Annotated in this window: 40 protein-coding genes and 5 pseudogenes; 16 read left to right on the top strand and 29 right to left on the bottom strand. The window is 60.0% G+C overall.

Annotated features, from left to right (window positions below; genetic code table 11):
- Nucleotides 1–82: 82 nt before the first annotated feature.
- Nucleotides 83–2632: pseudogene (locus ABJ99_RS22420) on the bottom strand (non-ribosomal peptide synthetase); the annotation flags it as partial.
- A 294-nt stretch (nt 2633–2926) separates the two neighbouring features.
- On the opposite strand from ABJ99_RS22420, the gene ABJ99_RS22415 reads away from it, so the two are divergent.
- The gene (locus tag ABJ99_RS22415) at nt 2927–3700 is read left to right on the top strand and encodes a helix-turn-helix transcriptional regulator (RefSeq protein ID WP_054087672.1); all 774 of its coding nucleotides are present in this window, start codon (nt 2927–2929) and stop codon (nt 3698–3700) included.
- 68 nt (nt 3701–3768) lie between these two features.
- Here the strand turns inward: ABJ99_RS22415 and ABJ99_RS22410 are convergent, their stop codons facing one another.
- A complete protein-coding gene (locus ABJ99_RS22410) occupies nt 3769–6135 on the bottom strand; it encodes a membrane-bound PQQ-dependent dehydrogenase, glucose/quinate/shikimate family (RefSeq protein WP_054087671.1) in 2367 nt (788 codons plus the stop codon).
- Between the two features lie 402 nt (nt 6136–6537).
- On the opposite strand from ABJ99_RS22410, the pseudogene ABJ99_RS29355 reads away from it, so the two are divergent.
- Nucleotides 6538–6645, top strand: a pseudogene (locus ABJ99_RS29355) (SDR family oxidoreductase); the annotation flags it as partial.
- Nucleotides 6646–6828: 183 nt separating this feature from the next.
- Here ABJ99_RS29355 and ABJ99_RS22405 read toward each other — a convergent pair.
- Nucleotides 6829–7920: a diguanylate cyclase gene (locus ABJ99_RS22405; protein WP_054087685.1), complete on the bottom strand. Its 1092-nt coding sequence runs from the start codon at nt 7918–7920 to the stop codon at nt 6829–6831.
- A gap of 189 nt (nt 7921–8109) precedes the next feature.
- Here ABJ99_RS22405 and yghX point away from each other — a divergent pair, with 189 nt between their 5' ends.
- Entirely contained in the window at nt 8110–8997 is an 888-nt protein-coding gene (gene yghX / locus ABJ99_RS22400; protein WP_054087670.1) for a YghX family hydrolase, read from the top strand.
- A gap of 125 nt (nt 8998–9122) precedes the next feature.
- On the opposite strand, the gene ydiJ is transcribed toward yghX, so the two are convergent.
- The gene (ydiJ, locus tag ABJ99_RS22395; protein ID WP_054087669.1) at nt 9123–12170 is read right to left on the bottom strand and encodes a D-2-hydroxyglutarate dehydrogenase YdiJ; all 3048 of its coding nucleotides are present in this window, start codon (nt 12168–12170) and stop codon (nt 9123–9125) included.
- A 154-nt stretch (nt 12171–12324) separates the two neighbouring features.
- Between ydiJ and ABJ99_RS22390 the strand changes: the two genes are divergently transcribed.
- The 4 genes from ABJ99_RS22390 to ABJ99_RS22375 all read left to right on the top strand — a co-directional run bounded on the left by ABJ99_RS22390 (nt 12325) and on the right by ABJ99_RS22375 (nt 16919).
- Nucleotides 12325–13230, top strand: coding sequence for a LysR substrate-binding domain-containing protein (locus tag ABJ99_RS22390; protein WP_080378267.1), 906 nt, complete (start codon nt 12325–12327; stop codon nt 13228–13230).
- A 24-nt stretch (nt 13231–13254) separates the two neighbouring features.
- On the top strand, nt 13255–14151 hold the full coding sequence (locus ABJ99_RS22385; protein WP_054087667.1) for a LysR substrate-binding domain-containing protein: 897 nt from the start codon (nt 13255–13257) through the stop codon (nt 14149–14151).
- 189 nt (nt 14152–14340) lie between these two features.
- Complete coding sequence (locus ABJ99_RS22380; protein WP_054087666.1) at nt 14341–15663, top strand: MFS transporter; 1323 nt, start codon at nt 14341–14343, stop codon at nt 15661–15663.
- The gene (locus ABJ99_RS22375) at nt 15660–16919 is read left to right on the top strand and encodes a metal-dependent hydrolase family protein (RefSeq protein WP_054087665.1); all 1260 of its coding nucleotides are present in this window, start codon (nt 15660–15662) and stop codon (nt 16917–16919) included. The genes ABJ99_RS22380 and ABJ99_RS22375 overlap by 4 nt, the downstream gene beginning before the upstream one ends.
- A 7-nt stretch (nt 16920–16926) precedes the next feature.
- Here ABJ99_RS22375 and ABJ99_RS22370 read toward each other — a convergent pair whose 3' ends face one another.
- Nucleotides 16927–17826, bottom strand: a complete 900-nt coding sequence (locus ABJ99_RS22370) for a polysaccharide deacetylase family protein (RefSeq protein WP_054087664.1) — start codon at nt 17824–17826, stop codon at nt 16927–16929.
- A 137-nt stretch (nt 17827–17963) separates the two neighbouring features.
- Nucleotides 17964–18123 (bottom strand): annotated as a pseudogene (locus ABJ99_RS29955) (peptidase C39 family protein); the annotation flags it as partial.
- A 10-nt stretch (nt 18124–18133) separates the two neighbouring features.
- Between ABJ99_RS29955 and ABJ99_RS27650 the strand changes: the two are divergent.
- Nucleotides 18134–18445 (top strand): annotated as a pseudogene (locus tag ABJ99_RS27650) (CorA family divalent cation transporter); the annotation flags it as partial.
- Nucleotides 18446–18463: 18 nt separating this feature from the next.
- Here the strand turns inward: ABJ99_RS27650 and ABJ99_RS22365 are convergent.
- From ABJ99_RS22365 to lexA, 5 genes are read right to left on the bottom strand one after another with little or no spacing between them, the layout of a single operon-like run.
- A complete protein-coding gene (locus ABJ99_RS22365) occupies nt 18464–19315 on the bottom strand; it encodes an urea carboxylase-associated family protein (protein ID WP_054087663.1) in 852 nt (283 codons plus the stop codon).
- Nucleotides 19316–19370: 55 nt separating this feature from the next.
- Nucleotides 19371–22466: an error-prone DNA polymerase gene (locus tag ABJ99_RS22360; protein WP_054087662.1), complete on the bottom strand. Its 3096-nt coding sequence runs from the start codon at nt 22464–22466 to the stop codon at nt 19371–19373.
- Nucleotides 22463–23878, bottom strand: a complete 1416-nt coding sequence (locus ABJ99_RS22355; protein WP_054087661.1) for a Y-family DNA polymerase — start codon at nt 23876–23878, stop codon at nt 22463–22465. Before ABJ99_RS22355 ends, ABJ99_RS22360 begins: the two co-directional genes overlap by 4 nt.
- Before the next feature lie 7 nt (nt 23879–23885).
- Nucleotides 23886–24506 (bottom strand): translesion DNA synthesis-associated protein ImuA, encoded by a 621-nt coding sequence (imuA, locus tag ABJ99_RS22350; RefSeq protein WP_054087660.1) that lies wholly within the window; start codon nt 24504–24506, stop codon nt 23886–23888.
- A complete protein-coding gene (lexA, locus tag ABJ99_RS22345; RefSeq protein WP_054087659.1) occupies nt 24506–25123 on the bottom strand; it encodes a transcriptional repressor LexA in 618 nt (205 codons plus the stop codon). The genes imuA and lexA overlap by 1 nt, the downstream gene beginning before the upstream one ends.
- 465 nt (nt 25124–25588) lie before the next feature.
- Between lexA and ABJ99_RS22335 the strand changes: the two genes are divergently transcribed.
- Entirely contained in the window at nt 25589–26584 is a 996-nt protein-coding gene (locus ABJ99_RS22335; RefSeq protein ID WP_054087657.1) for an aldo/keto reductase, read from the top strand.
- Between the two features lie 20 nt (nt 26585–26604).
- Here ABJ99_RS22335 and ABJ99_RS22330 read toward each other — a convergent pair whose 3' ends face one another.
- Together ABJ99_RS22330 and ABJ99_RS28855 are read right to left on the bottom strand one after the other, a co-directional pair.
- Nucleotides 26605–27291: a hypothetical protein gene (locus tag ABJ99_RS22330; RefSeq protein WP_054087656.1), complete on the bottom strand. Its 687-nt coding sequence runs from the start codon at nt 27289–27291 to the stop codon at nt 26605–26607.
- A gap of 242 nt (nt 27292–27533) precedes the next feature.
- Nucleotides 27534–27863, bottom strand: a complete 330-nt coding sequence (locus tag ABJ99_RS28855) for a hypothetical protein (RefSeq protein WP_162491564.1) — start codon at nt 27861–27863, stop codon at nt 27534–27536.
- On the opposite strand from ABJ99_RS28855, the gene ABJ99_RS22325 reads away from it, so the two are divergent.
- From ABJ99_RS22325 to ABJ99_RS22315, 3 genes are read left to right on the top strand one after another with little or no spacing between them, the layout of a single operon-like run.
- Complete coding sequence (locus tag ABJ99_RS22325; RefSeq protein WP_054087655.1) at nt 27781–28794, top strand: aliphatic sulfonate ABC transporter substrate-binding protein; 1014 nt, start codon at nt 27781–27783, stop codon at nt 28792–28794. The genes ABJ99_RS28855 and ABJ99_RS22325 overlap by 83 nt on opposite strands.
- On the top strand, nt 28791–29639 hold the full coding sequence (locus ABJ99_RS22320; protein ID WP_054087654.1) for an ABC transporter permease: 849 nt from the start codon (nt 28791–28793) through the stop codon (nt 29637–29639). Before ABJ99_RS22325 ends, ABJ99_RS22320 begins: the two co-directional genes overlap by 4 nt.
- 3 nt (nt 29640–29642) lie before the next feature.
- Nucleotides 29643–30356 (top strand): ABC transporter ATP-binding protein, encoded by a 714-nt coding sequence (locus ABJ99_RS22315; protein ID WP_054087653.1) that lies wholly within the window; start codon nt 29643–29645, stop codon nt 30354–30356.
- A 22-nt stretch (nt 30357–30378) separates the two neighbouring features.
- On the opposite strand, the gene ABJ99_RS22310 is transcribed toward ABJ99_RS22315, so the two are convergent.
- On the bottom strand, nt 30379–31458 hold the full coding sequence (locus tag ABJ99_RS22310; protein WP_054087652.1) for a polyamine ABC transporter substrate-binding protein: 1080 nt from the start codon (nt 31456–31458) through the stop codon (nt 30379–30381).
- A gap of 374 nt (nt 31459–31832) precedes the next feature.
- Here ABJ99_RS22310 and ABJ99_RS22305 point away from each other — a divergent pair, with 374 nt between their 5' ends.
- On the top strand, nt 31833–32099 hold the full coding sequence (locus ABJ99_RS22305) for a DUF1652 domain-containing protein (protein ID WP_054079480.1): 267 nt from the start codon (nt 31833–31835) through the stop codon (nt 32097–32099).
- Between the two features lie 31 nt (nt 32100–32130).
- Here the strand turns inward: ABJ99_RS22305 and ABJ99_RS22300 are convergent, their stop codons facing one another.
- From ABJ99_RS22300 to ABJ99_RS22235, 14 genes are all read right to left on the bottom strand, one after another.
- Nucleotides 32131–34650 (bottom strand): UvrD-helicase domain-containing protein, encoded by a 2520-nt coding sequence (locus ABJ99_RS22300; RefSeq protein WP_054087651.1) that lies wholly within the window; start codon nt 34648–34650, stop codon nt 32131–32133.
- Between the two features lie 128 nt (nt 34651–34778).
- The gene (gene kdgK / locus ABJ99_RS22295) at nt 34779–35702 is read right to left on the bottom strand and encodes a 2-dehydro-3-deoxygluconokinase (RefSeq protein WP_054087650.1); all 924 of its coding nucleotides are present in this window, start codon (nt 35700–35702) and stop codon (nt 34779–34781) included.
- 27 nt (nt 35703–35729) lie between these two features.
- Complete coding sequence (locus ABJ99_RS22290) at nt 35730–36935, bottom strand: amino acid deaminase (RefSeq protein ID WP_054087649.1); 1206 nt, start codon at nt 36933–36935, stop codon at nt 35730–35732.
- A gap of 14 nt (nt 36936–36949) precedes the next feature.
- A complete protein-coding gene (locus ABJ99_RS22285; protein WP_054087648.1) occupies nt 36950–37714 on the bottom strand; it encodes an IclR family transcriptional regulator in 765 nt (254 codons plus the stop codon).
- An 86-nt stretch (nt 37715–37800) separates the two neighbouring features.
- Complete coding sequence (locus ABJ99_RS22280) at nt 37801–38187, bottom strand: RidA family protein (RefSeq protein WP_005892869.1); 387 nt, start codon at nt 38185–38187, stop codon at nt 37801–37803.
- 40 nt (nt 38188–38227) lie between these two features.
- Nucleotides 38228–39019: an amino acid ABC transporter ATP-binding protein gene (locus ABJ99_RS22275; RefSeq protein WP_054087647.1), complete on the bottom strand. Its 792-nt coding sequence runs from the start codon at nt 39017–39019 to the stop codon at nt 38228–38230.
- Nucleotides 39016–39678 carry an amino acid ABC transporter permease gene (locus tag ABJ99_RS22270; protein WP_054087646.1) on the bottom strand — a complete coding sequence of 221 codons (663 nt, stop codon included), beginning with the start codon at nt 39676–39678 and terminating at the stop codon, nt 39016–39018. Before ABJ99_RS22270 ends, ABJ99_RS22275 begins: the two co-directional genes overlap by 4 nt.
- A 9-nt stretch (nt 39679–39687) precedes the next feature.
- Nucleotides 39688–40350: an amino acid ABC transporter permease gene (locus tag ABJ99_RS22265; RefSeq protein WP_054087645.1), complete on the bottom strand. Its 663-nt coding sequence runs from the start codon at nt 40348–40350 to the stop codon at nt 39688–39690.
- 63 nt (nt 40351–40413) lie between these two features.
- Nucleotides 40414–41265: a transporter substrate-binding domain-containing protein gene (locus ABJ99_RS22260; RefSeq protein ID WP_054087644.1), complete on the bottom strand. Its 852-nt coding sequence runs from the start codon at nt 41263–41265 to the stop codon at nt 40414–40416.
- Between the two features lie 720 nt (nt 41266–41985).
- Nucleotides 41986–42345, bottom strand: a complete 360-nt coding sequence (locus ABJ99_RS29660; protein ID WP_054087684.1) for a hypothetical protein — start codon at nt 42343–42345, stop codon at nt 41986–41988.
- 48 nt (nt 42346–42393) lie between these two features.
- The gene (locus ABJ99_RS22250) at nt 42394–42837 is read right to left on the bottom strand and encodes a hemerythrin domain-containing protein (protein ID WP_054087643.1); all 444 of its coding nucleotides are present in this window, start codon (nt 42835–42837) and stop codon (nt 42394–42396) included.
- Between the two features lie 134 nt (nt 42838–42971).
- Nucleotides 42972–43397 carry a DUF3830 family protein gene (locus ABJ99_RS22245; RefSeq protein WP_054087642.1) on the bottom strand — a complete coding sequence of 142 codons (426 nt, stop codon included), beginning with the start codon at nt 43395–43397 and terminating at the stop codon, nt 42972–42974.
- 108 nt (nt 43398–43505) lie between these two features.
- Nucleotides 43506–44054: a GNAT family N-acetyltransferase gene (locus ABJ99_RS22240; protein WP_054087641.1), complete on the bottom strand. Its 549-nt coding sequence runs from the start codon at nt 44052–44054 to the stop codon at nt 43506–43508.
- An 80-nt stretch (nt 44055–44134) separates the two neighbouring features.
- Nucleotides 44135–44836 carry a DUF3053 domain-containing protein gene (locus ABJ99_RS22235; protein WP_054087683.1) on the bottom strand — a complete coding sequence of 234 codons (702 nt, stop codon included), beginning with the start codon at nt 44834–44836 and terminating at the stop codon, nt 44135–44137.
- Nucleotides 44837–45667: 831 nt separating this feature from the next.
- Between ABJ99_RS22235 and ABJ99_RS22225 the strand changes: the two genes are divergently transcribed.
- Nucleotides 45668–47257, top strand: a complete 1590-nt coding sequence (locus ABJ99_RS22225; protein ID WP_007251865.1) for an ABC-F family ATPase — start codon at nt 45668–45670, stop codon at nt 47255–47257.
- A 62-nt stretch (nt 47258–47319) separates the two neighbouring features.
- On the opposite strand, the gene ABJ99_RS22220 is transcribed toward ABJ99_RS22225, so the two are convergent.
- Nucleotides 47320–48453, bottom strand: a complete 1134-nt coding sequence (locus tag ABJ99_RS22220; protein ID WP_054087639.1) for a lactonase family protein — start codon at nt 48451–48453, stop codon at nt 47320–47322.
- 159 nt (nt 48454–48612) lie between these two features.
- Here ABJ99_RS22220 and ABJ99_RS22215 point away from each other — a divergent pair, with 159 nt between their 5' ends.
- Both ABJ99_RS22215 and ABJ99_RS28845 read left to right on the top strand, forming a co-directional pair.
- Complete coding sequence (locus tag ABJ99_RS22215; protein ID WP_054087638.1) at nt 48613–49797, top strand: MFS transporter; 1185 nt, start codon at nt 48613–48615, stop codon at nt 49795–49797.
- Nucleotides 49798–50055: 258 nt separating this feature from the next.
- A pseudogene (locus ABJ99_RS28845) lies at nt 50056–51513 on the top strand (autotransporter outer membrane beta-barrel domain-containing protein); the annotation flags it as partial.

Raw genomic sequence — 51513 nt, 5'->3', positions numbered from 1 at the left:
TGTTGCCTTGGAATTGCTCGCCAGAGATGCCTCGCTAAATCAGATACTCATTTTTTGCTAGGTGGGGTTCGTGGCGCGCATACAGATAATCCAGCATGCCGTCGGCATTCCAGCGCACCAGATCGCCGCTGCGGTACATGCGCGCCTGAGGCTGGTCGCTGAACGGGTCGGCGATGAAACGTTCTTCGATCAGTTGCGGCTGGTTCAGATAGCCACGGGCGACGCCCGAACCGCCGATATACAGTTCGCCGCTGATGCCCACCGGCATGGGTCGCAAATGCTCATCCAGCACGTAAACCCGGGTATTGGCGACCGGGCCGCCGATGTGCAGCGAGCCGTTGACCAGCACCTGGCCGGAGGTCGCGACCACGGTGGTTTCGGTCGGCCCGTAATTGTTGACCACCGCGTAACGGCGGTTATGGGCGAACTGGCGAAGGCGGTCGCCGCCGATCAGCAGAGTGCGCAAGGTCGGATGATCGTCGGCCTGACTGAATGCGTATTCGGCCACCGGGGTCGGAAGGAAACTGACGTCCAGCGGCTGGGCGCGCCACCATTGCAAAAGGGCTTCGATGTCTTCGCCACCCTCTTGGACCGGCGCCAGATGCAGGGTCGCGCCCGCACACAGGGTTGGCCAGACTTCCCAGGCCATGGCGTCAAAACCGAAGCCGGCCAGGCAAGAGGTGTGTCCGCCTGCCTTGAGCGCGAAGGCATCGCAGTGCCAGTCGACCAGATTGGCCAGCATGCGGTGTTCGACCATCACGCCCTTCGGTTGACCGGTGGAGCCGGAGGTGTAAATGACATACACCAGACTGGCGCTGCTCAGGCCCGCCACCTGCGGGCTGATGTCGCTGCCCGGCGCGTCGAGGCAGTCATCCAGCTCGATCAATGGCACCGTCAATGACGGCAGGCGCTCGACCAGCGTTGCCAGCGTCAGCACGGCAACCGGTGCGCTGTCGGTCAGCAGATAAGTCAGGCGCTCGCGCGGATGGGACGGGTCGATCGGTACATACGCGGCACCCGCCTTGAGCGTGGCCAGCAGCCCCACCAACGTCTGCAGGCTGCGCCGTGACACCACGGCGACGCGGTCGTCCGGGCGCACGCCGGATTCGACAAGACGCTGAGCCAGCGCATTGGCCTGCCGATCAAGCTGCGCATAGGTCAGCGCTTGCCCTAGATGCACGGCGGCGATCGTATCGGGCTGCAACCGTGCCTGTTGTTCGATGCGCCGGTGAATCAGTTGCTCATCGCCAGCGTCCATGCCGGTGGCGTTCCACTGCTGGATGTTCAGGTGCTCGGTACGGGTCAGCAGGTCGAATTCGTTGACCTGCAAAGCAGGGTTTTCCAGGCCTTGCTCAAGGATCGACAGCAGACGCCCGGCAATCGCCTCGGCTTCGGCGTCATTGATCCAGGCACGATGGTGAACCAGGTGCAGCGATGCTTCGTCGCTGTTCAGATTGCTGCGCATGTGGATGGCCAGCGGCGTGGCTTCGTAACCGTTGGATACTTTTACTGTCCGGGCCTGCGCATCTCCATAGCGGTAATCATGACCTTCCTGCTCATAGGAAACCGACACCTCGAACAGTTGCGCCCGTTCCTCCCGCGTGACGCCAAGGGTGCGATTCAGTTCGCTCAGCGGGAAGCGCTGATGGCGAAAATCGCGCTTGAGCGCATCACGCACTTCGCTGACCAGCGTCGCGAAATCCATGCCTTGCGCGAAGGCCATGCGCACCGCGCTGACCTGCGCAAAGTGCCCCAGCGTCGCTTTGAAACGCGCCCCGGTGCGATTCAGCAACGGCAGGCCGACGACCCATTCTTCGCGCTGCTCAGTACGGGTGAAGTACACATGCAACACCGCGAGCAGTACATGGAATGTCGAAGCGCCTTGCTGCTCGGCGAACTGTTTCATGCGCGCGTGCAGGGCTTCAGGCAACGCCTGCACCCAGGCGTGCGAAGGCGCCGGATCAGTCAGTCGACGATTGTGATAACGGGAGACCAGCAGTGGCTCAGGCAGATTGCGGTATTTTTCCAGCCAGTAGTCCTTGTCCCGACTGTAGCGCCCGGACGCCTGGTAACGGGCGTCCTCTTCGATAAAGTCGCTGTAGCGTGGGGCGTCGAACACCGGACTGTCGCCGTGTATCAGCGCCGAGTAGATGTCCCCCAGCGACTGCAGCATTTGCCCGAAACCCCAGCCATCGAGAATCAGGTGATGAGCCTGGCTGGCCAGCCAGTACTGATTCGTGGCCAGACGAATGAGGCTGAAGCCGAGCAACGGACTGCCATCGAAGACATACGGACGGCGCATCTGCTCGGTAACCAGAGCCTGAGCCGCCTGCACCGGTTGCTGATGAGCGCTGAAATCATGCACGGTCAGCGGCATGGGCAGGTTCGTCGCATAGGTTTGCAGCGGCAGACCGTCTGCTCCGGCCCCCGGCAGCAATACAGTGCGCAAGCCTTCATGGCTGGCGACCAACAGGTCGAGCGCACGCTGCAAGGTCGCCGCGTCCAGCGGACCGTCAACATCCAAGTAGCCGCCGATGTTGTACAGCGGAGAATCACCACAGCTGATCTGGTCAAGCCAGACGTCGCGCTGGGCGGCGGTCAGAGGGAAGTGTGCGGCGGCGGAGGCGTACATGGCTCAAGGTCCTTCCTGGCAGTTAAGACGCGGATTAAGCCCTTGTGCTCCTGTCACTGTATGGCCCCTTAAACCCGGACACTGGCGTGTCGCTACCCACGACTGGCGTTTTGGTTCCCTATGACGTTTGAGCGTGTCCCTGTTTTTCGTTACAGACGCAGGCGCAATCCTTAGGCTGAATAGCCAAAGAATAGTGACCTATTGATTTTTATGAGTAATGGTTATCAGCAGTCGCCGCGAAAAGGAGTTGACCACTGTCCTCCTTGCGCATGGTTGGAATCGGGAAAGGTCAAGATGAACACGGCGCAAAACTTTGAATACAGCGACGATCCGCGCTTTTATCTGCAACTGGCGAGCCTGGTTTCGAGCATCGGTTGCAGCACATTTGCCGGGCGCATGCTGCAATTGGTCCACTCGTTGGTGCCGATTCACGGGCTCGATCTCAGTGAATTGATGCTGAACCTTCGCGAGGGCAGCGTCAGCCGTATCGACCTGCTCGGCGGCGCCGGCTTGCAGTACGCCAATATGGCTGCGGATTCACCCGGCCATCCGCTGCTGTCGAGCATTCTGCACATGCAGGATCCGCTGCTGATCCAGCTCAAGCCGCCTTCGGGCATGCAACATCCGCAACGCATTACGCATCAGTGCAGTCTGGTTTCCAGTCACGGCGAATTGCGTCGAATCATCTGCGTTTATCGGTTGACCACCCTGCGGGCGTTTTCTCTGACCGAGTTGTCATTGCTCAAGAGTCTGTCCGATACATTGTTGCCACTGGTTGAACAACACGCCCAAAGCCTTGCTCAAGCCTGCCTTCGCGGAGCGCGAGTCGAACCGGAGCCGGGTTCTCTGGATCAGGCCTTCAGTGGCAGGCTTGCACAGGACGCCATTACCCTGTCCGCACGCGAGCAGGAAGTTTGCCTGGGCTTGCTGACGGGCGGCACGGTGGCCGAACTGGCGCAGCGGCTGAACGTCAAGAACAGTTCCGTGGAAACCTACCTGAAGCGGGCAACGGCGAAGCTCGGTGTCAGCGGCAGACATGGTCTGGCGCGCTGGATGGCGGGGGATTGACGCGTTTGGCCGTCGCCTGAGCGAGCGTCAAAGAGGCCGTCCATGGCCCCTTTTATGACGTGCCCGGATCAGTCCAGCTGGAACGCAATCACGCTGTCGCCCAATGTCGTTCCCAACGATCCGTGACCACCTGCGGCAATGATCACGTACTGCTTGCCGTCATTGCCGGTGTAGGTTGAAGGCGTTGCCTGGCCGCCGGCCGGTAATTCATGCTCCCAGAGCACTTCCCCGGTATTGACGTCGTAGGCTCGGAAGAAATTGTCCGCGGTTGCCCCGTGAAAGATCACACCGCCAGCGGTCAGCAACGGACCACCGTGGGCGACCATGCCCATCGGGAAGCCGATTGGAAAACGCTCCTGCATGAAACTGGTCTTCAGGTTTTTGGTGTTGCCGACCCGCCGGGTCCATTCGGTCTTGCCGGTGTTCAGGTCGACGCCGACCATGCTGCCCCACGGTGGCGCAGTACACGGAATGCCGAGGCTGGACGCAAGCCTTGAAATGCGGATGGCGTAGTCGCCCTTGAAGTTTTCGTTCCAGTACGGCTTGCCTTCTTCGGTGAACAGCCGTTTCTCTGCGGCCTGCGCAGGACGCTTGATCAGGTTGTAGATATACGCCAGACGCACAGGTGCGGCGACGAGTATCTGCCGATCCGGATCGACCGCCACAGAGCCCCAGTTGAACACGCCGATATTGCCGGGATAGACCAGCGAGCCCTTCTCGGTGGCAGGTGTCCACGGATTGCCGTCGTAACGCAGCTTGTTGTAAGTGATCCGGCAGGCCATCTGGTCGAAAGGCGTGACGCCCCACATGGAAGTCTCGGTCAGCGCTGGCGGGATGAAGTTGAGCCGGGAAACGGGCTGGCTCGGCGCAAAACGCTCGCCGGCGACACCGCCGTCGGTAGACACTTTGACCTGTTCGACCGGGACAATCGGCTCGCCGGTCAGGCGGTTGAGCACGAAGATATTGCCGACTTTGGTGGGCACCAGGATTGCCGGTTGTTGGCTGCCCGCCTTGCCCAGTTCGAGCAATGACGGCTGCGAAGGATTGTCGCGATCCCACAGGTCGTTGTGCGAGGTCTGGAATTTCCAGCGCAATGCCCCGGTTTTCAGGTCCAGTGCAGCCAGCGCGTCGCGAAATTTCTCGGTGTTGCTCTCAGGGTCTCGCAGTGTGCCAGTCTCGTCAGGCGAAGCGTTGCCAAACGGTACGTAGACCAGACCGTTCTTGACGTCGGCGCTCAATGTGGCCCACGCGATCGGCGTGTCATGCGGGTAGGTTTGCCCCGCCGCGATGGGCCGGGTGTCCTGCGGGTTGTGTGAATCGAAGTTCCACATCAGTTGCCCGGTCACCACATTGAAGGCGCGAATTACGCCGGACGGATTGCCGTCGTTGTAGCCGTTGTCCATGGCCGAACTGCCAATCACGATCAAATCACCGGCAATCAGCGGCGCAGAGGTCTGCATCAATGCGTGCGGACGAACTTCGCCCATATTGACGCTGAGGTCGATCACACCCGCGCTGCCAAAATCGCTGCACAGTTTGCCAGTGTCGGCATCCAGCGCGACCAGTCGCGCATCGGTGGTGGCCGTGATGATGCGTTTTGCGCATTGCGCTGGCGTGCCCGCGGCGCCATTCGACGCGGCGTAGTAGCTGACGCCACGGCAAGTCTGGTGCTGTTGCAGATACGAGCGTTTTTTCTCCGGCGTGTACTTCCAGGCCAGTTCGCCGCTTTGCGGGTTCAGGGCATGCACTTCGTTGTGCGGTGTACAGACATAGACCCGGTCATTGACCTTCAGCGGAGTGGCTTCGAACGTGTATTCGCCCGCATCCTTGCCTGCGTCACGCAGGTCGCCGGTGTGGTATTCCCAGGCGACCGACAGCTTGCCGACGGTTTTCGGCGTGATCTGATCGAGGCTGGAAAAGCGTTGGCCAGTGTTGGTTCCGCCATACGCGACCCAGTCGTTACCGGCTGTTTCAGCACTGCGAGACGTACCGGCGGTGCTGATCTGTCCGTGTTGCGGGTAAGGATCGTAAACCATCATTGCGACCACGATCACCAGTATCACGCCAAGCGTGCCACCCAGAAACGGGTGAAAGCGGCGTTGCTGATCGCCAGCCTGCGCACGGTAAAGCGGGCGTACTACCCACGGCAGCGCCAGCCAAAGCCCGACCAGCGCAAAGACATCACCTCGGGGAATCCACTGCCATTTATCGAATCCGACTTCGTAGACGATCCAGATCAGAATGCCCCAGAGAAGCAGCGCATAAAGCGTCAGTGCCGACTTCTTTCTCAGGAACAGCAAAACCGCCGTCGCCAACATCCCGAGGGCTATGATCGAATACGCGGGAGAACCTCCGACCGCCACCAGCTGCGCGCCCATGTAGAGCAGGGTAATACTCAGTATCGCCATGGCGATACTCGTCACTTTCAGAATCATCGTCCTTGTCCTGTCATTGTTATTCGATGCGCTCGAAGAGGCGCTATTCCATTCCGGGCTTTCAATTCAGTGCTGCAGACTACTGCGAACACCGCTCGGGCCAAGTGCCGCAGCAGCCCATGCGCGGCACATCATCGGTGTTTTTAGCAAGGATGGCGACTACGTCGGAAATGCGGAAGACCTGCCGGGGCTCGCGATGTTGCGCTGCCTGGCATCCGCCAGGCTGAGATCCGCCACAGCCGAGTCTAGTTCAGGCAAATGTATAAGGCTGATCGCCTGCTTCGATGTTCGATAGGTGCATACTTATGAATACGGGTCATGGGTCTATGTCGATAAGGCTCTATTATTGATGAAATGATGGCCCTATGCGATCCGGGCTTTACACAGCGGATTCAACTGCTAATGAACGACCTCACTCAAGTCACCGTCGTCATCGGCGCCGGATCCATAGGCCAGGCCATTGCCCGCAGGGTCAGCGCCGGCAAACACGCACTGCTCGCCGACCTGCGGTAGCCCTGATGAAGTCGGGGCGTTGGCAGCATTGTTGATGGGCCCGGAAGGCACGTTCATCATGGCGTCTTTCGAGCCTTTAATGGCGCGTCGACACGCACTTTATTACCGGTTTATGACATGGGCGGCGACTGATCTTCCACAAGGCCGCAACGGTGCGCTGAGCCGATGCACGGTCGATGCTCATACGCCGACCATCAGCCGGTTGCGCCCTTGTTTCTTGCCCAGATAAAGCAGCGCATCGGCACGGCTTAGGGCAACCTCGAAACTCTCTTCGCGATGGATGGCAACCATCGACAGCGTTGCCGTGACCTTCATGACCTGCGCCCTGCTCCAGCCTGATTCGTTGCCAATGCGTGTCCAGATCCGGTCGGCCACCCGTTGCGCATCTTCCTGCGTGGTATCGGGCATCAGCACCAGAAACTCTTCGCCACCCCAGCGGGCCGCCATATCGCTGCTGCGCACGCTGCTGACAATGATGTCTGCCACACGCTGCAGCACCACATCGCCGGTATCGTGGCCGTGCTGGTCATTGATCAGTTTGAAATGGTCGATATCCAGCAGGATGAGCGACGCCGACAGCCCCTGGCGTCGCGCCTGCAACTGCCGCACCCGATCCAGAACCCTGCGCCGGGTGAACAGGTTGGTCAGGCTGTCACGATTGGCCAGATGAAACAGGCTCAGCTGGATGGACGACGTAAAGCGCACAGACAGCGCAGTGGCGTAGATCGCCAGCATGGTCGCGGTGAACACGTTGATGACCCCGAACACATCCAGCATCGTACTGCTCAGGCCGGAGTTGTGCCCCATGTGCCGGCGGAATGCGAAGCAGGCCACCACCGCCAGCAGGATCGCGACGCTGAACACGACACGTTTGATCGTTACCAGCTGAAACGTGAACGCAATGATCGGAATGACGCAGAACATATAGAAACTGAAATTGCTTTCCCAGCCCAGCACGCAGGTGGCCAGTACCGCATGGGCGATGATTTCCAGGCTCATCAGTTGTCCGGCCTGCCGGTAACGCTCTCCTCTGATCAGGTAGATGCAGTTGATGTAAATCAGGGTGCTGACGATGTTGGCCAGCCACAGAATTTCGACATGCAGGGCGAGAAACGCCAGCAGAAATACACAATGAATGCCGAGGGCGACGTAAACGATAGGCGTAATGTGCTTCCAGAACTGGGCGGCCGTATCCTTGTACAGCTGGGATCGGTCTTCTGCCAGGAGGGTCATCATCACGTTTTCTCGAGAGTGCGGGCTGGGTATGACCATGAACACAGGACTGAATTCATCGACTGTATCGGCAAAAAACCATAATGCCTGACACATTGTCTAACAATTTAACAAACCGTTATGTATCTGTCGTTTATGTGGCAACCCGACACGAGGCTGCTTTAATGCGCAGTGATCACCGGCCCGTGCATTTACGTGCGGCCTGTACGACTCAGAGGATGCATGCCGATGGAACGTCTCACCGCGAAAGACTTTGCGCCTGAACTGCTTGAGCTCTACGACTACTACGCCCATGGCAAGATCAACCGGCGTGAATTCCTCGACCGTGCCGCGCTGTTCACCCTGGGCGGGCTGACCGCCAGCGCGTTGCTTGCTTCGTTGAGCCCCAACTATGCACTGGCCACCCAGATTGAGTTTACCGACCCGGATATCATCGCCGAGTATGTGAATTACCCGTCCCCCAAGGGCCATGGTCAGGTGCGCGGTTATCTGGTGCGCCCGGCGAAAGCCACCGGCAAGGTGGCTGCTGTGGTTGTCGCGCACGAGAATCGCGGCTTGAACCCATACATCGAAGACGTGGCCCGGCGCGTGGCAAAAGCCGGGTTTATTGCGCTGGCACCCGACGGTCTTTCGTCGGTCGGTGGCTATCCGGGCAATGACGACAAGGGCCGCGAGCTCCAGCAGAAGGTCGACCCGGAAAAACTCATGAACGACTTCTTCGCGGCCGTCGAGTGGCTGATGAAGCATGACGCAACCACCGGCAAAGTCGGGATCACCGGCTTCTGCTACGGCGGCGGCGTGGCCAACGCTGCGGCCGTTGCGTACCCGGAGCTGGGCGCGGCGGTCTCGTTCTACGGGCGTCAGCCTGACGCCAAAGACGTGGCGAAGATCAAGGCTCCGGTGATGATTCACTACGGCGAACTGGATACCCGCATCAATGAAGGCTGGCCTGCGTACGAGAAGGCATTGAAAGCAGCTGGTACGACCTACGAAACCTATATCTATCCGGGCGCCAACCACGGCTTCCACAACGACTCGACCCCTCGCTACGACGAAGCCGCCGCCAAACTGGCTTGGGAGCGGACGCTGGAGTGGTTCAACAAGTATCTTGTGTGAGGGCTGATCCTGAACAGACGGCGCAGCGTGGATGTGTGATGCAGAGCGTCACGCACCGCGTTCCCATGCAGGAGCGTGCGTAACGATAACCCAAGGCCATTATCGTGCGACGCTCTGCGTCCTGGTTACAGCGGCCGTACCCGTTCCAGCAGCACCTGCAATGGATGCTGCACGACCTTGCCATCCTGACGTTTGACCTGGCTGCGGCATGAATAGCCGTCGGCGAGCAGTCGGCTTTCGCCGCCATGACGCGCCACCAGTGGCTGCCAGGACTGGCTATAGATAATGTCGCTGGTTTTCGCATTCCGGGTCTCGTGCCCATAGGTGCCGGACATGCCGCAGCAGCCGCTGGCCAGCACTTCCAGTTTGAGGCCGGCGCGGGCGAAGGCTTTCTGCCAGAGGCCGACGCTGCCTGGCTCGTTGGTCTTTTCGGTGCAGTGCGGCAGGAAGTAATACGTTTCCTCCGCCACTGCGTCGCCTTGCGCTTCAAGCCCGGTCGCCAGCCATTCCTGCGGCAGCATGACGGTGGGCACGTTCTCGCTGCCCAGCGTCTTGCTGTATTCCTGGCGATAGACCAGGGTCATGGCCGGATCGAGCCCGATCAGCGGGATGCCAAACCCGGCCAGCTTGCCAAGCGACTGACTGTTGAAGCGGGCAGCCTTCTCGAACGCAGCGAGGAAACCCTGCACCTGCAACGGCTTGCCATTGGGTGCAAACGGCGCGAGGTAGACCTGATAGCCCAAGCGCGAAATCAGTTCCAGCCAGTCTGCGGCCAGCGGCGTTTCGAAATAGCGGGTGAACGCGTCCTGCACCAGCACCACCGTGCGCTTGCGCTCCTGCTCGGTCAGCGCGGCCAGCCGCTGTGGCGTGGCGATGCCGACATTCCAGCGCGCGCAGGCGGCACGAAAGTCCGTCAGGCTCAGCAACGGGCTGTCGACCATTCCGGCCACGTGCTCAAGCAGGTAACGCACCGGTTTGGCGCCCATGATCGCGTTGTACAACCCGGGAAAGCGCGCCAGATGCGGAATGCTGAATTCCAGCGAGCCGATCAGGTAATCCTTGATCGGACGCAGGTAGCGGCTGTGGTACAGCTCCAGAAAACGCGACCGGAACTCGGGCACATTGACCTTGACCGGGCACTGCCCTGCGCAGGACTTGCAGGCCAGGCAACCGGCCATGGCGTCATAGACTTCGTGGGAAAAATCCTTCTGCCCCGCCACTCTGGCCACACTGTTGACGGTGCGCTCGGCCAGGCTTTTCAGCACGTTGGCAGTGCGCGCCCTGGCGCTGGCGGTCAGCACATCGACATTCTGCTCGCCTTGCAGGCGCAGCCACTCCCGTACCAGCGACGCGCGCCCCTTGGGAGAGTGAACACGGTCGCGGGTGGCTTTCCACGACGGGCACATGGCGTCGTCGGTGTCGTAGTTGTGACAGGCCCCATTGCCGTTGCAATGCAGCGCACTGTCGTAACTCTTCCAGACCCGCTCGTCGATGGTGCGGTCCAGATCGCCACGCAGCGTCACTTCATCCACCAGAGTCAGACGCGCCTCGGGCACGCTCGCCGGCGTGGCGATCTTGCCGGGGTTTAGCTGGTTGAACGGGTCGCAGGCAGCCTTGAGCGCCTGCAAGGCCGGATACAGCTCGCCGAAATACTCGGGCACGTATTGCGAACGCAGGCCTTTGCCGTGCTCGCCCCACAGCAGGCCGCCATAACGCTTGGTCAGCGCCGCGACGGCATCGGAAATCGGCCGAATCAGCGCTGCCTGCGCCGGGTCTTTCATGTTCAGAATCGGCCGCACGTGCAGCACGCCCGCGTCCACGTGGCCGAACATGCCATATTGCAGGCCGTAGCTGTCCAGCAGCGCACGGAATTCCTGAATGTAGTCGGCGAGATTTTCCGGGGGGACCGCGGTGTCTTCCACAAACGGCTGCGGCCGGGCTTCACCTTGCACGTTGCCGAGCAACCCTACCGAGCGCTTGCGCATGGCGTAGACCCGATTCACCGCCGCGTTGCCGATTGCCAGCGTATGACCCAGGCGCACCACCGACGTGTCTGTCTGCAAGTGGCCGACGAAGGCATGCACGCGCTGCTCCACGTCGCTCAACTCATCGCCGCTGAACTCGATCAGGTTGATGCCCAGCGTCGGTGTCACCGGGTCCTGCGGAAAGTACTCGGCCACGCCATGCCAGACGATGTCCTGCATCGCCAGCATCAGCACTTTGGAATCCACGGTTTCAATCGACAGCGGTTTGTGCGCCATCAAGGCCTTGGCGTCGCGCAAGGCATCCATGAATCCGGCGTAACGGACGTTGACCAGAATCGAGTGTCTGGGAATCGGCAACACGTTGAGCCGGGCTTCGACAATAAAACCCAGCGAGCCTTCGGAGCCGCACAGCACGCTGTTCAGGTTGAAGCGCCCGTCCTCCTCGCGCAGGTGCGCCAGATCGTAACCGGTCAGGCAGCGATTCAGTGGCGGAAACACGTCCTTGATCAGCTGCGCCTGAGTATCGGCAATCTGCTGTGCGCAGCGGTACACATCGCCAGCCCGATCAGCCCGCGCTTGCTCACTGGCCAGTTGCACCGGGCCCATCGCCTGGCTGTGGACGTAAGAGCCGCCGAGCAACACAGTCGACAGTTCCAGCACATGGTCGCGGGTCTTGCCGTAGGTGCAACTGCCCTGCCCGCTGGCGTCGGTATTGATCATGCCGCCGACCGTGGCACGATTGGAAGTCGACAATTCCGGCGCGAAAAACAGCCCGTGCGGCTTGAGTGCAGCGTTCAGCTGGTCCTTGACCACGCCAGTCTGCACCCGCACCCAACGCTCCTCGACGTTGATTTCAAGGATATTGTTCATGTGCCGCGACAGATCGACCACCACGCCATCGGTCAGCGACTGCCCGTTAGTGCCGGTGCCACCACCACGTGGGGTCAGTACCACCTGCCGGTACTCGGGCCGCGCGGCCAGGCGGGCGACGATCGCTACATCGTGGCTGTCCATCGGAAACACCGCCGCCTGCGGCAAGCGCTGATAGATGGAGTTGTCGGTGGCCAATACCGTGCGCGAGCCATGATCCCTGGCGATTTCGCCGCGAAAGCCACCCTCAACCAGCGCATTGAGAAAACGATCGTAATGGCCGATCTGTTCGGAGGTCGGTTTCAGCAGTGCAATCATGGTGGTTTTCCTGGCTGACTAGGCGTTTTCTATGCAAAGCACGTATGCTTCGAAACGCTCGCATGCATGGTGTTATCAACGGTTACCGCGATTCTCCCGCCTGTCGTGCTCCAGCGCAAACGTAAAACCTGCCGTTTTTCCATGAGTTTTATGAATGAACACCAGAAGATTGACGCCTTCGATGTCGCTGCTGCTCGCCTTTGAAGCGGCTGCCCGGCATGGCAGCTTCACCAAGGCCGCCGACGAACTGGCCCTGACTCAGAGTGCGGTCAGCCGTCAGGTGCAGGCGCTGGAGGCGCAATTGCAGGTCGAGCTGTTCAAACGCGACGGCAGGCGCATCGAGCTGACCACCGCAGGCGCGTTGTATCAGCATGAACTGGCGGCCGCATTGGGCCGCATCCGCAGCGCGACGTTGCAGACCATCGCCCACAAATCCGAGGGCGGTACCCTGCACCTGGCGGTGCTGCCAACCTTCGGTTCCAAGTGGCTGCTGCCGCGCATGAATGATTTCTACACCCGACATCCGGGCTATGTGGTGCACATTCACTCGCGCATCGTGCACGCCGACCTGACGCCCGCAGCCAGCGAAATGAACGCCATTATCTGTGCGGGCCACGGCAACTGGCCGGGCTACATCTCGCACCCGTTGGTCAGCGAAAAACTGTTGGTCATCGCCAGCCCTGCCGCGCTTGCGGGTTACCAGTCGATGACCCCGGCGCAGGTTGCCCAGCAGTCGTTGCTGAGCGTAGTGTCGCGGCCCAATGCCTGGTCGGACTGGTTCGACAGCAATCATCTGTCCCATCACGTCATGCGTCCCGGCCCGAGCTTTGAGCTGACCTCGCACCTGATTCAGGCCGTCGCAGCCGGGATCGGCATTGCCCTGGTGCCACGCATTCTGGTGCAGGACGAGATCAACAGCGGTGAACTGGTCACCCTGTTCGAGCCGCTGGACAGCGGGCGAAATTACTACCTGGCCTACGCCACGCGCTTTCAGAATCTGCCGTCGTTGTGCGTATTCAGAGACTGGCTGTTGTCGACGCCCTTTCCTGACCCGTTGTAAAACCTGCCCGCAACAGGAGCCACCGTGCGTATCGAACCCCTGCCGCCGCTGCAAAACCTGATCGCTTTTGAAGCTGCTGTGCGCCACGGCAGTTTTACCCGCGCCGCCATTGAGCTGAACCTGACGCAAAGTGCGATCAGTCGGCAGGTGGCGCAACTGGAGGAGTTTCTGGGCCGGGCATTGTTTCGTCGCGAGCACAAACGCATTCACCTGACCGTCGCCGGGCAGATCTACGCCGAGCAGATTCAACGCATGCTGATCCTGTGCGCCGAGGCCACTGCGCAGGTTATTACTCACAGCGGCGAGCAGCAATTGACCCTGGCCTGCTCCAGTGGCGTAGCGGCCTTGTGGCTTGGCCCGCTGCTGGGGCGCTATCGCGACGCGTATCCGGCGGTGGACATCCGCCTGCGGGTGGTCGACGGGCTGGACTCGCTGATCCGCGCCGAATTTGACCTGGCGCTGTATTTTCTGCGCGAAACGTCGCCGGCGGGCCTGGACAGTCGTCTACTGTTCGCCGAATCGGTTAACGCTTACTGCTCGCCCGATTACCTGCAAGGTCAGGTGCTGGAACCTGCGCAGTTGCTGGATCACTGCCTGCTGATGCTGGAAGACGGGCAGCGCCAGTGGTTGTCCTGGTCCGACTGGTTCGGCCGTCAGGGCGTCGACGCCTCGCTGATCCGCCAGCGCATGACCGTCAATCTGTACCCGGTGCTGGTGGACCTGGCCATCGCCGGGCACGGCGTCGTGCTCGGCTGGCAGCCGATGATCGATCGCCACATACAGTCCGGTGCGCTGGTGCCGGCGTGCAGCACCAGCGTCGGCGCCGTCGGCGGCTATTACCTGCTGACCCCCAGCGGCAAGATGCCCCGCCGGGCGGCACGTGCGTTCGAAAAATGGCTGAGTGAGGAAATAGCCGGTTAACCTCAAAATCTGCATGCGCCCAGCGCATGCAAACCTGCGTAATAAGCGTTTTCTCAAAAGTTGCCCAGCGCCTACTCTCGAATCAAGCGGGCTCAAGACCCGACTCTAATGCACCTCGCCAACTCTGCCCTCAATCAATGCAGCCAATGCAGGGGCTTCCCTGCGTGTATCGCATGCAGGAGCCAAACAGTGAGCACTACACAACAATCCGCCTCACGCAGCTACGGGCAGACCCACGATCAAAAAGCCCGTCGGGCGGTCACCGCGACTGTCATCGGCAACGGCCTGGAGTGGTTCGACTTCACGGTCTACAGCTTTTTCTCGGTGATCATCGCCAAAGTATTCTTCCCCACCGGCAGCGAGCTGACCTCTTACCTGCTGGCACTGGCGACCTTCGGTGTCGGTTTTTTCATGCGTCCGGTGGGTGGCATTGTGCTCGGTATCTACAGCGACAAGCGCGGGCGCAAGGCCGCGCTGTCGCTGACTATTCTGCTCATGGCCATGGGCACCTTGATCATCGGCCTGACGCCAGGCTTTGCGCAGATCGGCTATCTGGCGCCGGTGCTGATCGTGCTGGCGCGCCTGCTGCAGGGTTTCTCCGCCGGGGGTGAAATGGGCAGCGCGACGGCGTTTTTGACCGAGCACGCGCCAGAAGGCAAGAAAGCGTTCTATTCCAGCTGGATTCAGGCCAGCATCGGCGTTGCGGTGCTGCTCGGCTCGGCACTGGGCGCGATCCTGTCGACTTATCTGACTCAGGCACAGCTTGAAAGCTGGGGCTGGCGCGTGCCCTTTCTGATCGGCACGCTGATTGGCCCGGTCGGTTTCTACATCCGCAGCCGGGTCGATGAAACGCCTGCCTACACAGCGGCCAAACAGGTCGAATCGCCGTTGCGTGAAGTCATCAAGACCTATCCGCGTCAGACCCTGATCAGCTTTTCGCTGGTGGTGCTGTGGACGGTCTGCACCTACGCGATCCTGTTCTATATCCCGTCCTACGCGCAGCGCGTGCTCGGCCTGCCGTCATGGATGGGATTCAGCGCCGGCATGATGGGCGGCGCGGTGCTGATCGTTGCCACCCCGATTGTCGGCGCCCTGGCTGACCGCAGCGGGCATCGACCCTGGCTGCTGGGCTCGGCGATTGCCATCTTTTTCAGCGCTTACCCGATGTTTCTGTTCATCAACCAGATGCCGGGGCTGTATTCACTGCTGATTTTCGAACTGGTGCTCGGCCTGCTGATTTCCGGTTATATCGGCTCGATCCTCGCCGCCTTCGGTGAGCTGTTGCCGACCCATGTGCTGTCCACCGGCCTTTCCGTGGCCTACAACTTTGCCGTGACCATTTTTGGCGGTTTCGCCACGTTCACCATCACCTGGCTGATTGCAACAACCGGCAGCAACCTGGCACCCGCCTTTTACATCATGTTCGCCGCTGTTGTCAGCGGCATCGGCGCGCTGCTTTATCGTGATCGTTTGCCGACCGGTCATCGCCCTTTGTCTGGAGCTTACCAATGAGTATCGCTGAATCCCCGTGCATGATCCTGCGCAACGGCCGCCTGCTGGACCTGAACCTGGGCGCGCTGATCACCGGCCAGGAAGTTGTGGTCGAAGGCGAGCGCATCGTCGAGGTGCGCGCCGAAGGTCAGCCTGCCCCAGCCAACGCTCAGGTGATCGATCTGGGCGGCAGAACCCTGATGCCGGGCCTGATCGACTGCCATGTGCATGTGCTGGCCTCCAATGCCAACCTGGGCATGAACGCGCTGCAACCCAATGCGATCATCATGTACCGCGCGCTGCCGATTCTGGCTGCGATGCTCGATCGTGGTTTCACCACCGTGCGCGATGCTGGCGGTGCCGACTGGGCGCTGGCGCGTTCGATCCAGATGGGCCTGATTCCGGGCCCGAGGATCTTCGCGTCCGGCAAAGCGCTGTCGCAGACCGGCGGGCATGGCGACATGCGTGCACGCGGCGAGCTGCTGCTCAACGAGCCCTGCTCGTGCTGCTTCCGGGCCGGGGCCATCGCCCGCGTGGTGGATGGCGTCGACAACGTGCGCCTGGCGGTGCGCGAAGAACTGCAACAAGGTGCCAACCAGATCAAGATCATGGCATCCGGCGGCGTGTCTTCGCCGACCGATCCGATTGCCAACACCCAGTACAGCGAGGCTGAAATCCGCGCCATCGTCGACGAAGCCGCGGCGGCCAATACCTACGTCATGGCCCACGCCTACACGGCACGAGCGATTCGCCGGGCCATCGAGTGCGGCGTACGGACCATCGAGCACGGCAATCTGGTGGACGCCGACACGGCTCGGCTGATGGCCGAAAAAGGCGCTTTTGCGGTGCCGACCCAGGTCACCTACGAAATGCTCGCCGAGTACGGCGAACGCTTCGGCCTGCCTGCCGACTCGGTGGCGAAGATCGAGGACGTGCGTCAGGCCGGGCGCAACGCCCTGTTACTGTTCGCCGAAGCGGGCGTGCCGATGGGCTATGGCTCGGACCTGCTGGGCGAAATGCACGAATACCAGACCCATGAACTGAAGATCCGCGCAGAACTGCTCGGCAATCTGGCGGCACTGCGCAGTGCCACCAGCGTTGCCGCACAGATTCTGCAACGCGAAGGTGAATTGGGGTGCATCGCTGCGGGCGCGATTGCCGACCTGTTGGTGGTGGACGGCGATCCGCTGAGTGATATCAACTGCCTGGTCGGCCAGGGCGAGCAATTGGCGATGATTATTCAGGGCGGTCAAGTGCGCAAAAACACCCTGATTTGATCGGCCGTCAGTGAGCGTTGTGGTCCCAGATCCAGTTCCACACGCCGGGTAAGCGCACAGGCTGGTCGGCATTTTTGACCGTGCGAGCCAAGGCAGCGCGTTGCAATTGTGCGCTGTCATCGTAAAACGGCTTAGCGGCCAGTCGCACGCCCGTCTGCGCGGCGCTGTCGACCAGTATCTGCACGTATTCCTGCGCATGCCGTGCGGTATAGCGGTTCAGATCATGGAAAGTCACCACCACCGGGATTACACCGTCCACCACGGGCAGCGCTCCGGCAGCGATACGCTCGCGCACTTGGGACAGCTGACTGACCATGTTCGAGCGACGGCGCAGGCTGAAGTTGTAACCCCAGATTTTTCCGTCATTGGCGCTCAGGTCGGTCAACAAGACATTCAGGCTGTGCCGCTGATAGGCGCTGAAGGTGCGTTTGTCGTAGTTCCAGAATGGCGGCCGCAGCAAGAGGGTCGGTGAGCCGGTAATCGAAGCCAGGATGTCGCAGCCTTGGGTCAGGGATTGCTCCAGCTCGTCATCGGTCAGCGAACGATGATTGGTGTGGTGCGGCGTAGCCGTGTGAAAACCCAGCAGATGGCCTTCTTCATGCTCGCGCTGCATGATCGCCCGCCCTTGCTCGCTGTTGCCCGCGCCCGTCGCGCCGGTCTGCACGAAAAATACCGCTTTGATGTTCGGCTGAACCGGGTTGTGCGCGAGGCTGTCGAGCACCGTGATGGTCGGGTTGTAAAAAGTCGACGCACTGGGCCCATCGTCAAAAGTCAGCAAGAAGCGGACCGGCGGCTGCTGGCGCAACTGCTCGGCGGTCTTCGCCGTCAGCGGCACCGGCGCACTGATGCAGGCCGACAGGCTGAGGGCGATGCCGAGCATCCACAAAGCTTTAAAGGCGGGTTTCATCGGGCTGCCGGATCCTTTGAGTGAACGGCTTAAGTGGCTTGTCAGACCGGCGCATCATCATCCACCGGCCCCGCAAACACAATCACTGCGGCGCGCAATTTATCGGCCCCAAAACAGCTCATGCGGTTGAAGTCGGCATGGCCGTAGGTCATGAACACCGTGGTCGCTTCGCGCCAGATCTGCAACTCTTCGGCCCGGCTCATGGAGTGCTCGGGGTTGCAGGGCTTTCATGGCCATCAACAGGCAGGCCGGGCCGCAGGTGCAATCCAGCGCCTGCTGATAGTAGGGCAACGGGCGGTTGTTCTGCCTGGCGCTGATCGACGACATGATCATCGAGAACGACCAGTGCTACAAACAGGCGGAAATCTACTCCACGGTGTTCGCCGGGCTGATGGGCGCGCGGGGCAATCTGGTCAGCAACAGCACCAACACCCTGTTGCGCAAACTGACCTTGATCAACGTGGTGTTTCTGCCCCTGAACCTGATCGCCGGGATCAGCGGCATGTCCGAATTCAGCATGGTGACCGCTCCGCTGCACTGGTGGGTGGCTTACCCGGCCTTGCTTCTGACAATGCTCGGGCTTGGGGCGGTGATTGTCTTGGTGCTGCGCAAAAATGCGCCCGTTCAGCCTGAGCCGTTATTGTTCCCAGTCAGCCTTGGCAATCTGCAAACCATGCAGGCCGTTATACGCGGCACGCTCGGGCGACTGCCAACCGTCAAGCAGCGAGGCGTCGAGGTCATAGATCTCGACACCCAACGGGCGGCAGACACTTAGCGGGTCCTGCGCGTCGGGCCCCCACATCGGCAATGACAGGTCGCCACCCGGACAGGTCGACAGCGCACACAACAGATCGATCTCCGCAAAGAACTCCAGGTAGTCGCCCTTCTGCGCCGGGCAGGCTTTCATGAAATACATGTCGTCATGATTCAGGCCGGTGCACTGAAAGATATTCAGTACGTCATGTACGTCGAACTCGGTCAAACCGTGCGGCAGCACTGCGCGGGTCAGATTCGAATGGCAATGATGGTGAAAGTCTTCGCCGGTCAGCATCTTGTTGACGTAAGGATCGCAACGCGTGCCCAGCAAGTCGTGCAGACGCCCGCCGTGTTCGTCGATGCCATAACTGGCCAGACTGTCATCCGTAATAGTTACCAGCGGCCGCAAAAAAGGCAGGTTCGACCATAACCGGTCATGGGTGCTGACATGCGCGCCCTGCAACTGCCGCGTACGCGCGGCCCACAAGCGCTCACGAGGGTCATTGGCATTCCACACGTTGAAATCACCCACTTGCGGGCCAGCCGGTGTGGTGACGCGAAACACTTGCCCGGCCTTGACCTTCCAGGCGCGCCCGGTACGAATTGGTACTTCAAACTGCTCGACCAGCGTGCGCTGCGGCGCATTCGCCCGTATGCGTTCGTAAAAAGCCGTGTCCACTTGCAGCGCTGCGCCTTTGCTGACCTGGTAGGCGGCTGGGTAGTCTTTGTACATTCGCGGGTTCTCGTTGGCAGGGTGTGCAGATTAATGCTGCAAATTGCAGGCCTGATCACTGAAAATCCCGGCTGCGCACATCCAGCCCGGTCAATAACGGCGTCAGGTCATACAGCCGCTGGGCAATCAGATGGCGAACGCCGCTTTTCGATTCCAGTCGGCCGAACACTTGCAGCAGTTGCGAGCCAACCAGCACCTTGCGCTGGCGCTCGGCCAGGTCGCGCCAGACCACGACGTTGACCATGCCGAATTCGTCTTCCAGCGTCACGAAGGTCACGCCGCTGGCGGTTCCCGGTCGTTGACGGCCGATGACCAGCCCCGCAAGGCTGAGGGTTCGGTCGTTTTCCAGGGTCAACAGGTCCTGCGAACTGCGAAAGCGTTTGGCAGCCAGTTGCCTGCGCAACAGGGCCAGAGGGTGCGGGCCAAGGGTGGTGCCCAGTGTCGCGTAATCGGCCATCAGGTCTTCGCCCACGGTCGGCAGCGGCAGCGTGACCGGGGTTTCTTCACTGGGCAGGTCATCGAACAGCGGACGCTGGGCTTCGACCCCGGCCACCTCCCAGCGCGCCCGGTGCCGATGGCCAATCAGGCCGCGCAAGGCACCGGAATCTGCCAGCGCTTCGGCGGCGCGTGAATCCAGCTCGGCGCGTACTGTCAGGTCGGTAGCATCGGCAAACGGCCTTTTCGAGCGAGCCGCTTCGATGCGCAGGGCATCGTCTTCACGAAAGCTGCGCAGCATGCGCAACCCAAGGCGGATGGCCAGATTGCGCGTGCTGTCGGGGTGATCAACCGGCTCCAGTGTGCAATCCCAGTGGCTGTAGCGCACATCCACCGGGCGTATTTCGATGTGATGGCGGCGAGCGTCCTGCAACAGCTGATCCGGGTTGTAAAAGCCCATCGGCCAACTGTTGATCAGCGCGCAGGTAAAGGCTGCCGGTTCGTGGCATTTGAGCCAGCAACTGGCGTAGGTCAGCAAGGCAAAGCTGGCGGCATGGGATTCAGGAAAACCGTAGCTGCCAAAACCTTTGATCTGCTCGAAGATGCGGTCGGCAAAGTCCGCCTCGTAGCCGTTTTTCAGCATGCCGCTGCGTAAACGCTCACGGTGTGGGTCCAGCCCGCCGTGACGCTTCCAGGCCGCCATCGCGCGGCGCAGCTGGTCGGCCTCTCCGGGGGTGTAATCGGCAGCGATGATCGCCACTTCCATGACCTGTTCCTGAAACAACGGCACGCCCAAGGTGCGCTCGAAGACGCTTTTCAGCTTGGGCGGATAGGTGATGGCTTCTTCACCATTGCGCCGACGCAGGTACGGGTGGACCATATCGCCCTGAATCGGCCCCGGCCGGACAATGGCGACCTCGATGACCAGGTCGTAAAACTTTTCCGGCCTGAGGCGCGGCAGCATGGCCATCTGCGCGCGGGACTCGATCTGAAACACGCCGATGGTGTCGGCGCGGCTGATCATTTCGTAGGTGGGTCGGTCATCGCTGGGGAGACTGGCCAATGTCCACTGCTTGCCCCGGTGCAGGTGCACCAGATCGAACGTCCTGCGCAGCGCGCTGAGCATGCCCAGTGCGAGGATGTCGACTTTCAGCAGGCCGACCAGGTCCAGATCGTCTTTGTCCCACTGAATGATGGTGCGCTCGGCCATCGCCGCGTTCTCGACGGGCACCAGCGTGTCCAGCGGGTGCTCGGAAATCACGAACCCGCCCGGATGCTGCGACAAGTGCCTGGGGAAGCCGATCAGTTCGCCGGTCAGGGCCAGCACGCGCTTGAGGATCGGCGTGTCAGTATCGAACCCGTATTCGCGCAGGCGTTCGGGCGACGGCAGCGAATCGCTCCAGCGACTGAACGCATCCGCCAGGGCGTTGATCTGGTCAGGTGGCAAGCCCAGCACCTTGGCTACGTCACGCAGTGCGCCGCAACCGTGATAAGTGCTGGCCACTGCGGTCAGCGCCGCCCTGCCCCGACCATAACGCCGGAATATGTATTGAATGACTTCTTCGCGGCGGTCATGCTCGAAATCCACGTCGATGTCCGGTGGCTCGTCGCGCTCTTTGGAAATGAAGCGCTCGAACAGCAGGTTGCTCTTTTCCGGGTTCAGCTCGGTGATCCCCAGCGCGTAACATACCGCCGAGTTGGCTGCCGACCCACGGCCCTGACAGAGGATGTGCTGACTGCGGGCAAACTCGACGATGTCGTGGACCGTCAAAAAGTAGCTGTCGAACTTCTTTTCCGTGATCAGGGCCAGTTCCTTCTCGAACTGCGCCCGCGCCGCCACGCTCAACCCCTCTGGCCAGCGCCGGCGAATACCGCGCTCGGTCAGCTCGCGCAGCCATGATGTGGAGGTCTGCCCCTTGGGAACCAGCTCGTGGGGGTACTCATACTTCAATTGTTCAAAATCGAATGTGCAGCGCCGGGCGATACGCAACGATTCGGCCAGCAGCCAGTCCGGGTAATGCTCGGCCAACGCATCCAGCGAACGCAAGTGACGCTCGCCGTTGGCAAACAGCAGATGCCCGGCATCGGCCACCGTGGTGTGATGGCGGATGGCAGTCATGGTGTCCTGCAAGGCACGCCGCCCTCGGGCATGCATGTGCACATCACCGCTGGCTACTGCCGGAATGCCCAGCGATTGCGCTAGCGCCAACAGATCGGCCAGACGCTGCTCGTCATCCGCGCCGCGATGCAGTTCCACGCCCAGCCACAGGCGCTCGGTGAAATGCTCGCGCAACCAGTTGCCCTGTGACCGGCAAGCCTGAGCGTCGCCTTCGATGTCCGGTAGCCAGATGGCCAGCAAGCCACTGGATGAACGCTCGAAATCCTCGCGCAGCAGCCGGTATTCCCCCTTTTTGGCTCGCCGCCGTGCCACCGTGATCAACTTGCACAGGGCTTCATATCCCGCCTTGTCCTCCACCAGCAGGACGATTTTCGGACCGTTTTCGATGTGCATTTCGCTGCCGACGATCAGCGGCAACCCCGTGTCTTTTGACGCCTGCCAGGCACGGACGATGCCTGCCAGGGTGCACTCATCGGTGATCGCCAGCGCTGCATAACCGTGACGCAAGGCGCGGTCGAACAGTTCACGGGCGCTTGATGCGCCGCGCTGAAAGCTGAAATTGGACAGGCAATGCAGTTCGGCATACTCAGTGCTCATGCGAACCAGCCATGCAGCAACAGTTCACCCTGCTCGCCTACGCTGCGATAGGCCCAGGCGCGCTGGCCATTGATGGTTTCGACCAGATAGTAGTCACGGCGAACATCGCCACCGTCCCACCAGCCAGATTCGATTCGTTCGGGCCCGGCCAGAATGCGTGTGGTATGAACGGGCAACGGCTGCGGCTCTCGCAACAACCAGCCCGGACGCGTGCAGCCTCGGGCCGGCAGAACCGGCTTTTGGGTACTTTGTGGTTGCCAGGCACATTCCGGGCGATGATCTGCCTCGGCGCGCAGGCCAGTGACCGACTCGTCGCCCAGCCGTGCGCGCAAGCGTTCGCGAAGTTGCTCCCAAGGCAAGGTCTGCTGCACGCGCTCATCGAACAGCTCGCGGTGCGCCGGAACGAAATCAGGCAAGTCCTGCGCCAGCAAACGCACCGCACGGACCGGCGAGGCCACCAGCACCTGCTCCAGCCTGCCGCGCGCCAGTTCGAAGAGCATCGAGGCATCGCGTTCGGCGCTGAGCAGCCCGACCGGGATCACCGTCTCCGGACCATCGACGTGCTCCAGATGCAGGGCAAAGCGCTGCACACCGCTGTCGCGCCCGGCCAGAAACAGGGCCAGATCGGCAATCAGCCTTTTGAGGGGGAACAACAGGGCCTGATGCGATTCGACATCGAAATTCAGTTCGATACGCACATCGAAGAAGTCAGGCGGCGTGTAGCACTCCAGCGCCACCGGGCGCTCGCCGAGCAGTGTATCGAGATGCTGCAGGACGCTGGCCGGAAAACGTCGCGCCAGGGTGTCGCGCGGCAAAGCCAGTACCTGTCGCACGCTGCGCAGGCCCATGCGCGTCAGGGCCGTCGCGACTTCGCGGCTCAGACCGATACGTTCCAGCGGCATCTGCTCCAGCGTCCGACGCAGTTCATGCGGACAATCGATACTCAGGCCGTCGTGCATGTTGGCCAGCATCCGCGCCGCGATCGGGTTGGGCGCGACCACGATGCGATGCCGAAAGCCTTGTGCGGTCAGCTCTTCCCGCAGGCGCGCCTCGAACACCGGCCACGGGCCGAACAGCTTGAGGCTGGACTCGATTTCCATCAGTAATACGCGAGGATATTTGAGGCTGACATTGGAGCTGAAGCCGTATGCCCAGGCGGCGAGCAGCTGTTGCAAGTGCTCGGTGTCGGCAGGGTCGTGGACGACCGTGGCGAAATTGGGCACCAGTGCCTGCGCCGCCGTCAGCGACTGCCCGGCTCTCAGGCCCAATGCCCGCGCAGCTGGATTGACGGTTTGCAGGACGCGCCGATGCGCACTGCCGCTGATCAGCGCCAGAGGTTCATCGGGATCACTGCGACGACGCATGACGCCATCGAGCGCCAGTTGCGGCAGCAAGACACAGGCCCACAGCATAAGAACCTCAAGCGTCGGTCGGAAAAGGGATGGGGAAAGGCGGCGCCAGCCCGCCCCGGCATTTGAGCACCCGCAACTGCGCGGGACGGGTATCGATGACAACGCGCAGAGCGGCGGGCGAAGGGTTGGCAGCCGCCTGCTGGGGGCGACAGGCAAAGGCCAGGGTCTGCCCGGTTTCAGCGGCCACTTGCAAACGCCGCAGAGCACGGTCATCGACCATGCCGGGCCAGCACACCACTGCACCGCAACTGCCGGAGCGCAGGCATTGTTCGGCGGCCCACAGCGCATCACGGGCACTTGCCTCGATCACTACCAGATAACGCAGATCGACCCCGGCCGCCAGCCAGGCCTGCGGATAAGGAATGTAAGGCGGTGCGACCAGTACGATGCGCTCGCCGATACCCGACAGCCGCGCCAGACTCGGCCACAGCAGACGCAGTTCGCCACTGCCATTGGCCGGGATGAGGATTTCGGTCAGCGCCGACGCGGGCCAGCCGCCGGTGGGCAAGGCGCTGTCGAGCGCTGCATGACCGCTGGGGTGCGGGCTGACCTTCGGCGCAATCTGCTGACGCCCTTTCCAGACCCTGCGTTCATCCAGCAGGGCATCGAGGCTGACCACTGCGCCCATCATTCGCGCCGCACCAGCCCGCAGAATACGCCTTCAATGGCGAAATCCTGATCGGGCGTGACGATGATTGGTTGATACGCCGGGTTGCGCGGCAGCAGGTGCAACTGGTCGCCCCGGTGCTGCAAGCGCTTGATGGTAACCTCGCCGTCCAGACGAGCGACGACGATCTGCCCGTCGCTGGCCTGCGGGTTGCGGTGCACGCCCACCAGATCGCCATCGAGAATGCCGTCCTCGATCATCGAATCGCCCTGCACACGCAGCAAGTAATCCGGCACGCGGGTAAAGGTGCCGCGATCCAGGTGCAGTGTGCTGTGTATGTCCAGGTCCGGGCCAATCGGTGCGCCTGCCGCCACACGGCCCAGCACGGGGATTTCCAGCAGTTCGGGGCGCGGCTCACTGTTCAGCAGGCGAATGCCGCGTGCCTGGTGCGCCACGACTTCGATCAGGCCGGCTTCAGTCAGGGCCACAATATGTTTGCGCGCCACGCTGCGCGAAGCAAAACCGAAGGCCTCGGAGATTTCCGCCAGGCTCGGCGATTGCCCTTGCTGCGCGATGCGGTCGCGGATGAAGGTAAGGATTGCGCTACGGCGGGGAGATAATGTGGTCATGGAGTACATTTGTACTCTTCTTGGCATTTTGTGGCTAGCGCAGTTGGTCGGATTGGAGGGGCAGCATCTCAGTCTCGGGTTATTCGAAAAACGGGCCCGGGCTTCTGTCCGCGTTGGGACTCATTTCATGACGCTTTGCGCCACACGGTGCATCTACGATTTCAGTGATTTTGGTTTACGGCTCAAGGCACCTTTTCGCCCCTCGGCGAGTGACTTTGAAGGATCAAAGTAACCAAAATCCTGGCTCCGTTTCCGGCCCTGCTTCGTCCTGACACTGATCCGTCACTTACGTCGCAATCTGCGTTGTCAGCGCCATCACGACCGAAAAGCACAGCCAGATCATTTTTGTAGGAGTTCTGGACGTGAAGACTATTATTTAGAATTTCCAAACAGTTAAATCACAATCACCCGGTTTATTGAGCTAACCAAAAAGCAGAGACTCAACGACTACTTAAAACGCCAGGAGAACTCACTGTGATTACGCGCCAACTGGGTAAAAACGGGCCGCAGGTTTCTGCCATCGGGCTGGGTTGCATGGGGATGTCGGACTTTTATACCACCGGCATCGACGAACAGGAGTCCATCGCGACGCTGCATCGTGCGCTGGAGTTGGGTGTCACTTTTCTCGATACCGCCGACATGTATGGCCCGCACACCAATGAGGCTTTGCTGGGCCGTGCGCTGGAGGGCAAGCGTGAAGGTATTTATCTGGCCAGCAAGTTCGGCATCGTGCGCGGCGATGACCCGCATGCGCGTGGTGTAAATGGCAGCCCTGACTACATCCGGCAGGCCATCGAAGGCAGTCTCAAGCGGCTGAATACCGATTACCTTGACCTGTATTACCAGCATCGCGTCGACCCTGCGGTGCCGATCGAAGACACCGTCGGTGCCATGGCCGAGCTGGTCAAGGCAGGCAAGGTTCGCCATATCGGCATCTGCGAAGCCAGTGCGGCAACCATCGAGCGGGCGCACAAGGTGCACCCGTTGGCCGCGGTGCAAAGTGAGTATTCATTGTGGTCGCGTGACCCGGAACACGATGATGTGCTCGCCACTTGCCGCCGTCTGGGCATTGCATTCGTGGCGTACAGTCCGTTGGGCCGGGGCTTTCTGACCGGTGCGCTGCGCAGCCCGGACGACTTTGCCACCGACGACTACCGCCGCTTCAGTCCACGTTTCCAAGGAGAGAACTTTTCCCGGAATCTGGCGCTGGTGGAAAAGGTCAAGGCGCTGGCCGCTGCCAAGGGCGTCAGTGCTTCGCAGCTGGCACTGGCCTGGGTGCTGGCTCAGGGCGATGACATCATTCCGATTCCTGGCACCAAACAGCGCAAGTACCTGGAGAGCAACGTTGCCGCCGTCACGCTGACCTTGAGCCAGGGTGAGCTTGCCCAACTGGATGCAATTTTCCCCGCCCAAGGTGTCGTGGCAGGCGAACGCTACAGTCCGGAATCGATGAAAGCGCTCAACGGTTGACAGAGCGCTGCCGTCTCAGGTCAGGTCGAGGTCGGGCACGTCTCGTTGCCGTTGTTGAGGTTCTGTTTGTGATTCTGATAATCCAGGGTGGCCTTGCCGTCGACCCACTTGAGCGTCACCACCACCACTGAGTCGAAATCATCGTTGGTCCAGTCATCGACCAGATTGACGGCCTTGCCGGAGGCTTCTTCAGCAACCTTGTTGATCAGTTCCGGCAAGTAGCCGTGGGACCAGGCGGTGTAGATGATCGCGTTGTGATATTTGTCGCGCATCAGCTCGTCGGCCAGGTCGCCGGTATCGTTGGCGCCATAGTCGATATTGACGGGCAGCCCGAGTTTGATGGCGCTGGGGCCTACTGTCATTAAAGGTCGCACGTAGCTGTAGGACAGATCGCCCTCACCTTCTTCCACATGCCGACTGGGATTTGCCGCAAAAATGTAATCGGCCTTGCCATACTTTTTCGGAAGCAACTCGGACAATTCGATAGCACGGTTGAGCCCCTGACAATTCAATTGCCCCAACCCCATGGCCGGCTTTTCAGCATGGCGAAGAAACACCAGCGTCTGCGTGCCGTTCTTGGTCTCGGCGAGAGCGCCTTTGCCTACGGTGAGCAGCGTCAAGCCTGAAGCCACCATGAGCGCAGGAAAAAAGAGCCAGGCGATGCGGCGCTGAAGTCGGGTGGTCAACGGTATTTTTGGAATATTCATCTGTCAAAGTCCGATGCGCATTTTTTTTGGGGAGATCAGCCATCTGGCTGCTGCGAATACGCCTGCTTGGGCGGTTCGTCCCGAGAACTTCCTGCGGATCAGTCGAATCCGTGTCTCAGGTAATCACGCGCGATAGTAGTGTGCGCATGTGTCTGAATTAAGAATGCGAGCAACTAAGAGTGTCAAAAAACGATTGTGTTGCACTCAGGAGGAAAAAATCCGCTCAACGGGCTCATGATCCGTCAAAAAAGCGCCAGGAACCGGCATTCAAGCTCTGCTGTTGCTCCAGCAATAGTCATTCGACAGGCTGTTGCCCGATCAACATCCACACGCCGGAATAATTCGTTCCAGCCCTTGTTTTTCAATGCTTCCAGACTGTTGGCACAGAGCATGCAATATTCCATTTGTGAATTTAACGCTCTGAAAACTGCTGATTTCGAAATATGGAAGCCGCAGTCTCGCCCTGTTCTCCTGATCTGGACGCCTACTATGCCACGTCTTGCTGTTTCTTTTTGGTTGCAGACTTCCCGTGCCTGGTTTCGCTGGATGGCAACGACCTGTGCCTTGGCCATGAGTTTGCAGGACGTGGCCCGGGCGGCGGCTGAAACCGCACCTGCAGAAGTCCGTCTGGATTATGCCTACTATTCGCCGGTCAGCCTGGCACTCAAGCATTTTGGCTGGCTGGAAAAAGCGCTGCCGGACGCCAAAATCACTTGGGTGTTGAGTCAGGGCAGCAATCGTTCGCTGGAATACCTCAACAGCGGCAGTGTCGATTTCGCCTCTTCGGCCAGCCTGTCTGCGGTGCTGGCCCGGGCCAACGGCAGCCCGATCAAGTCGGTTTACGTTTACAGCCGGGCTGAATGGACCGCCCTGGTGGTGCGCAAGGATTCGTCGCTGCAATCGGTGGCCGAGTTGAAAGGCAAGAAAATCGCTGCAACCAAAGGCACCGATCCGTACTTGTTTACCCTGCGGACGCTGCAACAGGCCGGTTTGAAGAAGGATGATGTCGAACTGCTGCACCTCCAGCATCCCGATGGGCGCACAGCGCTTGAAAAAGGCGATGTCGACGCCTGGGCAGGACTTGATCCGCACATGGCGGCCAGCGAAATCCAGTCCGGCTCACGCCTGCTCTACCGCAACAAGGATTTCAACAGCTATGGCGTGCTGAACGTGACCGAAACCTATGCCAAGGAACACCCGCAAGCGATCAAGACGGTATTGACCGCCTATGAAAAAGCCCGCGAATGGGCCGTGAAAAACCCTGATGAGCTGGCAAAACTGCTGGCCACTGAATCCGGATTGCCGCTGGAAGTGGCCCGCTTGCAGTTGTCGCGTACCGATCTTGGCAGCCCGCAACTGAGCGCAAAAGACGTGGCAGCCTCCAAATCCGCCGCGCCGATCCTGGTCGCGGAAGATCTGGTGCGCAAAGGTGTCAATGTCGAGCAGGTGATTGACCAGTTGATCAGCCCGGACTTCTCCAATGCCGTGACCGCGACCCCATGAGCGGTCAGGAAAAATCCCTGCCCACCCTGCCGCAGAGCGCATCCACTGCGCGTCCGGAGCGCAATCTGTGGCAGCGCTCTGGCACACGGCTCAAAGGGCTGGTAATCCCCGCGCTGGTCATGGTGTTGCTGGAGATCATCGTGCGCATCGGCTGGCTGCCGTCTTACCAGATGCCGGCTCCCAGTGAAATCCTGCTGACCCTGCGCGACCTGGCAGATGGTGAACTGTGGAAGCACATTAGCGCCAGCCTGTTGCGGGTGCTCAGCGGGTTTATGATCGGTGCCAGTCTGGCGCTGTTATTCGCGGCCTGGGTCGGGCTCAGTCGCGAGGCCGAGGCTTACCTGGAACCGACCTTCGCCGGGCTGCGTTCAATTCCCAGCCTCGCGTGGGTGCCGCTTCTGCTGCTGTGGCTGGGGATTGGCGAGACTTCAAAGATCGTGCTGATCGCCATCGGCGCGTTCTTCCCTGTGTACCTCAATGGCGTGGCTGCCATTCGCGGCATTGACCGCAAGCTGGTGGAAGTCGGTCAGATGTACGGCTTCAGTCGCTATCGCCTGACCCGACGCATCCTGCTGCCCGCCGCCCTGCCCGGCCTGTTCACCGGTTTGCGCAGCGGCATGAGCCTGGCGTGGATGTTTCTGGTGGCAGCCGAGCTGATCGCAGCCACCAAAGGCCTCGGTTATCTGCTCAGCGACGGACGCGAAACCTCGCGCCCGGACATCGTACTGGCCGCCATTATCGTCCTCGCCACACTGGGCAAACTCAGCGACGGCCTGCTGGCGGGCCTGGAAAAACGCTTTCTGGCCTGGCGGGACACATTCAACGGTCAGAGCCGTGAGGGTTGATCGATGCCGGATTCGTTGATGGACATTCGGGTAGAGCACAAGGCTTTTGCCGGCAACACCGTGTTGCAGAATATTGATCTGTCGTTGCAGCCGGGGGAAATCGTCAGCCTGCTGGGCCCCAGCGGGTGCGGTAAAAGTACGCTGCTGCGGATTGTCGCCGGGCTGGAGCAGGATTTTCGCGGCGCTGTGGCGCGAACCGGGGGTGAAGTGGCGTTCGTGTTCCAGGAACCGAGGTTGATGCCCTGGCTGACGGTCGAGCAGAATATCGGCTTCAGTGACGATGAGCGTTACGACCGCGACTGGGTCGGTCAGTTGATCGAGGAAGTGGGTTTGTCCGGTTTTGCCGACGCATTGCCAAAAGCGCTGTCCGGCGGCATGGCGCAACGCGTGGCGATTGCACGCGGCCTGTACTCGCACCCGCGCGTATTGCTGCTGGATGAGCCGTTCAGTGCCGTGGATGCTTTCACCCGCATGAAACTTCAGGACCTGTTGCTGCAACTGACGCAACGTCATGCGATCACTCTGCTACTGGTGACCCACGATGTCGACGAAGCGCTTTATCTGAGTGATCGGGTGCTGGTGATGGGCAGTCGACCCGGCACCATCACGCATGAACTGGCGGTCGGGCTGGTGACACCGAGAGACCGTCGCGACCCGCTGCTGGCCAGGCTCAAGGCTCAGGCACTGACCGAACTGCATCAGGCCCACGTCATCTGACTGCAGGTAGCCGATGCCCGCATCATTTGCCGGTCATGAGCTCATTCCAGGCCCGCAGGCGCAGCGTTTCAATATCGACAGAGACCGGGGCCATCACAAACAACCGGCCGAGCATATCGGCGTCCGGATAGATATTGGTATCCGACCATATGCCGGGATTGATCAACGCATCCGCTTTTTCATTGCCGTTTGCGTAATGCACGGTGTTGGTGATGTTGGCGATGACCTCGGGGCGCAACAGGTAGTTCATGAATGCGTAAGCGCCTTTGACGTCAGGCGCATCGGCCGGGATGGCGATCATGTCGAACCACATGGGCGCGCCTTCCTTGGGCACGACGTAATTGATGATGGCGCTGTTGCCCGCATTCCTCGCCAGCTCCTGAGCCTGGGATATATCCCCTGAATACCCCACGACAACGCAGATTTTTCCGGCTGCGAGGTCGTCAATGTAATCAGCCGAGCTGAAATTGCGTATGTAAGGCCGCACACTGTCCAGCAGCGCGGTAGCTTTGCGGTAATCGTCCGGCACTTCGCTGTGGGAAGGAAAACCGAGGTAATTCAACGTAATAGGAAACAAAGCTGGCGCACTGTCGAGGAACGCGACACCGCATTGGGCGAGCTTTTTCATGTTTTCCGGTTTGAGGACCAGGTCCCAGGAATCAACGGGCGCATCCTTGCCAAGCACTTCCTTGACCTTGGCCACGTCATAACCGATTCCGGTACTGCCCCACAGGTAGGGAAACCCGTGGCTGTTGCCCGGATCACTGGCTTCCAGCATCTTGAGCAAGACCGGGTTGAGGTTTTTCCAGTTGGATAACTGGCTCTTGTCGAGTGGCTTGAGCAAGCCCTTCTCGATTTGCCGGCCCATGAAATGAACGGACGGGAATACCAGGTCGTAGCCGGAATGGCCTGCCACCAGCTTTGCGTCCAGCGCTTCGTTGCTGTCGAAGGTGTCATAGGTGGTCTTGTAACCGGTCTCGGCCTGGAACTTTGTCAGTGTGTCCGGCGCAATGTAGTCGGTCCAGTTGAGGATATTGACCGTCTCCGCCGCATGGCTGGTCGAGGTCAGCAACATGAGTGCGGCAAGGTATTTTTTCAGCATGCGCGGTTCCTCGGGTCAATAGCGACAGCTTGCCCCAGACGCTGCGTGAAAACCACCTTCGTTCGGGGCAAATACAGTCCATGACAGCGATGAGTCTCTGCACAGAGCATGCCCATCAATACCTTTTAATGATGCATTTCATGTAATTGTTTTTTTCATTCAGCGTCATAAAAATTTTTTCCAGAAAATGCCCGGCGGGTGCTATTTTCAGTACTCGTCAGACCGCTCGGTCATCCTGCTGGAAAGCAGCGTCCCGACAGATGATCGGCCATGCCGTTCATCGTCAGGTCATCTCGGCTTTGCCAGACGCATACTGGTTGGTCTGCCACCCCATGGAGCATTGGAAGCTCGATTGAATCAGGTGGGCCATTGCCATGAATAAAGTCACATTCCCCAATGCCTGCCAGTTGATGCGCTGGCACTTCCACCCGATTGGCTTTGAAGCCTCCATGGACGCGCCCGGCAGCATGATTGCCCGGCTCTTCGATCGAGCCAGTGGCGAAACGGTGGTAGCCATTGCCGGGTTGCCGTGCTCCACCGTGATGAATGCAGCGGACGTCGAGCGCATTATCGAGGCCATCGAAGATGAGCTGGAACTGTTCGGCGCGCACACGCAGCAACAGGTGGCCGGTTTTTCCTGAACCCGCCTCAAGGCCGACCTTAGCGTGTCGTTCAGGCTGAAGAGTCAGCCTGCCTGTGCTTGCCGCGCTGGTCATCGAAGAATGGCTTGTCCCCGGCAATCCGGTCCGACGCCTTGGGCACCTGCGGGCTGTCTGCGCTGCCGGCATTTTCATCGATGTACCAATAGCAGTGACGCGCCGAGCGTGTGATGGCCACATAGGCCAGACGCAACACCTCATCCTTCTGCGCGCTATCGAACGGTTGAAGATCGTTGGCATCACCCAGCCCTGCCAGACGGTAGACCTGATTTTTATAAGGTGACACCGTCAGGTGTTGACAGTCTCCCAGCAAGAACACGGCATCAGCCTGCAAGCCCTTGGAACTGTGATAAGTCAGCGTGCGGATCCGTCGGCCTTGTGCGCCCATCGCTGCATCGGCATCGATCAACGCCTGCAGCCGCTCGGCAAACCGGGCTTTTTCGCTGCCTTTGCGGTACAGCAGCAGGATCGAATCACCATCGTTGTAATGCTCGGCAACACGCTCGGCGAGTTCGTCCTCGTTGCGGTCCAGCACGTTGACCGGCAACAACTCCTGAGGCGCGCCACTGGCACGGGCCTTCTTGCCAGGAATCGCCGGGGCCGCGCGAACGATGTGCTCCGCCGCGTCAATGATGTGCTGGTGGCTGCGAAAGTTCTCGCTGAGCATGACTTTGGTGGTGGCCGGGGACGGGAACTCCTTGGCAAACTCCATGAAATACTTTGGCGAACTGCCACGCCAGCCGTAGATCGATTGCCAGTCATCGCCCACGCACAGCAGCGACGAGTGCTGGGCGATTCGGCCCGTGTGCATCGCCGGGCCACGACGCCGGATCTCGCGCAGGCTGGCGCGAACCCACGAAACGATTTGCGGCGAAATATCCTGAAATTCGTCGATCATCAAATGCGACAACGGCCTGAGCACCTCGTCGCTGACCTGCCTCAGGTTCTGCGGCGAGGTTTCGCCAAACAGGGCGAACATCCGGTTGTAGGTCATGACGGGTGGGGTCTGGGCCAGCAAATGCGCTTCGAACGCTTTCCAGAAAAGGCTCAGCCCTTCAAAGAAGAAGCGGTCCGGGTCATCGCTGGCAAAGCTCATTTCGGCCACCGCAGCTGGTACATCCAGCCCCAGGTTCTCGATAAAGCCGGCGGCACCGACGAAGCAGTCCAGAAGCGGCGCCGCGCCCAGCTCGCCCTTGACCCGATAATCAAATCCGGGCCCGGCTACAGCAGTCCCGCCAAGCGACTGCAAAACCTTGCTTGCAGCCTGATAATTATCAAACCATATCAAAGGCTTATCGCAGAAAGCTTGAAACAGTGTGCGCTTTATGACGCCTTCTGCCCAGACGGGCAATTTGGCACCCGGACGCTTGAGTTGCTGGTCCTCACTCGCGTCCAGCCCCAGAATCACCCATGCGTCGAGCTCGGCTATGTAACCGTGAAAGTGAAACGGAAATCCATTGATTTCAACGGCTTGGCGCATAGGCTCAATGCCTTTTATCGGCCAGGCGCTCGCACGAATCCACAGGTCCTCTACCGTGTCGCACCACTCTTCATCACGTTTCGAGGACAGTTCGGTCACCGCTACGCGCTTCTGTACATCGGGATGATCGCGGTCCAGTTCCTTGAGCTGTAACGCATGGCGATACAACGGCGCCATGACTTCACGAAAGCGCTCATTGCTGGCGTAGAGGTCGCGGTAGCACAAGTTCAATTGCTGACGCTGAGCGTCGTTGATGCGCAACTCAAACGGGTTGCTGTCCGCGTCGTCCTGGCTTGATGAATGCTGGCCTGATGACTGATTGCTCAGGTTTTCGAAAGCACGCAGTTGTTCGAAGCCCGGCAAGCTGCGCACCAGCGGCAGAATGCGCGAATGAAAGGTGCGCACCAGGTCCCTGGCCTGTTTCTGCCCCAGCGCATGGCCCCACAAGGCCAAGACGTCGATCAACTTGCTGATGAAGTCCTTGCGCGACTCGCGGGTGAACGTCACCACTGTCATCGCGTTCAGCTCGTAGCCCAGATAGTGATGCAGCAGTAGAATGCGCAAAACCAGCGATGTCGATTTGCCGGCGCCAGCCCCCGCAATGACATAGGTCGACGGCGTGTCGCTGAAAATCATCTTCCATTGAGCAGCGCTGGGCTGAGCATGCGCGGGCAACTTCTCTGCGACATCTGCCTTGACGCTTTTTTTCAGCTCGGGCGTCAGTGCCAGCCGCCAGTCATCGAACAGGTGGTCATCGACCTTCGGGCCGCGATGCCGGGTCGGGCGTGTGTCGCTGATCACCAGCACCTGACGTCCCTGCTCCTGCCCGTCGAGATAGCCTTCCGCGTAGCCTTCACGCACGCCTTCGATGTGGCCGTTCAGGTAGCCGTCGGCGTGCCCCTGAAACCAGGATGGCGTGTGCTGCGAGCCCAGCCCGGTCAGGCTGCGGCCCATCAGACGCGCCAACAGGCGTTTGAACAGCGGCAATTGCCGGGGCGGTATGAGATCGACATCCAGGTCATGAGGAAGCTCGGAGGGCAGATCGTCGTGCACGCAGACTCCATGGGTGGCTTGCAGGCAGAATGGGCGCCTATGGTGGCCGGATTCGCCTGCAGGTTCCAGTGAAATGCTTTGCTGTCAGTGCGTTAGCCGATCAACTGCATGCACTCTGGCAGGTACTGTCAAACGGGCATGATCGCTCTCGGCACCAGCGCACCGGGGTGCTGAATGACCAGGCCGGCCAGGCGATGCCCGGCTTCGGCAGCCAGTCGCGGGTGTTCGCCACCGAGCCGGGCGGCCAGGTAGGCCGCGCTGAACGAGTCGCCCGCCGCCGTGGTATCGACCACGCGCTCGACCTTCTGCGCAGCGATCTCGAAGCGCTCGCCACCCGCTTCTATCAAGCAACTCTGCGCACCGCGTTTGACCACAACTTCACCAATGCCGCGTTGCCGATAGGCGCTCAATAACTGCTCGCTGTCGGCGTAACCATACAGCGCCTGTTCGTCGTCCTCAGTCAGCAATGCCAGATCCACCTGTGGCAAAAAGGCCTGATAGGCCTGCCGCGCCTCTTCGACGCTGGCCCACAGCCGTGGCCGATAATTGTTGTCGAACGCGACCTTTACCCCGCGTGCTCTGGCCCGCACCAATGCCTCCAGCAGCCGCGCACGGCCCTGTTCGCCCAAGACCGCCAGGGTGATGCCGCTGAAATACAAAACGTCGTAGCTGGCCAGCGCCGAGAGGATCGGTTCGGCAGCGGGCGTCATGAAGCAGTCACGCACAGCGGCCTCGTTGCGCCAGTACAGAAAACGCCGTTCGCCATTGGCATCGGTCTGAATGCAATAAAGCCCCGGCAGACGACCGGGCAAGCGCTGCACCTTGCCAAGGCCGATGCCCTCGTCGGCCCAGGCCCTGCACATGGCTTCGCTGAAGCTGTCGTCACCCAGCGCGGTCACGTAATCCACCTGGGCGCGGTCACCAAGCAGGCGGGACAGATACACCGCGGTATTCAGCGTGTCGCCGCCGAAACTCTGGCGCAGGCTACCGTCGGCATGCTGCTGCAATTCGATCATGCATTCGCCGATCAGGGCGACGCGTGGAAGGCTCATGGGGCGATAACTCCTTCGAATACCTGACTAGAAAAACGTGCTGAAGGGCTCGACCACGCGTAAGTCATCATCCACCAGACAACCTGAACGCCACTTGTCGAAGGTCAGACACGGGTGCGAGGTGCCGAAGGAAATGATGTCGCCGACCTGCAACTGGCAACCGGGCGCGACTGTCATGAAGGCGTGCTGGTCCATGACAGCAGTGACCTTGCAGGCGCTGACGTCATCGCCCAAGGCTGGCAAAGCGCCTGCCTTGTAGCGCAGCAGCGGATTGGGCAGGCCGGCGTCGTAGGCAACGTCGCGCTTGCCCATGGCGATCACTGCAAAACCGGGCTCGGGCAAGGACTGCACATGCGCCCAGACTTCCAGCGCCGGGCGTAGCGCTTCGCTCAGTTCGGCGCGTCGATCCAGCACGCAGCATTGCGCATCCTTGTAGATGCCATGGTCGTGCACCACATAACTGCCGGGGCGCAACACGCTGAGGAAGCGCTCGCGCACCGCCTGGGCATCGAACGCTTCGGCGATCAGGTCGTACCAGGCCGAGCCCGATGCCGTCACAATCGGTCGCTCCAGAGCGAACGCGCCCTGGTCCTGCAAGTCGACCGCCAGGCGTACCAGCGAGGCGGCAAATGCCTTGATGCCTTCAATGGCGTGCTCGCCATGAATAACCCCTTCGTAGCCCTCGATGCCGGTCAGTGCCAGCGCCGGTTGGGCCCGAACGGCTTTGGCCAGCGCCTGCACTTGCGCTTCGCTGCGACAGCCACAGCGACCGCCGGGCACGCCGTACTCGATCATCACGTTCAAGCGCAGAGCGCGTGCAGCAAAGAATTCACCGAGCGCGGCAACGTTATCCGGGTGGTCGACCATGCAATGAAATTCGAACATCGAATCGGCCAGCAGATCGGCGATCACCGCCATGTTCGGCGCGCCGACCAACTGATTGGCCATCAGAACACGCCTGACACCGTGCGCATAAGCAGCCTGGGTCTGTACGGCCGTCGCCAGGGTCATGCCCCAAGCGCCGGCGTCCAATTGGCGGCGAAACAGCGCGGGGACCATGCTGGTCTTGCCGTGCGGTGCCAGCTCTGCGCCGCTGTCGGTGACAAAGCGCTGCATCCAGCGAATATTGTGCTCCAGCGCCTGATTGTGGATGACCAGCGCGGGCAGGCTGACATCACTGGTCAGACTGTCACCCGGCTGCGCAGTACCTTTGCCTATCACGGCGATGCTCATCGGTAGTCTCCTGGTCATTCGTTGATTCGGCGAGCCAGACCATTGGCGCTGTCGATCAGCACCCGGCGGTAATCGCTGTAATGGGTTTTGGCGTCGGCCCGTGGCGCGACGATGCACAGCGTTGCGATGCACTGGCCGTGCTCGTTCTTCACCGGGGCGGCAAAACAGTGGGTGAAGGTGTCAGCCACGCTGTCGAAAGAAAAGAAGCCCTCCTCACCGGCCTTGCGGATTTCCCGCAGGAACGTTTCCAGCGGCAGGCGCTCGCCGCCCGGCAGGATGAAGTCGTCAGGATCGATCAGGTCGATGATTTGCTGATCACTCAGATGGCTGAGCAGCAAGCGACCGGAGGCTGTCCAGGGAATCGGCGCGTTCTCGCCGATATCCGAAGAAATCCGGAAATGCCGCTCGCCCTCTTTCATCAGCGCAACCGTGTACTTGCGGCCATTGAGCAGGCACATCTGCGCAGTTTCCCGTGTCTGGCTGACGATATCGCCCAGACAGGCCTCAGCCTCGCGAGTGAAATCGAAATGCCGCAGGTGCGCCTGACCAAGAAAATACAGCTGTCGGCCCAGATAGACATGCCCGTCCCTGCCGACCGTTTCCAGAATCCGCCTCTCCAGCAACGACGCCACCAGTTCGTAGACCGTCGACTTGGGGCTGCCAATCCCGCTGGCAATTTCATTGGGGCGCATGGGCCTGGCCTTTTCCTTGAGAAAATCCAGAATATCGAACGCCCGGTCCAACCCACGCGCCCGGCGTTTGATCATATCTTCGGTCATGAGGGTCTCCTTCGGGGTGCTGCAAGCTTCAAGCTGCAAGCCAAAACCCACATTTGATCTGGCTTGCCGCTTGAAACTTGCCGCTGCTACTTGCGCTTATAAGCTATGCAGTCGATTTCGACCTTGCAGTCGACCATCATGCTGGCCTGCACGCAAGCCCTGGCCGGGGCGTGTTCGGGGCTGAAGTATTCGCCGAAGACTTTATTGAAGCTCCAGAAGTCACGTGGGTCTTCCAGCCATACGCCGACGCGAACCACGTCCTTGATGTCATAACCGGCCTCTTCGAGGATTGCGATCAGATTGCGCATGGTCTGGTGCGTCTGTTCGACAATGCCGCCGACGATGATCTCGCCATCCTGCGCGGGGACCTGGCCGGAAACGTGCAACCAGCCATCGGCTTCGACCGCGCGGGCGAATGGACGCGGCTGACCGCCACCTGCGGTGCTGCCTGCGCCATAACGGGTAATAGTCATGAAGTTCTCCTGATGCTGAAACATTGACAGTGTTGAGACATTAAAAACGGATGTTCTTGAGGAATTCGCTCAAACGCGCCGATTTCGGCTGTTCGAACAGGGTTTTCGGTGCGCCCTGCTCTTCGATGCGGCCCTGATTCATGAACACGATCTGATCCGACACCTCATACGCAAAGCGCATCTCATGGGTGACCAGCAACATGGTCATGCCCTCCTCGGCCAGGTCCTTGATCACGCTCAGCACTTCACCGACCAGCTCCGGATCAAGGGCCGAAGTGACTTCGTCGAATAACATCAGGCTGGGATTCATGGCAATCGCGCGGGCAATGGCCACGCGCTGTTGCTGACCGCCAGACAACTGGCCGGGGAAGTGATTGCGCCGCTCCAGCAGGCCGACGCGGTCCAGCCATTTTTCGGCCAGCGCTATCGCCTGATCCTTGGGCATTTTCTTGACCTTGAGCAGGCCGAGGGTCACGTTCTGCAAGGCACTGAGGTGCGGAAACAGGTTGAATTGCTGGAACGCCATGCCGGTCATGGCGCGATGTTGCGCAATCAGACGCTCCGGATGACGGACGCGCTTGCCGTCGACATCGCTGTAGCCGATATCCTGACCCTCGAGGCGGATGTGACCGCCCTGGAATTCTTCCAGCAGATTAACGCAACGCAGCAAGGTGGTCTTGCCCGAGCCGCTGGAACCAATCAGGGTGACGACGTTGCCTTTCTGCATGCGCAGATCGACGCCTTTGAGCACTTCCACTTCACCATAGGATTTATGCAGGCCCTCAATGCTGAGCAGCGCCGGGGTTGGGGTTGCGGTATGCGTCTGAGTCATGGCAAGGCCACCCGTTTTTCGATTTGTCGCCCAAGCAGCTCGATGACGTAGTTGATGAGGAAGAACAGGAAACCTGCGAACAGGTAGAACTCCAGAGTCATGAACGTGCGCGCGATCACCTGCTGGGTGCTCAGTAGCAACTCGGCCACACCGATGACCGACAACAGGGTCGAGGCCTTGACGATTTCGGTCGAGGAATTGACCCAGGTCGGCAGGATCTGGCGCATTGCCTGCGGCAGCAGCACGTAACGCAGGGTCTGATTGAAGCGCAGGCCAATCGCCTTGCCGGCTTCGATCTGGCCGCGGGGAATGGCCTGCAAGGCGCCGCGCACGATCTCCGCAACGTGGGAGCCGCAAAACAGCGTCAGGCCTATCGCGCCCGCCTGAAACGCGCTGATCTGCCAGCCCAGCGCCGGCACCATGTAGAAGACTGCCAGCACCAGCACGAACACCGGTGTGCCGCGAATCAGGTCGACATACAGCCGGACAGGCAAGCGGGCAAAGAATCCGCCATAGGTTAGGATCAGACCGGCGCACATGCCGATCAGGGTGCCGAACAGAATCGCCAGCGCCGAGCACTGGATGCTGGTCAGGAAGCCGGACCAGAGCACTTCACGCGCGGTCCACACTTCGTGCAACCAGCCAGGGGGTTGATACATGACAGCCTCCTAGCGGCGAATCGCCAGACGTTGTTCGAGGGCACGCAAAAGCATGGCGATCACATAGCAGGCGACCACGTACAGCGCGGTGGTCACCAGCCAGGTTTCAATCACCCGATAGCTTTCGACATTGATCTTGCGGGCGTAATAGGTCAGCTCCGGTACGGCAATTGCGGCCGCCAGCGAGGTGTCCTTGAACAGCGATATGAAGTTATTGGAAAGCGCTGGCAACACGTTGCGCAACATCACCGGCACGACGATGTAAGCCCGCACCTGCCACTCGCCCAAGCCGATGGCCAAGCCTGCTTCGCGCTGCCCTTTGTGAATGCTCAACAACCCGGCACGGAACACCTCGGTCAGGTACGCACCGGCATACAGCGACAGTGTGACGATGAACGAGGCCAGCTTGTCCAGGCGGATGCCCAGCCCTGGCAAGGCGAAGTAGATCAGCAGGATCAACACCAGAATCGGCGTGTTGCGCACCACGGTCACGTAGATCGACGCCACAATGCGTAACGCGCGGTAACGTGACAGCAATGCGAAGGCGTTCATCAGGCCGATGACGCAACCGATGGCAATCGAGATTAGCGCCAGCTCCAGGCCGAGCCCAAGGCCGGCCAGCAGGCTGGGAAAATCCCGCCATACAGCATCAAAATTCAATTGATAGTTCATGTTCGCCCGTACCTGACAGGGCTGGCCAAAGGGCCCGCCCTACCCTTGAAGGTCAAATTCGACTTATTTGTATTCCATCGGGAAACCGATCGCGGGTACCGGCAGGTCCACGCCGAACCATTGTTTGAACGATGCGGCATAGGCCGGAAATTCGACGCCGGTCATGGCTTCATGCAAGGCGGTATTGACGAAATTCAGCCAGTCCTGATCACCACGTTTAACCGCGCAGGCGTAGGTTTGCGGGCTCCAGGCGAAGGCTGGCGAGCGGTAACGGCCAGGGTTTTGCACCATCAGATATTTCACCGAGGACTGATCGGTGGCGGCGGTGTCGGCGCGGCCGGAGTTGATCGCCTGATACATCAGGTCGACGCTGTCGTACTGATCGACCTTGGCCTTGGGCAGCGCCTGATGGACCAATTCTTCGGCGTACACATTTTGCAGCACGGCAACGGTGACATCATCGCCTGCGGCTTTCAGGTCATCGATTTCCTTGTACTTGCTGTTGGCCGGCAGCAGCAAGGCAACCCCTTCGCGGTAGTACGGCAGTGTGAACGCCACCTGTTGCGCGCGGCTGGCGGTGACGGTGATGAACTGGCAACTGATGTCGACCTTGTCGGTCAGCAGATTGGGAATCCGGGCGTCCGAGGACTGCACCACGAACTCGACCTTGCTCGGGTCGTTGAACAAGCCTTTGGCGATGATTTTGCCGATGTCGATATCGAAACCCTGCAGTTTCCCGTCAGCGCCCTGAAAGTGCCACGGCGCATTGGTGCTGCCCGTGCCGACGATCAGATTGCCACGTTTCAACACGGCATCCAGTTTACTGCCCTCGGCCGCCTGCGCCGCACTGGCCAGCGTGAATGAGGCTGCAAGAACAAACGCACAAGCTTTCAGAAAAGAAGGTCCGCGATGCATGGCATAGACTCCGCCGAGATATTATTTGTTCCGCTATAGCGGACACCGGTATGTAACAACGGAATAGAAAGCAGAAAGTGTGCCATACGCAGCGGGCAGAAAATACCGCGTAGAAAAGCCAAGGCAAATCAAGAGGCTGGAATGAGCGAACGGAACGGGAGCGTGAGGATGGATTCGGGAAGTAACGCTACTGATTGCCACAATTGAGTGGTAAGGCCCCACTCTTGTGCGTATGCGCTGTTATCGGGCGGTGAGTGTCAAGCGAGGATAAAGGGCTTTCAGGCTTTTGCCCGCGGGGCGTGGGGCCTTCAGGAGGTTACGACGGCTGGGAAGCGGCCCTGAAACGGATTACCTCGGCTGTGTCTGGTGAACCGAGGCGGCTGGTTTTGCTGCCGGTTCCCGGCAGTTCGCGGACAAGTCCGCTCCTACAGAAAGCGATATCGCGGACAAACGAAGCGTCGCCCGGTTCGCACTCTTAATGGGCTTCTGCCCGGAGGGTGTGGGGCCTTCAGGAGGTTACGACGGCTGAGAAGCGGCCCTGAAACAGATTACCTCGGCTATGTCTGGTGAACCGGGATGGCAGGCTTTGCTGCCGGTTCCCGGCAGTTCGCGGAAAAGTCCGCTCAGAAAGCGGTATATCGCAGACAAAAGAGGCGTCGCCCGGTCCGCTACATCCGCCACAAGCAGCTCATCCGGATTTGCATGCAACGACCAGCGCCATCAAAGGCAGGTTGCAATCGCCGCCGAGCGCAACGCTGTCTGAGTATCGCCTTGCGGGGCGTAGAACTCGACGGTGGTGGTCGGGCCTTTGCTATGCACGTCGGCGAAGTATTTCGATTCTGTGGTGAACACGGTGAAGCCGCCGCCGGACAGGTCATGCAGGAACACGTCCGAAGACGTGCCAAACATGGCTTCGTTCTGCCAGGTCACCTGGATGCACTGGGCAACGGCAGCGTCCTGCTTGGTGCTGGACAGGACCTTCGATGGTCCGGCCGAGCGCGCCGCACTGGAAGGCGCTGCGCATCCGACCAGAGTCGCCGCCGCAATCACCGCTGCACTCGCCAAAAACAGAAACTTCATGTCATGCCCACGCTGATAAAAAGCCGATTCTAGCATTGCAGTGATGTATCAGCTCTCGGCCAATTGCTCTTCATATTCCTTGACGTACTCGCCAGCCAGACTCTGCTTCTGCTTTTCGTCGAGCAGCTTGCCTGCCATCTGAAAGAACTTCTGCTCTTCTTCCTTCAAATGGTGGTGGACTTTTTTCGATAGCTTTTTCGCGGTCACGAGCCAGGCCGGGCTGGACATTTCGGTTTCGTCGAGTTCTTCCATCATCTCGTCCATTTCATGGTGCTCGGAAATGGCATGCCGGCTCAGGTCCACGCCGTTGTCGTGGGCCATCAACGGAATGTAGAAGAAACGCTCTTCGGCGGTCTCGTGAGCTTGCAGTTCTTCCTTGAGCTGCTTATACGCTTTTGCCCGCTCTTCGCTGTCGCCATGGGTCTGGATCAGCGCATCGGCATAACCACGTTGACGATCATGACTCTCACGCAATGCTTCAAAAATATTCACGGTCTTGTCTCCAGGTCGGCTTCCGGGAGCTGGAAGCATTGTGGACTAGACCCCTGGCGCAGATCGGCAGTTCCAAAAAGCTGGCAAATGACTACCACCCATTTAGCACACATCAACTTCACATCCATGCCTGCTCAGGCAAGCTCGAAAACCACGTCCTGGGCGCCTTCCCAGAGCGTTTTTACACCCAGTTTGCGCAAGTTTTCCTTGCCTTCGGTAATGGTCAGGAAGTGATTGCCCGCCAACTGCCCCATCTTGCTGGCAAAACAGCACGAGCCATAGGCGAGAATAATCTCGGTCTCGCTGTAACCGCCCGGATAGAAAAGAATATCGCCCACTGAAGGATGGCTGGTGGCGTTTTCGAAACCAATCAACGTATCGTCGAGTTTTAACTGGTAATCATCCAGCGGCACCCAGCAGCCTTCACCACTCCAGCGCACGTGAATGAATTTCTGCCGATAAGGCAGCAACTTCAGAAACGCTTCGACCGTCTGCGGTGCATCCGGGTTGGCTTCCGCCAGAAACTCGTATCCGCCAGCGGTAATTTTAATGGTGGTCAACGCACGTGCTCCCCAAAAGCCTCAGGATTTGAAACGGTGCGCAAGAATAAACGTGCCTGCCGTGTGCCGTCATCCCTAACGTATTCAGCCCGTGCAGATAACGTCTTTTCAGACAGCGCGGTTCAAAACCTTGGCAAACAGGCTATTGCCATGAGTTTCGCCCTGAAACTCATGGCGAGGAAAGCCTTTTACTTCGTAGCCTTTAGGCGGATAGAAACGTAACGCGCGCTGATTGTCCGACCAGACCGTAGCCCACAGCAATGATGCCTGTTTGCGAGTGGCCCATTGTTCGGCGGCTTCAAGTAATTGACCACCGGCACCGCGTCCGGTGAAGCGTTCCTGCACGTAAAGCCGTTGCAGTTCGGCGGCGTCCGGATCACCCACAATCGAGTGGTCCGTACCCAAGGCAACTTGCGCGAAACCGATCAGATGACGTTGCACTTCGGCAACCATAATCATGACGTTTGCCTGTTCGGCAAGTAACGATGCAAACGCCTGAGGAGCGAACGCCTCGAGGGCTTCGCGGGCAATGGACTCACGAATGCCTTGCGTCGCATAAGTGTCCAGAAACACCTGCATGCCGAGAGCGCTCAGGCAGCAAGCATCGTCGGGGGTTGCGTCACGCAGGGTGATTGCCAGTGAGGGAGTTGGGGTCATCAGTCCGTTGAATCCGAGAGCCAGGTGAGCGAAACGCCCATCATACCTGACACTCGGGATGGCCCGACAACTGTCCTGCCTCAGCGGCCAGTCATGAGCGATTGCAAGCGACCCTGCGCCTGCTGAGCATTCTTGCCCTGTTCGTTCAACTCTTGCAGCAGCTTGTTGAGTTCAGCCTGCACCACCGGGTCTTTCACAGTTATAGCAGAGCCGGAAATATCGATCTGCGACTTATGAGCTTCTATGTAATCGGCCACTTTCAGGCCTGTCGAAAAAGTACCTTTGATTTGTGGCAATACTTCGCGGAAGGTATTCGCCGGCACGCTGACCGTCCGGTCGTAAGCCTTGTCATACACCACTTTCAAATCGTCCGGCTGCTTCAACTTTGCATGTTCAGCGTCGGCCTTGCCCTGTTCGACGGTCAGTTGTTCACCGACCTTGTCCAGGCCTGTCTGCACCGCCGCAAGATCACCACGGCGCTGAACCACTTCACTCACCGAATGAAACGAACCCTTCTGCATCAAGCTGCTCAGTGGCTGCACCGCAGTGTCCATGCCCGCGCCGAAATCCGAAATCACCGCGTAATGCGAGCTGTAATCACCAAAGGTCTTTTTCTCGTCTTCTGTCAACTTGGGTACGTGCATGCCTTGCTTGTCGATGATGCGGGTTTGCAGGAACTGAGTGAACGCGGCGCGTTGCTCAGGCTCCTTGTCGCCGCAGCCTGCCAGTAACAAGGGTAAAGCGACAGCCAGCAGCAAACCGGGACGAAAAAGGGACTTCATGTCATGGACCTCCGAGATCATAAGAATGCCTGTTCAGAGCTACGACAGCGCTGAACACGAGCATGCTTATAGTCTCGTGACGGGATGATCTAGTTCCGTGCCGGCTACCGGCCTGCAGGTAATAAACAAAACAAACGCATGTTTAAGGTCAAGACGAGAAGCGTTACCCACTCGCCATGACCTGCAAGCTGAGCCCCGCAAAAAGTTCCTTAACAATTCTTCATGAGATGAAACGTTTCAGTGACTACCCTTTCCTCGACAAAGTGAACAACAGGAGTCAATCACGATGTTTGCACACGAGGCCATGGGCCTGATCATTATCACCATCGTCTTTCTGCTTGGAGCGATCGCGATGTTCATTCACCCCTTCCATGCACTGGGAAACTGGTTCAAAAAACGGAAGCATAAACGAGGCCAAGAGTAGTATCCCGCTGGACAGAAGCCGAGTGAATATCGCCCGCACGGGTGCCAGGTCGGCCTCTGTCCATTGCCTGTCAGGAACACCAACCTGATACCCGGATCTGCTGTAGAAAAGAATCCCTGCGCTTTTTCAGCGGTAGCCTCCTCGCGTTCTCGACCAAATCCCGTCTCAATCCGACAGTCCCACCATGTCACTGCCGCCCGACCTATGCGACAATGCGCGCCAATGTCTGGCATGAACCCCCACATTCATCTCCCGGCAACGCAGTCACGGCAGACTGCCGTTGCTGTCGACGCATGCCCGCTGGTTCAGTTGAGGCTCGGCCGGAACGGGCTGGAAGACTACAGATGTGGCCCAAAATCGGTCCCAGCCCAAATAAGCGCACCATAAGCTATTGATAGGTAAAGTAATTGATCTCCACAGCTAACATCACGATGCAGTTCGGCGCCAAACCCCTGTTCGAGAACGTCTCGGTCAAGTTTGCTGCCGGTAACCGTTACGGCCTGATCGGCGCGAACGGCTGCGGGAAATCCACGTTCATGAAAATCCTCGGCGGCGATCTCGAGCCTTCGGGTGGCCAGGTGATGCTGGAGCCGAACGTGCGTCTGGGCAAGCTGCGCCAGGATCAGTTCGCCTACGAAGAATTCACCGTGCTCGACACCGTGATCATGGGCCACGAGGAGCTGTGGAAGGTCAAGGCCGAACGCGACCGTATCTACTCGCTGCCGGAAATGAGCGAAGACGACGGCATGGCCGTCGCCGAGCTGGAAACCGAATTCGCTGAAATGGACGGTTACACCGCCGAGTCGCGTGCCGGTGAACTGCTGCTGGGCCTGGGCATCGGCATCGAACAGCATAATGGGCCGATGAGCGAAGTGTCGCCAGGCTGGAAGCTGCGTGTTCTGCTGGCGCAGGCGCTGTTCTCCGATCCGGAAGTGCTGTTGCTCGATGAACCGACCAACCACCTGGACATCAACACCATTCGCTGGCTGGAAAACATTCTGACCCAGCGTAACAGCCTGATGATCATCATCTCCCACGACCGTCACTTCCTGAACAGCGTGTGTACCCACATGGCTGACCTCGATTACGGCGAGTTGCGTCTGTTCCCGGGTAACTACGACGAGTACATGACCGTGGCGACCCAGTCGCGCGAGCAGTTGCTGTCCGACAACGCCAAGAAGAAAGCGCAGATTACCGAACTGCAATCGTTCGTCAGCCGCTTCTCGGCCAACGCCTCGAAAGCCAAGCAGGCCACGTCCCGCGCCAAGGCGATCGACAAGATCCAGCTGGCCGAGGTCAAGCCTTCAAGCCGCGTGAGCCCGTTCATTCGTTTCGAGCAAACCAAGAAGCTGCACCGTCAGGCGGTCATCGTCGAGCGCATGGCCAAAGGCTTCGACGGCAAGACGCTGTTCAAGGATTTCAGCTTTCAGGTCGAAGCGGGCGAGCGCGTCGCGATCATCGGCCCGAACGGCATCGGCAAGACCACCCTGTTGCGTACGCTGGTCAACGAGCTGCAACCGGATGCCGGCTCGGTCAAATGGACCGAAGCCGCAGAAATCGGTTACTACGCCCAGGACCACGCCCACGATTTCGAAGACGACAGCACCCTCTTCGACTGGATGGGTCAATGGACTCAGGGCGGCGAGCAGATCGTGCGTGGCACCTTGGGCCGTATGCTGTTCTCCAACGACGAGATCCTCAAGTCGGTCAAAGTGATTTCCGGTGGTGAGCAAGGTCGCATGCTGTTCGGCAAGCTGATTCTGCAAAAACCGAACGTGCTGGTGATGGACGAGCCGACCAACCACCTGGACATGGAATCCATCGAAGCGCTGAACCTGGCGCTGGAAAACTATCCGGGCACGCTGATCTTCGTCAGCCACGACCGGGAATTCGTATCCTCGCTGGCAACCCGCATCATCGAACTCAGCCCGAGTGGCGTGATCGACTTCAGCGGCACTTACGACGACTACCTGCGCAGCCAGGGCGTTGCCCTGTAAGCGCTACGCTGACGTTACGGCAAGCCCTGTCTCATGACAGGGCTTTTTGTTGAGCGGCTGTTTTACGAGCCCGGCTGGCTGAGCATCTCGATCCACAGCGCACCCTTCCCGGAAGGCGCCTCGCTGACGCGTTGCAACGCACCGTCCGGCCCGATGGCGTAGCTGCCGACCTTGTCGCTTTTCTCTCCGCTGACCAGTAACCAGCGTCCGTTGGGCGACACGGCGATATTGCGCGGCTGTTTTTCCTGGACCGGGTAGTTTTCAGCGAACATCAGTTTGCCAGTGGCCGCGGCGACCTTGAAGACCGACACACTGCTGCTGGTTCGCTCACTGACGAACAGCCATTTGCCATCCGGCGCCAGGCGTATATCGGCTGCCCAGATGCGTGGCGTCGGGTCGTCCTTGAGGTCGTTGTTGCGCGCATCGCGAGCCTGTCCGGGGGCCAGTTTCAGTCGCTCTGGAATGCCCTCGGCGTGGCTGACCTGTTTCAGCGCGCCGGTCGTGTGATTGATCGCGAAAGCAGTAACCGTGCCGCTCATTTCACCCACCACGTACAAAAACCGGCCATCCGCAGAGAATGCCAGGTGGCGCGGCCCGCTGTTCTGGGCAAGCGTCACGTAGCCTTCGCCGATGGGCACCAGCTTGCCATCCTTGGGCTCGAGGCGGTATTGCAGCACGTGATCAACGCCGAGGTTTCCGGCGTACACATAGCGGTTGCTGGGGTCGGTGCGCACCGAGTGCGCGTGCATGCCGGTCTTGTAGGTCGCAATGCTGTCGCTGGGACGGTGCTGCGCGTCAATCGGCTGAACGCTGAGCAGATCGGCGCCGTAGGATGCGCCGAACAGGAAACGTCCACTGCGGTCCGTCGACAGATACGCCAGGCTTTCAGCGAGCGGCGCCTGACTGAGCGGCTTGAGGTGCCCGGTCCCCGGTTCTATAGTGAAGCTCAGCACCCGATAGGGCTTGGCACGTAAGGCGGCGAACAAGGCCTTGCCGTCCGGGGAAATCGCCATCGGGTTGACCTGATCACCCGCCTGGGTCTGTTCGACCAGGCTGAGCGCCCCGCTCGTCTCGTCCAGCCGGTACTGGGAGATGAGTCCGTCTGCAGGACTGGAGATGTAAGCGAAGGTGGACGCCTGAACAGGCAGACCGAACGAACAGCCGACTGCAGCGGCCAGTAACAGGATTTTTCTCATGACAGACCTTTTTGTTATTGTGTTGTAGTCAGTCATCCTATGACTGATCCATACCGCTCGGCAACAACCGGCTGAACGCGCGAATCAAATCGTTAGCCTGCTTTCATTTATGCCCGGCGCACGCCATCATGGCAACACCGCCTGCCAGCGAAGAGTCCAATGCCTGCCGCGCACACCGGTTCCATGACGATTACTCTGCAAATTGTCTCCATCGTTTTCTACACTTTCATCGCCTTCCTGTGCATCGGCTTGCCTATTGCCGTGTTGCCCGGCTATGTCCACGACCAGTTGGGTTTCAGCCCGCTGATTGCCGGGGTGGCCATCGCCTCGCAATACCTCGCCACCTTGCTCAGCCGCCCCTACGCGGGCCGGGCAACGGATACGCTGGGCAGCAAACGCTCTATCGTGTACGGCCTGTGGGGCATCTGCATCAGTGGCGCACTGACCCTGCTGGCGACGCTGCTTGAGGACTTCGCCACGGCGAGCTTGATGATCCTGATCGTGGCGCGACTGTTTCTCGGTGTATCGCAAGGGCTCATCGGTGTCGGCACCATCAATTGGTGCATCGGCAAGGTCGGTGCGGAACACACCGCCCGTTCGATCTCCTGGAACGGCATCGCGTCCTATGGCGCCATCGCCATAGGCGCACCGATGGGCGTGCTGGTCATTGATGCGGTGGGTTTCAACAGCCTCGGTATCGCCTTGATGCTCATGGCGGGTGCGGCGCTGATGTTGATCCGCAACAAACCCTCGGTGCCGGTCATCGTCGGCGAACGCCTGCCGTACTGGTCGGTGTTCGGCCGGATCGCGCCGTATGGCATGGGCCTGACCTTATCCTCCATCGGCTACGGCACGCTGACCACGTTCATCACCCTCTTCTATCTGAGCCGTGGCTGGGAAGGCGCGGCGTACTGCCTGAGCATGTTTGGCGTTTGCTTCATCCTCGCGCGCCTGCTGTTCATCGGTGCCATCAACCGCTTCGGTGGCTACAACACCGCCATCGTGTGCATGGCGGTCGAAACCTGCGGGTTGTTGATGCTATGGCTTGCGCCGAATATCGGCTTCGCGCTCTCAGGTGCCGGGCTGACCGGGCTGGGCCTTTCGCTGGTCTACCCGGCGCTTGGGGTCGAAGCCATCAAAAGCGTGCCGACGCCCAGCCGTGGCGCAGGCCTGAGTGCTTACGCGGTGTTTTTTGATCTGGCGCTGGCCATTGCGGGTCCGGTGATGGGGGCCATCGCTTTGGGTCAGGGCTATGACTGGATTTTTTTCTACGCGTCGCTGCTGTCGATCGGCGCACTGGGGCTGACACTCTGGCTGGCGCGCCGAGCCCGTCTGCACGCCTGAAACCGGCTCTCTCATACCTTTCGTGCATAAGCTTTTTGCTGCTTGTTCCAACACTTAGGATACTGCAACGAAAAGCTGCCGCCGGTCGGTCATTATCTTGACGCCATTGGCAATGCCTTCTTGACTTGATGCTGCGGGCCTCGAACAGGCTGGCATATCAGCCGTCGCCAAGTCTCTGTTGCGACGAGATTCGCGTGGCAGCCGGGCATCTGAAACCCTCAATTGCCTCTCCCTGACCACTTGATCGGGAGAGCAGTCATGAGCAACCGCGTCATTTCTCTGCGCTACACCCACAAAGTCCTGCCGTTCCTCATATTGATCATCGCTCCTCCCCATGCTGAAGGCGCATGCGACCTTGGCGCTCAGAACGAAAACGGTGTTTCGATCTGCGACAGCGGCACCAGCGCTGCCTTTACCGGCCTGACCGGTAACCACACACTGATATTCCCGGCCGGAGGAACCGGCATTGTCACAGGCAATATCATCTATGGACCGGGGGTCGACAGTGTCGACATGCAGTCCGGCCGGATTCAGGGCAATGTCACCCAGGCCGCTGGCGTCGACCGGTTCATCCTGACCGCAGGTGAAATCAGCGGCGACCTCAATCAAGGCAATGACCCGGACGACTTCGTCATGAGCGGCGGTACGCTGGGCTCGCTGGCACAGGGTGACGGGCTGGACACTTTCCTCATGAGTGGCGGCACGATCACCCGAGCCTTCGAAGACGGCGACCGCGCGGTGATGACCGGCGGCACCATCGGCCGGGTTGATATGAAGCTGGATAACAATGTCTTCGAGATGTCCGGCGGCAGCATCATCAACAACCTGGTGGCCGGGTTTGGCAGGGACACAATCACCTTGTCGGGTGGCAGCATCGGGGGGGCCGTCAGCGTCAGCGGTGGCGATGACCTGATGATCGTCAGCGGTGGCGAAATCCGCGGCGGCATACGCGCCAGCTTCGGCAACGACAGCTTCAACTGGCTCAACGGTGGTTACGTACGCACCAGTGTGGCGATGGCCGACGGCAATGACACCGCGCGCCTGTATAACCTGAGCGAATATTTTCTGAGCGCCAGTTCGCTGCTCGATGGCGGGCCGGGCGATGACGTGCTGACCTTCGACAACACCCGCTCCGCACGCCCTGAGCGTTACGCTAACTGGGAAACGGTCAATCTGGACAACGGCACGCAGCTGGATCTGGCCGGCAAGCTGATTCTGGGCGACAGCGTCAGCAATACCGGTGTCCTGAACGTGGGGGCCGGGAGCACCCTTACGTCAGTGTCGTCGGGCAGTGTCGTTCCGTTCAATGCGACATCCCGTGCCACGCTCAATAACGCTGGCACACTTGACCTGAGTGGCAGTCCGCTGACAAACACCCTGTTGATCAGAGGCAACTACACGGGACAGGACGGGCGACTGCTGCTGCGCTCGGTGCTGGGCGATGAAACGTCGCCCAGCGACAGAATGGTGGTCGCGCAGGGTCATATTGGAGGTTCGACGACCATGACCGTCAGCAACCTTGGTGGCCTCGGTGCGCTGACTCAAGGCAACGGGATCGAGGTGGTAGAGGCCAGCGAAGGTGCAACCAGCGACAGCGCGGCGTTCCGGTTGCAAAACTCGCTGTCTGTGGGGGCTTATCAGTATTACCTGTTCAAAGGCGGCGCTACGGCGGGCTCCGAAAACAGCTGGTATCTGGGGACTGTCAGATTTTTTGTG

Origin of the sequence: Pseudomonas syringae pv. cilantro (genome assembly GCF_001293775.1) — a bacterium.
Taxonomy (GTDB): Bacteria; Pseudomonadota; Gammaproteobacteria; order Pseudomonadales; family Pseudomonadaceae; genus Aquipseudomonas; species Aquipseudomonas syringae_P.
This window is presented reverse-complemented; position numbering and strand designations above follow the sequence as displayed.

What these genes read in the sequence shown, in the direction of transcription:
- ABJ99_RS22415 (WP_054087672.1), top strand. Translation starts at nt 2,927, where the DNA reads ATGAACACGGCGCAAAACTTTGAATACAGCGACGATCCGCGCTTTTAT.
- ABJ99_RS22410 (WP_054087671.1), bottom strand. Translation starts at nt 6,135, where the DNA reads ATGATTCTGAAAGTGACGAGTATCGCCATGGCGATACTGAGTATTACC.
- ABJ99_RS22405 (WP_054087685.1), bottom strand. Translation starts at nt 7,920, where the DNA reads ATGGTCATACCCAGCCCGCACTCTCGAGAAAACGTGATGATGACCCTC.
- yghX (WP_054087670.1), top strand. Translation starts at nt 8,110, where the DNA reads ATGGAACGTCTCACCGCGAAAGACTTTGCGCCTGAACTGCTTGAGCTC.
- ydiJ (WP_054087669.1), bottom strand. Translation starts at nt 12,170, where the DNA reads ATGATTGCACTGCTGAAACCGACCTCCGAACAGATCGGCCATTACGAT.
- ABJ99_RS22390 (WP_080378267.1), top strand. Translation starts at nt 12,325, where the DNA reads ATGAACACCAGAAGATTGACGCCTTCGATGTCGCTGCTGCTCGCCTTT.
- ABJ99_RS22375 (WP_054087665.1), top strand. Translation starts at nt 15,660, where the DNA reads ATGAGTATCGCTGAATCCCCGTGCATGATCCTGCGCAACGGCCGCCTG.
- ABJ99_RS22370 (WP_054087664.1), bottom strand. Translation starts at nt 17,826, where the DNA reads ATGAAACCCGCCTTTAAAGCTTTGTGGATGCTCGGCATCGCCCTCAGC.
- ABJ99_RS22365 (WP_054087663.1), bottom strand. Translation starts at nt 19,315, where the DNA reads ATGTACAAAGACTACCCAGCCGCCTACCAGGTCAGCAAAGGCGCAGCG.
- ABJ99_RS22360 (WP_054087662.1), bottom strand. Translation starts at nt 22,466, where the DNA reads ATGAGCACTGAGTATGCCGAACTGCATTGCCTGTCCAATTTCAGCTTT.
- ABJ99_RS22355 (WP_054087661.1), bottom strand. Translation starts at nt 23,878, where the DNA reads ATGCTGTGGGCCTGTGTCTTGCTGCCGCAACTGGCGCTCGATGGCGTC.
- imuA (WP_054087660.1), bottom strand. Translation starts at nt 24,506, where the DNA reads ATGGGCGCAGTGGTCAGCCTCGATGCCCTGCTGGATGAACGCAGGGTC.
- lexA (WP_054087659.1), bottom strand. Translation starts at nt 25,123, where the DNA reads ATGTACTCCATGACCACATTATCTCCCCGCCGTAGCGCAATCCTTACC.
- ABJ99_RS22330 (WP_054087656.1), bottom strand. Translation starts at nt 27,291, where the DNA reads ATGAATATTCCAAAAATACCGTTGACCACCCGACTTCAGCGCCGCATC.
- ABJ99_RS22325 (WP_054087655.1), top strand. Translation starts at nt 27,781, where the DNA reads ATGCCACGTCTTGCTGTTTCTTTTTGGTTGCAGACTTCCCGTGCCTGG.
- ABJ99_RS28855 (WP_162491564.1), bottom strand. Translation starts at nt 27,863, where the DNA reads ATGGCCAAGGCACAGGTCGTTGCCATCCAGCGAAACCAGGCACGGGAA.
- ABJ99_RS22320 (WP_054087654.1), top strand. Translation starts at nt 28,791, where the DNA reads ATGAGCGGTCAGGAAAAATCCCTGCCCACCCTGCCGCAGAGCGCATCC.
- ABJ99_RS22315 (WP_054087653.1), top strand. Translation starts at nt 29,643, where the DNA reads ATGCCGGATTCGTTGATGGACATTCGGGTAGAGCACAAGGCTTTTGCC.
- ABJ99_RS22310 (WP_054087652.1), bottom strand. Translation starts at nt 31,458, where the DNA reads ATGCTGAAAAAATACCTTGCCGCACTCATGTTGCTGACCTCGACCAGC.
- ABJ99_RS22305 (WP_054079480.1), top strand. Translation starts at nt 31,833, where the DNA reads ATGAATAAAGTCACATTCCCCAATGCCTGCCAGTTGATGCGCTGGCAC.
- kdgK (WP_054087650.1), bottom strand. Translation starts at nt 35,702, where the DNA reads ATGAGCCTTCCACGCGTCGCCCTGATCGGCGAATGCATGATCGAATTG.
- ABJ99_RS22290 (WP_054087649.1), bottom strand. Translation starts at nt 36,935, where the DNA reads ATGAGCATCGCCGTGATAGGCAAAGGTACTGCGCAGCCGGGTGACAGT.
- ABJ99_RS22285 (WP_054087648.1), bottom strand. Translation starts at nt 37,714, where the DNA reads ATGACCGAAGATATGATCAAACGCCGGGCGCGTGGGTTGGACCGGGCG.
- ABJ99_RS22280 (WP_005892869.1), bottom strand. Translation starts at nt 38,187, where the DNA reads ATGACTATTACCCGTTATGGCGCAGGCAGCACCGCAGGTGGCGGTCAG.
- ABJ99_RS22275 (WP_054087647.1), bottom strand. Translation starts at nt 39,019, where the DNA reads ATGACTCAGACGCATACCGCAACCCCAACCCCGGCGCTGCTCAGCATT.
- ABJ99_RS22270 (WP_054087646.1), bottom strand. Translation starts at nt 39,678, where the DNA reads ATGTATCAACCCCCTGGCTGGTTGCACGAAGTGTGGACCGCGCGTGAA.
- ABJ99_RS22265 (WP_054087645.1), bottom strand. Translation starts at nt 40,350, where the DNA reads ATGAACTATCAATTGAATTTTGATGCTGTATGGCGGGATTTTCCCAGC.
- ABJ99_RS22260 (WP_054087644.1), bottom strand. Translation starts at nt 41,265, where the DNA reads ATGCATCGCGGACCTTCTTTTCTGAAAGCTTGTGCGTTTGTTCTTGCA.
- ABJ99_RS29660 (WP_054087684.1), bottom strand. Translation starts at nt 42,345, where the DNA reads ATGAAGTTTCTGTTTTTGGCGAGTGCAGCGGTGATTGCGGCGGCGACT.
- ABJ99_RS22240 (WP_054087641.1), bottom strand. Translation starts at nt 44,054, where the DNA reads ATGACCCCAACTCCCTCACTGGCAATCACCCTGCGTGACGCAACCCCC.
- ABJ99_RS22235 (WP_054087683.1), bottom strand. Translation starts at nt 44,836, where the DNA reads ATGAAGTCCCTTTTTCGTCCCGGTTTGCTGCTGGCTGTCGCTTTACCC.
- ABJ99_RS22220 (WP_054087639.1), bottom strand. Translation starts at nt 48,453, where the DNA reads ATGAGAAAAATCCTGTTACTGGCCGCTGCAGTCGGCTGTTCGTTCGGT.
- ABJ99_RS22215 (WP_054087638.1), top strand. Translation starts at nt 48,613, where the DNA reads ATGCCTGCCGCGCACACCGGTTCCATGACGATTACTCTGCAAATTGTC.